The sequence below is a fragment of the Acidaminococcus fermentans genome (assembly GCF_009696675.1).
Taxonomy (GTDB): domain Bacteria; phylum Bacillota; class Negativicutes; order Acidaminococcales; family Acidaminococcaceae; genus Acidaminococcus.
In genome coordinates this window covers 1-57,671 of record NZ_VULN01000005.1, presented here as the reverse complement: position 1 = coordinate 57,671, position 57,671 = coordinate 1, and the positions used below count along the sequence as shown (strand labels likewise).

The following is a 57,671-nucleotide window of genomic DNA, read 5'->3' as shown; positions in this document are numbered from 1 at the left end:
CAGCTGACGGCGGTGCTGAAAAGCCACGACGCCGAAAAGCTGGTGCTGGAAGACGCCAAAAAGAAAGAACTGGCCATCGACCGGAAGCTGATCGCTTCGGTCCGGCCCCATATCGATTTTTAAAGGATACAACTGTTAAGGAGGAATTTTGAAGTGAATGCGGATTTCGTGAAAGCCATTGCGCTCCTGGCCAAGGAGAAAAGCATTTCTCCCGACGTACTGTACAGTGCAGTGGAGGAAGCCCTGATTACCGCTTACAAGAAAAACTACGGTTCTGCCCAGAATGTACGGGTTTCCATGCATAAAGAAACCGGGGAGATCCATGTCTATGCCCGGAAGAACATTGTGGAGGAAGTCACGGATCCCACTACGGAAATCAGCCTGGAAGACGCCCAGAAGCTGAATCCCCACTACCAGGCCGGGGATATCCTGGAAACGGAAGTGACCCCCAAGAACTTCGGCCGGATCGCCGCCCAGAACGCCAAGCAGGTGATCGTCCAGCGGATCCGGGAAGCGGAACGGGGGATGGTGTACGAACGGTATTCTGACCGGGAAAACGACATTGTCACCGGTACCGTCCAGCGGATCGAAGGCCACAATGTGTTCATCGACCTGGGCACGGCGGAAGGCCTGCTGCTGCCCAACGAACAGATCCCTCATGAAACCTACGACTACCATCAGCGGCTGAAATGCTATGTGGTGGAAGTGAAGAAGACCACCAAGGGTCCCCAGATCATCCTGTCCCGGACCCATCCCGGCCTCCTGAAGCGGCTGTTCGAACTGGAAGTGTCCGAAATCCAGGATGGCACCGTGGTCATCGACAGTGTGGCCCGGGAACCGGGGATGCGCAGCAAGATCGCCGTCCACAGCACCAATCCCAGCGTGGATCCGGTAGGGGCCTGTGTGGGACCCAAGGGCATGCGGGTACGGGCCATTGTGGACGAACTCCGGGGAGAAAAAATCGACATTGTGAAATACAGTGAAGATCCGGAAGAATATGTGGCCAACGCCCTGTCCCCCTCCAAGGTGGTTTCCGCCCGGGCGGACAAGGATGAAAAGATCTGCCGGGTGGTGGTCCCTGACTACCAGCTGTCCCTGGCCATCGGCAAGGAAGGGCAGAACGCCCGTCTGGCCGCCAAACTCACCGGCTGGAAGATCGACATCAAGAGCGAATCCCAGGCGGCTGGTGCAGAAGCTGCCCAGGCTCAGGAAGCCCCTGAGGAAAGTGGTGAGGACGCATGAAAGTAAAGAAGATTCCCCAGCGGACCTGCATCGGCTGCGGGGAAATCCACAATAAGAAGGAAATGGTCCGGATCGTCCGGTCTCCGGAAGGAGCCGTGAGCCTGGACCGTTCCGGGAAGAAACCGGGCCGGGGTGCCTATGTGTGCCCCCAGGCTTCCTGCATCGAAAAGGCCTTCCAGAGCAAAGCCCTGGAAAGAGCCCTGCAGGTGAAGGTTTCTCCGGAAACGAAGGAAGCATTGCTGGCGGAGCTCACCCATGAAAACGGATGAACAGCTCTGCTTTGCCCTGAGTCTGGCGCAGAAGGCCGGGAAGCTGGCATCCGGCGATCAGGGCGTATGGGACACGCTGAAAAAAGGCCGTGCCCGTTACGTGCTGATTGCCGCTGATGCCTCGCCCCGTACGGTGGAGAAGATCCAGCGCTGGTGCGATGCCGGGAAGATCCCTTACGGGAAGATCCTGGACCGTGCCCGGCTGGGTGCCGCCATCGGAAAAGCGCCCCGGGCGGCTGTGGTCCTGATGGATGACAACTTCCGGAAGATGATGGGCTTTTGACTATGGAGGTGTGCGGATGACAAAATACAGAATCTATGAGATCGCCAAAGAATTGAACCTGGACAACAAAAAGGTACTGGGGTTCCTGGCTGACCATAAAATCACGGTGAAGAACCACATGAGCACGGTGGAAGCCGGGGTCCGGGACATGATCGTCAAGGGCCTGAAGAACAACCAGGGTGCCGTGAAGGCGGCTGCCCAGAAGGTCCAGGAAAAAGTGACCCAGGCAGCGGCTCCGGTAGCGGCCAAAGTGGCCCAGGTAAAGAGCGATGTGGCGGTGGGCAAAGCGGCCATCCAGGCCCATCATGCGGCCCAGGCCCAGCAGAAGGAACAGAACCGGAACAGCCAGCGTCCGGAAGGCCGGAACGACCGGAATGACCGGAGAAACGACAGTCGTCCGGAAAACCGGTCCAACGACCGGAACCATGGTCAGAACCGGAACGACCGGAGAAACGACCGTCCCCAGAACGGCCAGAACCAGAACCGGGACAACGGCCGCCGGAACGACCGTCCCCAGAATGGCCAGAACCGGAACGGGAACGGCAGCGGGAACAGCCGGTTCAGCCACAACGACCGGAACAACGGCCAGAACCGGAACGGAAACAATGGGAACAACAACCGGAACAAGCCCCAGAACAACCGGGGCGGGAAAGCCGGTGCCCCCATCAACGGCAACAGCGCCCATGCCGGCAAGGATATGGGCAAACGGAACGGCAGCCACAACCATCAGGAAAAACGGGAGAAAATCAAGGGCTCTTACGCCACCCGGGAGGACCGTCCTACCCGCAGTGCTGATCATATGATGAAAAACCATAAACACAAAAACAACAATAACAACAACCGGAACGCTGCTCCTGCCAGAAAGACCGAAGTGGTCCGTCCCACCAGCGTGGAAGTGGGAGAAAGCATCAGCGTGAAGGATTTCGCCAAGCTCCTGTGCCGGGACGTGAACGAAGTGATCAAAAAGCTGTTCATGCTGGGCAAGATGGTCACCATCAACCAGGAAATCGACCATGAAACCGCTGAACTGGTGGGCATGGACTTCAACTGCGAAATCAAGGAACCGCCTCCTGAAGCGGATCCCACGGAAGTGCCGGAAGTGGAAGACGACCCGGTTCTGCGGGTGCCCCGTCCTCCTGTGGTGACGGTTATGGGCCACGTGGACCACGGCAAGACCTCCCTTCTGGATGCCATCCGGAAAACCAACGTAACCGCCCGGGAAGCCGGCGGGATCACCCAGCACATCGGTGCTTACCGGGTGGTGTGCCAGGGCAAGCCCATTGTGTTCCTGGATACTCCCGGCCACGAAGCCTTTACCGCCATGCGTGCCCGGGGGGCCCAGGTGACGGATATCGCCGTGCTGGTGGTGGCCGCTGACGACGGGGTAATGCCTCAGACCATCGAAGCCATCAACCATGCCAAGGCCGCCAAGGTGCCTATTATCGTGGCCATCAACAAAATCGACAAGGAAGGGGCCAACCCGGACTTTGTCATGCAGCAGCTGTCCGAACACGGACTGATCCCGGAAGCCTGGGGCGGGGACACCATCATGGTTCCCGTATCTGCCCGGCAGAAGACCGGTATCTCCGACCTGCTGGAAATGATCCTGCTGGTGGCTGAAATGCAGGATCTGAAAGCCAACCCCAACCTGCCTGCCCACGGCACCATCATCGAAGCCAAACTGGACAAGGGCAGAGGGCCTGTGGCCTCCGTGCTCATCGACCGGGGGACCCTGCACATCGGGGATTCCATCCTGGCCGGCACCTGCTACGGGAAGGTCCGTGCCATGGTCAACGACCGGGGCGAAAAGGTGAAGAAGGCGCTGCCTTCCACCCCTGTGGAAGTGCTTGGGCTCAATGACGTGCCGGAAGCCGGGGACATCATGGACGCCTGTGACGAACATGTGGCCCGGACCGTGGCGGAAAAACGCCTGGCCAAGCAGAAGATGGAAGAACAGAAGAAGGCCAAGGTTTCCCTGGACGATATTTTCAACCGGATCCAGGAAGGGGAACTGAAGGACCTGAACATTGTGGTGAAGGCCGACGTACAGGGCACCATCCAGGCCCTGGAACAGGCACTCACCAAGATCAAGAACGATGAAGTGAAAGTGGTCATCGTCCATTCCGGGGTAGGGGCCATCAACGAATCCGACGTGATGCTGGCTTCCGCCGCCAACGCCCTGATCATCGGCTTCAACGTCCGTCCGGATGCCAATGCCCGGAAGACCGCCGAACAGGAAAAGGTGGACATCCGCACCTACCGGGTCATCTACGATGCCCTGAACGATGTGGAAGCCGCCATCAAGGGGATGCTGGCTCCCAAATTCAAGGAAAAGATCATCGGCCATGTGGAAATCCGGCAGGTGATCCCCATCAACAAGATGCTGATTGCCGGTGCCTATGTGAAGGACGGGAAGATCACCCGGTCTGCCAAAGTGCGGCTGGTCCGGGACGGCATCGTGATCCACGAAGGGGAACTGGATTCCCTGCGCCGGTTCAAGGACGATGTGAAGGAAGTGGCGGCCAACTTCGAATGCGGGCTGACCCTGGCCGACTACCGGGATATCAAGGTGGGCGACCAGCTGGAAGTCTACACCATGGAAGAAGTGGCGGCAGAATAAGGAGGGACCATGTCCAAACTTCGTGCGGAAAAACTCCAGGCGCTGATCAAGCAGGAAATGAGCAACATGCTGATCCGGGACGTAAAGGATCCCCGGGTGAAGTTCGTTACCATTACCGGCGTGGAAGTGAGCAACGACCTGAGCTACGCCAAGATCTATGTAAGCCTCTACGGCAGCGAGGAACAGCAGGCGGCAGCCTGGAAGGGCCTCCAGTCCGCCCTGGGCTTCTTCCGTCGGGAAATCGCCCGGCGGATCGATCTGCGGGTGGCTCCGGTGCTCAGTTTCCACAAGGATACTTCCATGGAATACAGCGCCCATATTGAATCCATCCTTCATGAGCTGAAGAAAGAAGAGCATCATGAGTAAGGCACTGGATCTGAAAGAAACCTGGCAGCTGCTCATGAGCGTCCAGGACCTGGTGCTGGTGAGCCATGTGGGGCCTGACGGGGATACCCTGGGCTCCACCCTGGGCCTGGCCCGGGCCCTGCGCCAGGCGGGGAAAAAGGTGCGGCTGCTGGTGGATGATATCCTGCCGGCGGTGTACCAGTTCCTGCCCGGGCTGGATGCCTATGAACAGCCCAAACAGGGGGAGAAGATCCATTGCGATCTGACGGTGGTGGTGGATGCTTCTTCCAAGGACCGGATGGGGGAGGCGGAAGAATGCCTTTCCGCGCCGATCCTGAACATCGACCATCACGTGTCCAACACCCGGTATGCGGATTATCTGCTGCTGGATGACCAGGCGGCGGCCACCGGGGAGATCATGTATCTGATGCTGGAAGAGAACGGGGTGCCTGTGGACCAGGAACTGGCCACGGACTTGTACACGGCCATTGTCACCGACTGCGGCTATTTCAAGTACGCCAACACCACCCCCCGCTGCATGCGGGTGGGGGCGGACCTTTTGGCCCTGGGGGTGAAGCCCAACGAGATTTCCGACCAGCTGGAACTGAAGGCCCGGAATTCCGTGGAGCTGCTGGCCAAGGTACTGCCCAGCCTGAGCTTCTATGCAGGAGGGAAGATTGCCACCCTGGAGGTGCCCCTGGCCCTTTATGACAAGACCGTTTCCACCGAAAGCTTCATCTACCATCCCCGGTACATTGCCGGGGTGGATGTGGCGGTGCTGTTCAAGCAGGTGGAACCCCGGTCCACCCGGGTGAGCATGCGGTCCAAACAGGTGGATGTGAGCAAGGTGGCGGTGGCCTTCAACGGCGGGGGACACCCCAAAGCCGCCGGCTGCACCATCGGGCTGCCTCTGGAAGAAGCCAAGAAGGCTCTCCTGGAAGCCCTGGAAAAGGCCCTGGAGGAACTGTGATGGACGGGATTTTCAACGTACTCAAACCACCGGGCATGACCAGCCATGATGTGGTGGGGGCCCTGCGGAAAATCCTCAACATGAAGAAAATCGGCCACGGGGGCACCCTGGATCCTCTGGCTGCCGGGGTACTGCCGGTGTTTACCGGCATTGCCACCCGGTTCCTGGAATATGCGGCCCATGAGGAAAAAAGCTACCGGGCGGAACTGACCTTCGGGTTCCAGACCGATACCGGGGATACGGAAGGGAAGGTCATTGCCCAAAGTCCCGTGCGTCCGCTGACGGATGAGGAAATCGAAGCAGCCCTGGCTTCCTTCCGGGGAGAGGGGACCCAGATCCCGCCCATGTATTCCGCCATCAGCGTAGGGGGCACCAAGCTGTACAAGCTGGCCCGGCAGGGCATCGAAGTGAAGCGGGAGCCCCGGCCCATTACCCTCTATGAACTGGAAAAGGTGGACTATACCGGGGACACCCTGGTGTTCGACGTGACCTGTTCCAAGGGCACCTTCATCCGGACCCTCTGTGAGGATCTGGCGGAAAAGCTGGGGATGAAGGGGACCATGAGCTTCCTGCTCCGGCGGAAGGCCGGGGTGTTTACCCTGGAAGAGTCCCATACCCTGGAAGAGATCGCCGCCGACCCGGAAGGGTGCTGCACCGGGGTGGAGACGGTACTGGCGTCTTTCCCCAAACTGGTGGTGAACAACCTCCAGGGCCGGCGGATCGCCCAGGGGGTGGCCACCACCCTGCCCGGGATCCAGGACGGTACCCTGTACCAGCTGTGGACCCGGGAGGGGCTCCTGGTGGGCCTGGCCAAAGCTGTGGACGGCCGGCTCCGGCCCCACAAGATCATCCACATCCCTGACGTGGAAACAAGGACGGAAGATAGACCATGAAACTGATTACATCGCTGGATGAACTGCACAGCGCCCATCTGCTGCCTTCTGCGGCGGCACTGGGGACCTTTGACGGGGTCCACCGGGGCCACCAGGAGGTGATCGGGACCACCCGGCTCTATGCCCGGGAGCACCATCTCCAGCTGATGGTCTTTACCTTCAGCACCCATCCCCTGGCCAGCCTGAAGCCGGAGCTGGAACCGCCCCGGCTGTTGGACAACACCGCCAAGGAAAAGCTCATGGTGGAACTGGGGGTGGACATCCTGGTGAACATACCCTTTACCCAGGAACTGGCGGCCATGAGTGCCGACGCGTTCCTCCAGATGCTGGTGGACTGCGGGGTGAAGGCTGTGGGCATCGGGGACAATTTCAGCTTCGGTGCCGGAGGCAAGGGAAACGTCCGCCTTTTGAAGACGGAACACAGCCGGTTCGGGCTCACCATCCTGTCCCGGCCTCTGCTGAAGCAGGACGGGCTGGTGGTGAGCAGCACCAACATCCGGAAGGCCATCGCCGAAGGCCGGGTGGAGCTGGCGGCCCAGATGCTGGGACGGCCTTATGCCATCCGGGGCCAGGTGGTGCCCGGAGATCACCGGGGACGGCTGCTGGGGTTCCCTACGGCCAACCTGAAGATCCTGGGCCAGCATTTTGCCGTGCCTGCCTTCGGGGTGTACGCCGGCCGGGTACTGGTGGCAGGGCAATGGTATGACGCCATGGTGAACGTGGGGGACAATCCCACCTTTGCCAACCAGGAAGCCCGCCTGGAAGCCCATCTGTTCCGGTTCGAAGGGGATCTCTACGGCCGGGAGGTGCTGGTCCAGCTGGTGGCCCGGCTCCGGGGAGAAGAAAAATTCCCTGACCTGGACCGGCTCCAGGAACAGCTCCGGAAGGACGCCCGGAATGCCCAGAGCCTTTTGGCCATGGAGGAAGAATCCGTCGGCCGGAAGGGCTGAACAGAAAGATTGAGAAATAAATGGAAAAATCCCTTGCACAAAGGGAGCATCCATGATATTATATTTTGGTAAAGCTTATTGGTGGAGGTGAGAACATGCCGAATATTAAGTCTTCCATTCGTAGTGTCAAGACTGATGCCGAACGGCGCGCTGCCAATGGCCCGGTGAAAGCTGAAATCCGCAGCACCGCACGCAAGGTTGAAGCTTTTGCTGCTGCAGGATCCAAAGAAGAGGCCCAGGCCACTTTGAAAGTAGCAGCGAGCTTATTAGATAAAGCTGCTCGGAAAGGCACGGTGAACAAAAAAGCCGCAGCCCGCAAGAAATCCCGTTTAGCTAAGAAAGTCAACGCAGTAAAATAAGGCTGAACAGCAGGAAGGCTGACAACTTCGGTTGCCGGCCTTTTTTGTTGCGTGTGGAAGGGCCTCCCCATACATGGTATAATAAAGTATTGAAACATCTCCGCCTGTTTTTCAGGCGTTGACAGAAAGTGAGAGAATCCATGGCAAAACGTGATCATATTCGAAATTTTTCCATTATCGCCCATATCGACCACGGCAAATCCACCCTGGCCGACCGGCTTATTGAAATGACCGGGACCCTGTCCAAACGGGAAATGGAGGACCAGATCCTGGACTCCATGAGCCTGGAACGGGAACGGGGCATCACCATCAAGGACCAGGCAGTCCAGCTGGACTACAAGGCCAAGGACGGGAACGACTACATCCTGAACCTGATCGACACCCCGGGGCATGTGGACTTTACCTATGAAGTTTCCCGGGCCCTGGCGGCCTGTGAGGGGGCGCTCCTGGTCATCGACGCCACCCAGGGCATCGAGGCCCAGACCCTGGCCAATGTGTACCTGGCCATGGACCACGATCTGGAGATCATCCCGGTGATCAACAAAATCGACCTGCCCAGCGCCGACGTGCCCCGGGTGGAAAAGGAAATCGAGGACATCCTGGGCATCGACAAAAGTGACTGTGTCCTGTGCTCCGCCAAAACCGGCCTGGGAGTGGACCAGGTGCTGGAAGCGGTGGTGAACCGGGTGCCGGCCCCCAAAGGGGACCCGGAATCTCCTCTCCAGGCCTTGATCTTCGATTCCAAGTTCGACGCCTACAAAGGGGTCATGCTGTATGTGCGGGTGGTGAACGGCTGCCTGAAAAAGGGCATGTCCATCCGTCTCATGGCCACCGGCAAGGTCTATGACGTAACGGAAGTGGGGGTGTTCAAGCCTGCCATGGTCAACGTGCCGGAACTGGGAGAAGGCCAGGTGGGTTTCCTGGCGGCAGCCATCAAGACCGTCAAGGACGCCCGGGTGGGGGATACCATCACCGACAACAACCGGCCGGCCAAAGAGCCTCTGCCAGGGTACCGGAAGGCTACCCCCATGGTGTACTGCGGCCTGTATCCCATCGAGAACTCCGACTATGACAACCTCCGGGACGCCCTGGAAAAACTCCAGCTCAACGACGCTTCCCTGACCTTCGAGCCGGAAACCTCTTCCGCCCTGGGCTTCGGGTTCCGGTGCGGGTTCCTGGGCCTGCTCCACATGGACGTGATCAAGGAACGGCTGGAACGGGAATACGGCCTGAGCCTGATCACCACCGCCCCCAACGTTATCTACGAAGTGGTGAAGACCAACGGGGACATCGAAATGGTGGACAACCCCTCCCAGTTCCCCAACCCCACAGTGATCGAGCATGTGGAGGAACCTTTCGTGAACGCCACCATCATCGTGCCCAAGGACTTTGTGGGGCCGGTGATGGAACTGTCCCAGGAAAAGCGGGGAGAATACCAGAACATGACCTACCTGGACGAAACCCGGGTAATGATCCACTATGCCCTGCCCCTGTCGGAAATCATCTTCGACTATTTCGACCGGCTGAAAAGCGTGTCCCGGGGCTATGCTTCCCTGGACTATGAGCTCAGCGGCTACCGGCCTTCGGACATGGTGAAGGTGGATATCCTCCTGAACGGGGATCCGGTGGATGCTCTCAGCGCCATCGTCCATCGGGACCGGGCCCAGTACTGGGGCCGTGCCCTGGTGGAAAAGCTCCGGAAGCTGATTCCCCGGCAGCTGTTCGAAATCCCCATCCAGGCGGCCATCGGCAGCAAGATCATCGCCCGGGAAAACGTCAGCGCCCTCCGGAAGGACGTGCTGGCCAAATGCTACGGCGGGGACATTACCCGGAAGCGGAAGCTGCTGGAAAAGCAGAAAGCCGGGAAAAAGCGCATGAAGCAGGTGGGCAGCGTGGAACTGCCTCAGGAAGCCTTTATGGCCATCCTGAAAATGGACGACAAATAACCGGTGAAAGGAGGGAGGGCCATGGTGACCCTGCAGAAATCCACCCAGGATCTGATCTGCCAGTCTCTCCGGAGCCGGATCGCCTCCGGTGATCTGGAACCAGGGACGGAACTGAAGCAGGTGGAACTGGCCAAAACCTACGGGGTGTCCCGGATGCCCATCCGGGAGGCCCTCCAGGGCCTGATGCTGGAAGGACTGGTGACCCGGCTCAGCAACCGGCACATGGTGGTGTCTTGCCATGCCCGGGAGATCCTGGAGAACCGGAAGGTGCCCCGGACTGAGGAAAATGAGGCTCCGGCACCGGAAGAAAAGGCGGCTGGTTCCCCGGCTTACCGGGTGGAGACGGAAACGGTGCCGGAAACCATCGGGAAGATTCATCTCCTGCCGGCACGGGAACAGGTGGCCTCCTATCTCCGGAAGGCTATTCTCCGCCGGGAAATCCCGGAAGGGAGCGTCCTGACCCTGGAAGAGACCGCCCGGCACATGGGGGTGTCCACCACCCCGGTCCGGGAAGCCCTCCAGCTGCTGGCCACCCAGGGGCTGGTGAAGCTGCGGCCCAACAAGGGGGCCGTGGTGCTGGGCATCGACGAAAAATCCATCCGGGACCATTTCGCCGTCCGGGAGATCCTGGAACGGGAAGCGGCGGCCCTGGCCGCCCGTCCCGGCAGCGACCTGCGGGAAGTGGAGCGGGTGTACGCCGGGATGCAGGAGTGCCTGGCCCAGCACCGGTATGCCGAATACAAGCACTACAACGAAAGCTTCCATATGGCCCTGTGGGAGGCCGCCGGGAATCCCAAACTGACCCAGATCCTGGCCAGCCTGTGGAACGGCCTGTCCCTGGGTTTCCTGGTGACGGAAACCGATTACGCCAAGATCTCCTTCTTCGAACACGAGCAGCTGATGGAAGCCCTCCGGGCCCACGATCCGGAAAGAGCCAAAAAGCTCATGGACGAACACATGAAACGGAGTATGGACAATATCCTTACCAACTACCGGGAACAGGTGGGGAAGGGCGGGGGTGCGTGAGCGCCCCTTTTTTGGCCGCTGACCAATGAGTGCTGTTTTTGACAGCAATCATTTTGTATTTATGATATTATATCCAAATTTGTAGTCAAAAATCAGATAATTCCATAACCCCATTGACTCTTTCTGCCAATGGGGTTATAGTATCATCAAGAAATGGATACATTATCAAATATCAAAATTAATTCAAGCGCGCAGGATTGATGGAGAACAAAGGAGGAGAAAACATAATGTCACCCATTGCCATTACTTTGACTTTGCTGGTACTGGTCATCATCCTGTTTGTCACTGAAAAACTTCCCCTGGCGGTTACGTCCATGATCGCCCTGATGGTTCTGGTCCTTACCGGGGTACTGAGCCCCAAGGATGCCTTTGCAGGCTTTGTGGACAGCAACCTGATCCTGTTCGTGGCCATGTTCGTCATCGGCGGTGCCTTTTTTGAAACGGGCATGGCCAACAAGGCAGGGGGCATCGTCACCCGGTTTGCCAAAACCGAACGGCAGCTGATCGTTTCCGTGATGCTGGTCACCGGCATCATGAGCGGCTTTTTGTCCAACACCGGTACGGCGGCCATCCTGATCCCCGTGGTCATCGGCATCGCCTCCAAATCCGGTTTCGCCCGGTCCCGGCTGCTGCTGCCTCTGATTTTTGCGGCGGCCATGGGCGGGAACCTGTCCATCATCGGGGCCCCTGGTAACCTGCTGGGGAAAAGCGCCCTGGAAGCCATCGGTCAAGATATCAGCTTCTTCGAATACGGCTATGTGGGGCTGCCCATCCTGCTGATCGGCACCCTGTTCTTCGCCACTGTAGGCTACCAGTTCCTGCCGGACCATCAGGCCAAAGCCGGAGAAAGCATCTATGACAAGGCTCCGGATTTCTCCCAGGTGGCTCCCTGGAAACAGAAAGTTTCCCTGATTGTCATGGTCCTTACCATTATCGCCATGATCTTCGAAAAACAGATCGGCATCAAGTTCTACCTGTCCGGTTGCATCGGGGCTCTGGTGCTGGTGACGGTGATCCTACTGCTCAGCTGCATCATGACCAACTTCATGAGCAACTTCGGCACGGCGGCCCTTTTGATCCCCATCAGCGTGAACATTTCCGAAGCCATGGGGGCTGACCCCAAGGCCGTGATCGTAGCCACTGTCATCGGTGCTTCCCTGGCCTTTGCCACTCCCATCGGGATGCCGGCCAACATGATGGTGTTCGCCCCTGGGGGATACAACTTCAACGATTATGTGAAGGCCGGCCTTCCCATGGTGATCATCGGCTACATCGTCTCTCTTGTCCTGCTGCCCATCCTGTTCCCCTTCTATCCCTGATGGTACGGGAACATGTGAATAGAAAACAACCTGTGTGTTCAAGTATAAGGAGGAAATGAAAATGTCCAAAGAAGCCCAAGTCAAACAAATGACCGACATTATGGCCAAGTTCGTCGGCTACACCGCCAAGGTGCTGCCCGATGATGTGGCTGCCAAACTGAAGGAACTGGCCGAAAAGGAAACGGTGCCCATTGCCAAGCTGCTGTATGAAACCTACGCCAAGAACCAGAAGCTGGCCAAGGAACTGAACCGTCCTTCCTGCCAGGATACCGGCGTGCTCCAGTATTTCGTGAAATGCGGCACCAACTTCCCCCTCATCGGGGAACTGGAAGGGCTGCTGAAGGAAGCCACTGTACAGGCCACCTTCGCCACCCCCCTGCGCCACAACAGCGTGGAAACCTTCGATGAATACAACACCGGCAAGAATGTGGGGAAAGGGACTCCCACCGTGTTCTGGGAAATCGTGCCCGATTCCGACACCTGCGAAATCGACACCTACATGGCCGGGGGCGGCTGCACCCTGCCGGGCCACGCCATGGTGCTGATGCCCGGGGAAGGGTATGAAGGGGTCACCAAGTTCGTCCTGGAGCGGATGTACACCTATGGACCCAACGCCTGCCCGCCCTTCCTGGTGGGGGTAGGGGTGGCCACCTCTGTGGAAACCGCCGCTCTCCTGTCCAAAAAGGCTCTCATGCGTCCTCTGGGTTCCCACAATCCCAACCCCCGAGCTGCGGAAATGGAAAAACTCCTGGAAGAAGGCATCAACAAGATCGGTCTGGGGCCTCAGGGCATGACCGGCAGCGCTTCCGTACTGGGTGTACACATCGAAAACACCGCCCGGCATCCGTCCGCCATCGGGGTGGCTGTGAACATCGGCTGCTGGAACCACCGCCGGGGCCACATCATTTTCGACAAAGACCTGCATTACACCATCACTTCTCATAAGGGGGCTGAATTATAATGGCTAACAAAGTTGTGCTGCATACACCCATTAAATCCGAAGACATCGAGAACCTGAAAATCGGGGACATCGTCTATCTGACCGGCAAGATCACCACCTGCCGGGACGTGGCTCACCGCCGGCTCATCGAAGAAGGCCGGAAGCTGCCGGTGGACCTGGAAGGGGGCGCCATTTTCCACGCAGGCCCCATTGTCCGTCCCATTGAAGGCCAGGAAAACGCCTATGAAATGGTTTCCATCGGACCCACCACTTCCATGCGGATGGAAAAATTCGAAAAGGATTTCATTCCCCAGACCGGCGTGAAGCTGATCGTGGGCAAAGGGGGCATGGGCCAGGACACCATGGATGCCTGCCAGAAGTACAAAACCATCTTCTGTGTGTTCCCGGCCGGCTGTGCCGTGGTATCCGCCGTCCATTTCAAGAAGATCATCGACGCCCAGTGGAAAGACCTGGGGATGCCGGAAACCCTGTGAACCAGCGAAGTGGAAGAACTGGGGCCCCTGATCGTGGCTGTTGACACCAAAGGCGGCAACCTGTTCGAAGAAAACAAGAAGACCTACAAGAAACGGGCCGAAGAAGTATACGAGGAAATTATCCCCAACGTCCGGTTCATTAAATAAGCAACAAAAAAGGAGCTGCTGCACGTGCAACAGCTCCTTTTTTATGGTATCCTTATTCTTACAATGTGTGAAAAGGGGAATACTATGGATCGCATGAAAGGAAATCTGCTGCTGCTGCTGACGGCCCTGATCTGGGGCAGCGCTTTTGTGGCCCAGAGCGTGGGCATGGATTATGTGGGGCCCTTTACCTTCAACGCGGCCCGGAATCTTCTGGCCACCGGGGTGCTGGTGCCGGTGGTGCTGGCCTTTGGGGGAAAACGCCAGGGAAGCCTGTGGCAGCGGCTGAAGCCGGATGGAGTGACCCTGAAAGGGGGCCTTTGCTGCGGGCTGATCATGGGAATCGCCAGCAACCTCCAGCAGGTGGGCATCGCCCAGACCACCGCCGGGAAGGCCGGGTTCATCACCGCCCTGTACATTATCCTGGTGCCCATCCTGGGGCGCTTCCTGGGCCGGACGGTGCGGAAGATCATGCTGCTGTGCGTACCCATGGCTCTGGTGGGATTCTATCTCCTGTGCGTGAAGGGGGATTTCACCGTTTCGTTCGGGGATTTCCTGGTGTTCTGCTGTGCGGTGTTCTTCGCCCTCCACATCCTTTTTGTAGACCATTTCCTCCGGAAGGGAGCCAGCGGGGTGCGGGTGGCCTGGCTCCAGTTCGCCATGACCTGTCTTTTGTCCGCCCTGGGGGCCGGGATGTGGGAAAGTGTGCCGGCAGGGGGATTGGCCAGTGCCCTGTGGGCGGCCCGGTGGCCCCTTTTCTATACGGCGGGGCTCTCCAGCGGGGTGGCCTATACCCTGCAGATCATCGGCCAGAAATACACGGAACCCACCACCGCCACCCTGATCATGAGCCTGGAATCCGTGTTCGCCGTGCTCTCCGGCTGGCTGTTCCTGGGAGAAGTGATGACAGGACGGGAAATCGCCGGCTGCGTGCTGGTGTTCGTGGCGGTGCTGCTGGCCCAGGTGTGAGGGGGCTGCTGCAGAGACCGCAGGTCCCGTCAGCTGTCAACGGTCAGCGGCCGAAGAATCAATTTGCAGTCAGATTTTCAGGAATGGAAACGCAGCCTGCGGCTGCTAACCCACCACCATTGCGCAAGCGCAACGGTCCCCCGCCCTTGCAAAGGGCGGATATACGCTGGGGCTGGCGCCCATCGCTTTTTGTAAATACCAGGGCGCGAGCCCGCGTATTTTATCCGTCCTTTGCAAGGGCGGGGGACCAGCCGCAAGGCTGGTGGTGGGTTAGCAGCCCAAAGGGCTGCGTTTCTTTTCAAAAGAACCCGTCAGCCACGGGTTCTTTCCATCGGCCAGTGACCGGGGTTGTTCACACAACGTGCCACCTTAGTGTAAAATAGTTCTCGGTGAAATGAATAATCCATTATAAACTTGCAAAAAGAAAGACCTTCATCTTATAGTATAAGTCACGACACCAACACTATAGATAGGAAAAGGTCTTCCATGGATTTTACGGTCCCAGCAGTACTGAACTGGTGATGGGAACGGACCCAAAGTCCGCCCTGTGAGGGGCGGGGGACCATCCGCAAGGATGGTGGTGGGGGCATCGGCGACAGCCGATACTTCGCAGGACCGGCAGACAACAAGAAAGCGTATGGCAGGAGCAGGAATATGATGATTTCAGTTTTCGTTGCTGCATTCCCAGCCGATGAGTCCGTACCCCCGTCAAGGTATTCGGTCCTTTCAGGACCTCATGCCCCCACCACCGGGCAAGCCCGGTCCCCCGCCCCTGCAGGGCGGACTTGGCCTCCGGCCTTGCTGGTACTTTTTGCGGGTATACATCGATTCTCCCGGCGGAGAGCCCTCGCGGGTGTATGGGTATAGAAGTTTTGCCCTCTGGGCGGCCGGGACGGGTTTGCCTGCGGCGAAACCCCTACATCGTTGGGGTCAGAGATTCGTACATCTGGCGAGTCGCCGGTTGTGCGGCCTCTACGGGCCCATGCTCTTCACTCTGCACTCTTCACTTTCGGACATGGATGAATAACTATACTGTGATGAAGGTTTTACTGAGAACTTGTTAACACATACCGGTTCTGGCGGTACCCTTGAAATTTCTGCCTTTTTCGCGTATAATTAAAGAGATTTCTTATGCTTTTGAATCTTAACGTTGGGAGATGTGCATGACCGCATGAATAAAGTCGTACTCACTGCTGTTGTCTTTTCTTCGCTGACTGTGTCCGTATCTGCCTCTGCAGCCGGTATGGCCCGCCGTGCCGTGCCTTTTAACTATGGCGCTCGTGCGTCTTCTGCTGCATCGGCAAGGGTTTCCAGCAATCCGGGCTACCGGGTTTCCACCATGGAAAACCGGAGGAAGGCTTTGTCCTATACGCCTATTTCCACCAAGCAGGCCTATGCCTGGCGTCGGGATTTCGGCAAAAGCAACCTGCGGAAGTGGAGCAGCACCGAGGGGATGGATACTCCCTGGCGGAGCAACAGTACTACGGATACGGCTCATTTCAAAGCCTCCACGGTGGCCTTCCTGGACCATCTGAATGAGCTGGCCCGGCGGAATGGAGTCACCTTTGTGATCACCGGCGGGGCGGAACGGGGCTACCATGCGTCCGGCACTTATTCCCACGAAAACGGATACAAGGTGGACATTTCCGATGAAGGCGCCATGTGGGGGTCCAAGTCCTTCAAGGTGCTCCATATGGCGTTGGCGCCCTTCAAGCACCAGATTACCCACGAACTGGAAAATGCCCATTACGACATTACCATTTATCCCTACAATTACCGGGGACGGTATTCCTGGGGGTATAAATACTGAATTGGAGAGGGGCTGTTGCACGTGCAACAGCCCCTTCTTTTACGAAAGGAACCAACATGACCAAATGTACTCTTTGTCCCCATGAATGTGGGGTGGAACGGCCGGAGACTTCCGGGGACCCCGGGCAGCTGGGGTGGTGCCGGATGCCCTGTCGGCCCCGGGCAGCACGGGCGGCCCTGCATCTTTGGGAGGAACCCTGTATCAGCGGCACCTCCGGAGGCAGCGGCACGGTGTTCTTTTCCGGCTGCACTCTCCAGTGCGTGTTCTGCCAGAACAGCGAAATCAGCAGCGGGGGAAAGGGCTGGGAAGTGACCGCCGACGACCTGCGGCGGATCTACCGAAATCTCATCGCCCAGGGGGCCCACAACATCAACCTGGTGACTCCCACCCATTTCCTTCCCACCATCCTGGAATCCCTGGAGCCGAAGCTGCCGGTGCCGGTGGTGTACAACTGCGGGGGCTATGAAAAGGTGGAGACCCTCCGGAGGCTGGAGGGGAAGGTGCAGATCTACCTGCCGGATCTGAAATACGTCAGCGAAGAAGCGGCCTGGCGGTACAGCCATGCAAAGGATTATTTCGCCGTGGCCACGTCAGCCATCCGGGAAATGTTCCGGCAGACCGGGCCTTACGAAATGGATGAGGGAACCGGGCTCCTGAAAAAAGGGGTGATCATCCGGCACATGATCCTGCCGGGGTTTTTGGAAGACAGCAAGCGGATCATCGACTGGGTGGGGTCCAATTTCGGCCCGGGCCAGGTGCTGTTCAGCCTGATGCGCCAGTATGTGCCCTGCGGCCTGGCCAAAGAGGGAAAGTATCCGGAAATCGGCCGGCCCCTGACCGAAGAAGAATACCAGGAAGTGGAGGACTACCTGTTCCAGAGCCCCATCGAAGACGGGTTCGTCCAGGAAGCCAGTTCCGCCGACAGCCAGTTCATCCCGGCCTTCGACGGGACGGGGGTGAAGGGGACCTGAAGGCCCCCGGTCGCGGGTCGTGACCCCTTCTTGACCATTTCCCGCTGACAATGCTATAATGAAACGGACAGATCATGTGACTGACGGAAGTGGGTTTACCCACAGGGAGCATGGTCGTAGAATGCCGACCGTCTGGGCACCTGCTGTGGCCCGGGGTCGGCTTTTTCTTTTGACCTTAAGGAGGGAATCTTTCATGAAAGAACTGAAACTGAAGTATGGCTGCAATCCCAACCAGATCCCGGCCCGGATCTATATGCAGAGCGGGGCAGACCTGCCCATTACGGTGCTCAACGGCAGACCCGGGTACATCAACTTCCTGGATGCCTTCAACAGCTGGCAGCTGGTGCGGGAACTGCGGAGAGCCACCGGCCTGCCGGCAGCTGCTTCCTTCAAACATGTAAGCCCGGCCGGGGCGGCTGTGGGCCTGCCCCTGACGGATACCCTGAAGAAGATCTACAGCGTGGAAGGCATGGACCTGTCCCCTCTGGCCAGTGCCTATGCCCGGGCCCGCGGGGCCGACCGGATGAGTTCTTTCGGGGATTTCGTGGCTCTGTCCGACGTGTGCGACAAATCCACCGCCCTGGTGCTCCAGCATGAAGTGTCCGACGGGGTCATTGCGCCTGGGTACGAACCGGAAGCCCTGGAAATCCTGTCCGCCAAGAAAAAGGGCAAATACAATGTGATCCAGATCGATCCGGCCTACGAACCGGAAGAACTGGAAACCAAGCAGGTCTTCGGCATCACCTTTGAACAGAAACGGAACAATGACCATATTACGGAAGACCTGCTCCAGAACCGGCCTACGAAGAACAAGGAAATCCCGGAAGCAGCCCGGCGGGATCTGCTGATCGCCATGATTACCCTGAAATATACCCAGTCCAACTCTGTGTGCTATGTGAAGGACGGCCAGACCATCGGCGTGGGCGCCGGCCAGCAGTCCCGGATCCACTGCACCCGTCTGGCCGGGGACAAAGCGGACAAATGGTGGCTGCGCCAGAGCCCCAAGGTGCTGAACCTTCCCTTCCGGGCGGATATCCGGAAACCGGACCGGGACAACACCATCGACGTGTACACTTCTGACGACTGGGAAGATGTGCTGGCTGACGGGGTATGGGAAAACTTCTTTACGGAAAAACCGGAACCCATGACCCGGGAAGAACGGAAGGCCTGGATTGCCAAGAACACCGGGGTAGCCCTGGGTTCCGACGCCTTCTTCCCCTTTGGGGACAACATTGAACGGGCCCACCGAAGCGGGGTGGAATACATCGCTCAGACCGGCGGCAGCATCCGGGACGACAATGTGATTGCCACCTGCGACAAATACAACATCGCCATGGCCATGACGGGAGTACGGCTGTTCCATCATTGATGGGGAGGGTGCTGTTGCTTATGCAACAGCACCTATTTTTTTAAACATTTTTCCACAAAACTGTTGACAGCCATTATAAAAGGCTCTATAATAAGCACCATCAAGTTCAAAAGTGTAACCAACAATGACTGCGAAGGAAAGAAGATCAGAAAGGGAATTCACAGAGAGTCGACATTTGCTGGGAGTCGATAGTTCGCTTCTGAATGATAACTGGTTCCAGAGTCGTCCGGGTGATAAGTAGTCCGGAACGGGAGGTCCCGTTACAGACCTTAGCCTTATACTTGCTTGAGTAAGAGGTGAAAGGGCCGGCTTTTTGGCTGGCTGAATCAGGGTGGTACAGCGTGGAATTATTTGCCTCGCCCCTAGAGAAAACAGGGGGCGGGGATTTTTTTATGACCGCCTCGAAAATCCAAGGAGGAATTCATTATGCATAAGCCCATTAAAAAGTACATTCCCTTCCAGGGAGTCAGCCTGCCGGACCGTACCTGGCCGGACAAGACCATCACCAAGCCCCCCATCTGGTGCAGCGTGGACCTGCGGGACGGGAACCAGGCCCTGGTGACCCCCATGCAGCTGGAAGAGAAGCTGCTGCTGTTCACCACCCTGGTGAAGATCGGTTTCAAGGAAATCGAAGTAGGGTTCCCTTCCGCTTCTGATACGGAATATGAAATCCTCCGGACCCTGATCGAGGACAACTACATCCCCGATGACGTGACCATCCAGGTCCTGGTCCAGGCCCGTCCGGAACTGATCAAAAAGACCTTTGAAGCGGTGAAGGGCGCCAAGAACGTGATCATCCACTTCTACAACTCCACTTCCACCCTCCAGCGGAAAATCGTGTTCCGGAAGGACATGGAAGGAATCACCAAGATTGCCGTGGACGGGGCCAAACTGATCCGGGAACTGACGGAAAAGGAAATCGCCAAAAGCGGCATGAACATCCGGTACGAATATTCTCCCGAAAGCTTCACCGGCACGGAAACCGACTATGCGGTGGAAATCTGTGAAGCGGTGATGGATACCCTGGGAGCCACCAAGGAAAAACCGGTGATCATCAACCTGCCTTCTACGGTGGAAATGTCCACCCCCAACACCTATGCGGACCAGATTGAATACTTCATCCGGCACCTGAAGGACCGGGACCGGGCCATTATCAGTGTCCATCCCCACAATGACCGGGGCGAAGGGGTGGCCGCCACGGAACTGGCCATGATGGCCGGTGCGGACCGGGTGGAAGGGACCCTGTTCGGCAACGGGGAACGGACCGGGAACGTGGACATCGTCACCCTGGCCCTCAACATGTACACCCACAATGTGGATCCCCAGCTGGACTTCTCCCACATCAACCGGATCAAACGGATCTGCGAAAGCGTCACCAAGATGAAAGTGGAACCCCGTCATCCCTACGCCGGGGAACTGGTCTTCACCGCTTTCTCCGGATCCCATCAGGATGCCATCCGGAAGGGCTTCAAGTACATGGCAGATACCAACAGCCGGTACTGGGAAGTTCCCTATCTGCCCATCAACCCGGCGGATATCCACCGGGAATATGAACCGGTGATCCGGATCAACAGCCAGTCCGGCAAGGGCGGCGCCGCCTTTGTAATGCAGCAGGCAGTGGGGTATTACCTGCCGAAAGAAATGCATCCGGAATTCGGCCATATGGTGAAGGAAGCCGCCGATGAATACGGGGACGAACTGAGCGCCAGCCAGATCGTGGAACTGTTCAACAAAAAGTATGTGGACTATAAGGGCAAGTTCGAACTGGGAGCCCACAAGGTGTACGACAACCACGAAGGGGATGAGGATACCAGCACCATCTTCGAAGGGGATGTGAAGGCCGACGGTACGGTGATGCACGTGACCGGCAACGGGAACGGGCCCATCGATGCCTTCTTCAATGCCCTGAACAAGATCGGGGTGGACGGGTTCGAGTTCATCAACTATCACGAACACGCCATCAGCCAGGGGTCCAATTCCAAGGCCATTTCCTACATCGAACTGAAGAAACCGGACGGAAACCACATTTTCGGTGTGGGCATCCATCCCAATATCAACACCGCATCCCTGTTGGGCATCGTCAATGCCATCAACCGGGCGATCGGACAGAAATAAAAAAATGTGGGGTGCTGCACGTTTTGTGCAGCACCCCACATTTTTTTACAACACAATCTCCACCTGCTTCCCGATCTCCAGGGTCCCCGGGGTTACGTTACAATCGTAGGCCAGGAGGGTCACTCCTTTGTTTCGGGCTTCCTGGAGGGCCTGGGCGAAATCCGGGTCGGTTTTCCGGTTGGGTTCGAAATGGTCCACATCTGCCATCTGGATCACCAGGAACACATAGGCTCCGTAGCCTTCTTCCGCCGCCCGGATCAGTTCGTGGAGGTGCTTGGCACCCCGGGCGGTGGGGGCATCGGGAAAACGGACCACCCCGTCTTCTTCCAGGGTGACGCCCTTCACTTCCAGGAAGGATTTCCTGTCCCCCTGTTCCAGGTAGAAGTCGAACCGGGACTGGTCGTACCGGAATTCGGGCTGGATTTTGGTCAGGCCGGGGAGGCCTCCCTGTTCCAGCCATTCCTGGACCACCTTGTTGGGAGCCTGGGAATCCATGTTGATGAGCCGGGAGCCTTTTTCCACGGCCACCAGGTCGTATTTGGTCTTCCGTTTGGGATTGTCACTGGCGGTAAGGTACACGGCGGCACCGGGGACCAGCAGTTCCCGGCACCGGCCGGTGTTCTTCACATGGCAGGTTTCTTCCTTCCCGGCAATCTCCACCTGGGCGATGAAACGGTTGGGCCGGGAAAGGAAGGTACCGGCTGTGATGTTGGGATAGTGCATACAGTCAGGTCCTTTCGTCAGGGATTCCAGATTTCTTTCTTGTAGTTGTTGCTGTCGGAAGGCCGGAACCCGTCTTTATTTTCATTGGTGTAACCGGTGCCTTCCCGGTATTTCACCTGATAGGAGTTTTCCCCTGTCCGGGTGATTTCCACGCCGTACCAGTCTACATTTTTCTGGTCCACGGAAGCCCCGGTATAGGATTTTTCCCCGTCAACAGACTTCCAGAAACCGTAAAATCCCCCGTTAGCCATATAGTTTTTTCCGTTGACTGTCACTGAGCCTGTTTTTCCCACCAGGCCGTTGATGTGGTAACCATCGGCGTTCCCGTTGTTGGCATTCTGGGCATAGATGCCCACGGTGGCTCCTCTGTCAAGCTGAACCGTCCCCTTGGCAATGGCTGCCTTCAGCATTTTCGCCATGGCGTCTGCATAGCCCCGGTCGTGGATCACCGCCGGGTCGCTTTCTTTTTCCACGGTGGCCAGCAGGTTGTTGGCATTCCCGAATACGGCCTGTATTTTCTGGCCGAAGTTGTTCTGGCTGTAGATCAGGAATCCGATGCCTACGATAATGGCCAGCATCAGGGCGTATTCAATGATGTTCTGTCCTTTGGAGCGCAGAGCGTGTTTTCTGTTGTGCTGCATGAGAAGGCCTCCTTTCCCTCTCTTCTTACCACAGTTTCATTTGTTCCAAATCATCCGGCACCCACAGATTTCCCCGGTAGTAGTTCTTTCCTTCAGCGGTATACAGCTCTTTCCGCTGGGGCAGGTGGTTGTCTTCGGTGTGGTACAGGATCAGATTGGGCACCTGGAGCCGGTCGGCGTTTTCACAGGCTTCCCGTACAGTGGAATGGTGCTTTTCGTAGGGACGGAACCGGTCCCGGTCCCGGTACAGGCAGAAGGCTTCATGGAGGAGCCACTGGCTGCCGGAGAGCCGGGTAAAGTTATGGTCGTTCATGGGTTCATCCCCGCAGCAGCCCAGTTTGTGGCCGTTGCTTTCCAATACATAGCCGAACTGCTTGGCCTTGGTGGAATGGATGTCGAAAAAGGTCACGTCCCAGCCCCGGATCTTCCGGGTCTCTCCGTCTTCCACGGTGATGAAGTGGAGCCGGGTGTCCAGGTATTTCAGGTCTCCCGGGTCCAGCAGCAGCCGGGCCGTGCTCCGGAGCAGGGTGATCACCTCATCGTGGCCGTAGATCCGGGCTTCTCCCACATAGGTGCCCCGTTTCATGGCCTTCACGATCATCCGGATTACCCAGAAGACCCCCAGCACATGGTCCATATGCCGGTGGGTGACAAAGATGTCCTTGATCTTTTGCCAGGGCAGCCGGGCCCGCTTCAGCTGGCGCAGGATCCCGTTGCCGCCGCCCCCGTCCACCAACAGGTAACGTTCATTCTGGCGCAGGACATAGCAGGTGTTGTAGCACCGGGTGGAGATGGCATGGCCTGTACCTAAAAATAAAATTTCCATACAGTTGTTTTCCTTCCCTTATCTTACCATTAAGTATACTCTATATGGACGCTGTAGGGAAGGGGGAGGTTCCGGATGGGTGTGGTGACAGTGTCTATACGGACATTAACTGTTGGAAGACAGTCGGCCGTTGACCGCTGACAAAAAAGAGACTGTTGCATGCGCAGCAGCCTCTTTTTTTACATGTCCTCCAAAAACGAATGTTCCTTTCCTTTTTCCTTGTACTTCAGTACCGTGTCCAGGTTCACGTTTTCCAGGCTGTGGAAGATGTTGGCGGGGACCTGGGGGTTCTTTTCCGCCAGGGCGGCAATGAGCTTCTTCACTTCCAGCCGCTTGGAATCGGTGGTGCCGTCGGTGTGGCAGGTGGAGCAGGTTTCGGTGAACTTGCAGGCGCACTGGATGAAGTACAGGCCGTTTTCGTCCCGCCAGCTTTTGATGTCGGCTTCCCGTACATAGTACAGGGGCCGGATCAGCTCCATCCCCGGGCAGCTGGTGCTTTTCAGCCGGGGGAGCATGGTGCGGATGGCGCCGGAATAGAGCATGCTCATAAGATTGGTCTCGATCACGTCATCGAAATGGTGGCCCAGGGCGATCTTATTGCATCCCAGGTCCCGGGCCTTCCGATACAGGTACCCCCGGCGCATTTTGGCGCACAGGTAGCAGGGAGAATCCTCCACATGGAATACGGATTCGAAAATGTTGGTGGAAAAGAAGGTCAGGGGCACCTGGAGCAGTTTGGCGTTTTCCTCGATGATCTTCCGGTTCATTTCATTGTATCCCGGGTCCATGCACAAAAACACCAGGTCAAAGGGAATCTTGTTGTGGCGCTTCAGGTCCTGGAACAGTTTGGCCATGAGCATGGAATCCTTGCCCCCGGAAATGCACACGGCGATCCTGTCTCCGGGCTGGATCATGTCATAATCGCAGATGGCCTGGACGAATTTGCTGGAGATCCGCCGTTTGTACTTCCGGCGCAGGGAGGATTCGATCCGTTTCAGCCGCTGGGAATCTTCCGCCGCCAGGGCGTTCTCCCGTTCCAGCTTCTTCTGGAGCCAAAGGGAATAGCCCCCCTGAAGGGAAACGGCGGTCCAGCCCTGGTCCCGGAGGTTGGCGGCAAGGCCCAGGCTGATTTTTCCCCACATGCAGAGCAGGACGATCAGTTTGTCTTCCGGCAGGTCCACGCTGCCTGCCTGGAGTTCCAGGGGGTTCAGGTTCACGGCGCCGGGCACCGTGCCCCGGTCAAAAGCCGCCGGGTCCCGGATATCCGCCAGGAACACCTGTTCCGGGGCCAGGGCCGCCAGTTCCTCCACCGTGATTTCAGTTTTGTCTTCCCAAAGGGAAAGGGTAGTATCCATAGATGCAAAAGCTTCCTTTATAGTAGAATATTTTCCATTTTACCATGCTATAATGAACCTATCAACCAAAAGGGGGGAAGGGTCATGAAGAAACGGATCTGCCTGGGGCTGGGGCCCGGGCTGCTTTTGCTCTGCCGGTGGGTTTTGGCAGGGACCTTTGGGGCCGGCGGGGCCTGGGCTCTGGGAGTGTCCCTGTGGATGATCTTCTGGTGGATCACCCGGCCAGTGGGGCTGACGGTGACGGCCCTGGTGCCGGTGGTGGCCAATGCCTTTCTAAGCCTGGCGCCCATGGACCATCTGCTGGCCCAGTACGCTTCCAGCAGCATCGTCCTGCTGTTTGCCGCCACCCTGCTGACCCTCCCCTGGGAAAAAATCGGCCTGGACCACCGGATCGCCCTCCGGTGCCTGGCCTTTATCGGCCCTTCCATGAAAAGCCAGATCACCGTATGGTTCCTGGCGGCCACCCTGTTTTCTATCGTGCTGCCCAATGCGGTGGTGGTAGCCGTGTTCACCCCCACGGCCCTGGCCATGCTGAAGGCTGCCGGGTACCGGGGCAGCGACCCGGCAACGGGGCCCATCCTCTGCGCCATTGTGTTCGGTTCCGTGGTGGGAGGGGTGGGGACTCCGGTGGGAGGCGCCATGGACGTAATTGCCGCTGCCCTTTACCAGCAGGCCACTGGAGAGGAATTCCTGTTCACCCGGTGGTTCGGAGTCTTCCTGCCCTATCTGGGAACAGCCACCGCGGCCACCCTGGGGGTCCAGCTGCTCCAGAAGGACCCGGTGAGCCGGCTCCAGGGTACCCGGGAATACTTCCTGGCGGAATGCCGGCGGATGGGGGCCATGAGCCGGGATGAAAAGATCTGCCTGGGACTGTTCGGCCTGGCCCTGGCAGGGTCCTTTCTCCGGCCTTTGTATGCCCCTGTGCTGCCCGGGCTCCAGCCGGCCTATCTGTACGGGAGCCTGGGGTTCCTGTTGTTCTTTATCAATGGAAAGGACGGAAAGCCCCTGCTTACCTGGAACTATGCCCAGCAGCACATGATCTGGGGCGTACTGATCCTCTTCGCCGGAGGCCTGGCCATGGGGAATCTGCTGGAAGCCTCAGGAGCCAACGGCCGGCTGGCCCGGTGGGTGGGGGGAATGGCTCCGGCGCCGGGGCTGCCTTTGGTGGCGGGAATCGTCCTTTTGGGGGCCTTTCTGTCCGAAGTGTCCAGCATCACCATCTCTTCGGCCCTGACGGTGCCCCTGGTGATCACCTACACCCAGAGTGCCGGCCTGCCCCTGCTGCCCTACTGGATGGCGGCGGTGATGGGGTTCAACGGAGCTTTTCTGCTGCCCACCGGCATCCGGGCCATTCCCTGCGGCGCCGGCCTGGATACGGCCACCCTGTTCCAAAGAGGGCTGCCCGTGTGTGCGGTGCGGATCTTGTGTGCAGCGGTGATGGGATGGATGGCCGGATAGACGGCAAGCCATCGTCAACGGCCGCTGACTGTTGACCATTGACAGGAAGGAGTTGCCCTGGCACCCTATGCAGGTACTCATCAATGCAGCATTGCCAATTACAGACCCAGCAGCAGTTCCATGGGACACTTGGCCGCAGCACTAAACTGGTGATGGGAACGGACACAATGTCCGCCCAGGGAGGGGCGGGGGACCGTGCGGAGCACGGTGGTGGGGGCATCGGCGACAGCCGATATTTTGCAGGTCCGGCAGACAACAATGGAGTGTACGGGTAGGAGCAAGGCCTCTGGGTCTACAGTTTCCATTGCTGCATTTCCAACCGCTGAGTCCGTTCCCTCGCCAAGGTATTCGGTCCTTTCAGGACCTCATGCCCCCACCACCGGGCAAGCCCGGTCCCCCGCCCCTGCAGGGCGGACTTGGCCTCCGGCCTTGCTGGTACTTTGTACGAGTATACATCGATTATTCGGGAGCCGGGAGGGCAGGCCCAGGAGGAGTCGGCGGGACAACATCGGGTGTTGTCGCTCCTGGGGTGGAGCACGCGGGCGATAGAGTCCGGTTTCCTGGTCCGTAGCCGCAGCCTTTGACCGAAAGGGCAAGGCGATAGGCTGTGAGCCTCCCGCCAGGGACGAACGGGTCTGCCCTCCCGGCGGAGCGCTTTCGCGGATGGAAGAGTATAGAAGCTTTTTGCCTTCTGGGCGGCTCCTACGGTTCTGTGCTCTTCACTCTGCGCTTTCGGCCCCATGAACGAATAACTATACTGTGATGAAGGGTTCACCGAGAACTTGTTGACACATACCTCGTCACTCCCTTCCTGTTGCCCACGCAACAGCCCCATGGTATACTGATAGGAATGAAACAAAGGAGGCTTTTTTTGTCCATGACGGAGGAAAAGAAGAAACGGTCCTGGATCCGGTCCAAACTGCCCTTTCTGGTACTGACCCTTTTGGTGATCCTGGGGGTGGTGGGGTACAATTACCGGACGGACATCGAGATGCGCATCGTCCATTTGAAACCCCAGCCGGTGCGCCAGGTGGAACTGGGAAAAATGGGGCTCCAGCTCCAGCGGTTCAATACCCCGGAAATCACCAGCTACGATGTGGACAAGATCCTCAGCTTCGTGATCCGGGACGACCGGTTCTATCTGGCCCTCCGGAGCCAGGACGGGGACAGCACGGCAGTCCAGGCCTATGAACGGAAAGAGGGGAGCCTGTTTCCTCTCCGGAGCTTCGGGAAAAAGGGCACCTACACCATCCCGGATAAAATGGTCCTGAGCGTGAATATTGCCGAAAACGGGGACATTGTGTATGTGAAGAAGGGACTCCATACCCTCCGGGACGGGAACGACATCATCAGCCTGAAGGGGAACACCACCGCTACCCGGGTGGCCTTCCTGCCCAGTGGGGAACAGGCCTATCTGTACGGCAACGACAATTTCACCCTGGCGGAGTACCATGACGGAGCCTTTGAAAAGAACAAGCCCGCCTTCCTCCACAACCGGGCCAAACCTTTTGCAGGAGGCCTGACCCAGGTGCGGATCACGAAAGACGGAACCATTTTCGGGGGCGGACGGATCAAGCCCAACGGCCTGAATATGGTGGAAGCTTTCAACAGCAGGGGCAAGGCTCTCCGGAGCTTTGGCAGTCCCATCCAGACGGATAAGGATTCCATCTACAACCTGATCGATATGGCGGTGCTGGACCATTATCTGGTGGTCATCGACGGGTTCACCCTGAAGTTCTGGACCCGGGAGGGACAGTACCTGGGGACCCTGAACAGTTCCAAGGTGCTGGGAGACAACCTGAACTGCGCCAAACTGGCTCCCATCGACGGGAACACCCTGGGGATCCTGGCCTTCGTCCGGAATGCCCAGACCCGGCTGGTGGAGATCCGGATCTTCGCACTGACGTTTCCAAGGTGAACCAGCCTCATGAACCCCATATTTTTGAACGTGTAAATCGGTACCGTAGGGGCTGCACGCCGGGCAGCCCGCCAAATCATCGATGATCTGCGCATTTTGCGGGGCGCCGGGCCTGCGCCCCCTACGGTTATACACAGTGATACACAATAAAAAGAACCTGGTCAAAGGACAGGTTCTATCCAGTGGCCCGAGACCTGAAAAGGAGGCTGTTGCTTTTGCAACAGCCCCTTTTACCGAAAGGAGCCAATCATGTCCAACATCCTTCACTGCCTCCAGCTGGGGGAATCCATGGGGGACCGGTTCATAGCCGCGGCCCGGGAGCTGCCTTACGGGGCGGTCCTGTTTCTGGTGCCCAACCGGTACTTCTTCCAGAAGGTCCGGGAAACCGGGGCGGTCCGGGCTGCCATCCTGGATGCCCTGCCCCGGGAAATCCTCCGGTGGAACCGGGCGGAAACGGAATTCACCCGGATCACCCGGCCTGCCCAGAAAAAGATCCTGGAAGACACCCTGGACTATCTCAAGGGGCAGCTGTCCTACTTTTCCTCCCTGGTGGGGAAGGACGGGTTCCGGGACAGCCTGCTGACCCTGTTCGACGAATTTTCCCGGGATGATCTGGACCCGGCCACTTATCAGCAGGTGCTGCTGAACTGGAACCGGGAGGGAGCGCTCCGGAACAAAGACATGGACCTGGCCAAGCTGTATCTGGTGTACAGCAGCAAAGTCCGGGAGCGGCGCCTGGAAGACCTGTCCCAGGAATACGCCCGGGCGGCGGAAGTACTGGAACAGGGAGGCACCGTGCCCTGGGAAAAATGCTTCTTCAGCGAATTCTACCAGTTCACCCCGGTCCAGCTCCGGCTGCTCCGGGCCCTGGGACACTGCTGCGAAGTGGAAGTGGGCCTGTTTTATGATCCCAAACGGCCGGAACTGAGCCAGGTGACGGAAAAAATCTACGGGGATTTGCTGGGGGACGGATTCCTTCCGGTCCAGGAAGAACCGGTGACAGAAAAGCCGGAAGACCTGACTGCCCTGACCCGGGACTGGAAGCCGGGAGCCCGGACGGATACCGGGGCGCCCCACATCCACCTGGGGGAAGGGGTGAGCCAGGAACAGGAAATCCGTCTGGCCCTTACGTCCATTAAAGAACGGCTCCAGCAGGGAGTGAAGCCGGAGGAAATCCTGGTGCTGGTCCGGAAACTGGCGGATTACCAGGGGCTGGTCCGGTCCTTTGCTGAATACGGGATCCCTTGCCGGCTGCCCCAGGCGGCGGACCTGAAAAGCCAGCCTCTCACGGATTTCTTCACCAAGCTGCTGGCAGCGGCCAAAGAAAAGTGGGACCTGGCCCAATGGCAGGCCCTGTTCCGGTGTCCTCTGATGGAAGTGCTGTACCGGACGGACCGGGAAAAACTGGACCTGCTGTACACCCAGGAATATTTTCCCACCGCCGGCAGCCTCCTGTCCCATATCCAGCGGAAGGAACTGGTAGATACGGATTTCTGGACCTTGACGGACTTCCTCCAGACCTCCCATACCCCGAAAGAATGGCGGGACACCCTTACAGAAAAACTGGATGGATGGCAGCTGGCCCTGGCCTGGGGAAAACTCCACCAGGAGGGGAAGGTAGACCTGGCCCAGGTGAAGGTGCTGGCCAAAACGGAGGATTTCGTCCGGAAGACTTTGGACAGCCTGGTGAAGACCTGGGAACAACTGGGAAAAGCAGATGAAGAAATCAGTCTGGACCTGGTGCAGAAATTCTGGAAGGATTCCCTGGACCAGGGCAAACTGCCCCTGACCCCCGGGGAACCTCAGGGGGTGCCGGTGCTGGAAGCCGGGGAGATCCAGGGAGTATCCTTTCCCTATGTGTACATCCTGGGTGTCCGGGAAGGGCTGTTCCCGGCGGTGAAACGGGAAAGCTGGCTCTACAGCGACCAGGAACGGGGAGAACTGAATGCCCTGGGCCTGGAACTGAGCCTGACCGCCCGGGCCCTGGATACAGACCGGTACTTTTTCGGGTCCGCCGTGGCCCTGGCCGGCCGGGAACTCCACCTCAGCTGGTACCGGGATGAGGAAGGGGGCCCCAGTCCCTACATCACTGAACTGGACCATTTCTTCGGGACAGAGGCCCTGCCGGTGACGGTCTATGAAAACACCCCGGACCGGTGTGCCAGTGCGGCCCAACTGGCGGATTTCCTGGGGGAACAGCCCCATCTGGCCCCCCGGGAGAAGGCCTTCCTGCTGGAAGCAGCCGGACAGGACTTTTTGGAACGGTCCCGGACGGAACAGCGCCGGTGGGAAGAGACGGACAGCCCCTGGAACGGTACGGTGCCCGGGGTGGTGAAGCGGCCCCTCCATCTGTCCGCTTCCAGCCTGGAGGGATATCTCCAGTGTCCTTTTGCCGCCCTGGTGAGCCAGGTGTGGAAGCTGGAACCCTGGGAGGAACAGGGTGCCTTCCCTGCGCCGGATGTGGTGGGGGACCTGATCCACCGGACCCTGGCGGCTTTTCTGGGGAAACATCTGGGAAAGGGCCTGGCCGGACTGGACCGAAAAGCCCTGGAACAGGAACTGGATGGGGTTTACCGGGACATGTTCCACAAGCTCTGCCTGGAAGGGAAGATCCCTGACAGTCCTCTTCTGGATCATCTCCGGGACCGGTACGGGAAATGGCTGAAGGCCTGGCTCCGGAAGGAAATGGAATATGAAGCCGCCGACCTGCTGGGCCTGAAGCCCGGCCGGGTGGAATGGAGCTTTGGACGGGAGCACAGCCCCTGGCCGGATCTGGTGAAAACCATCGACGGGGAAAAGGTGTATTTCTCCGGCCAGATCGACCGGATCGATACCAATGGAAAGAACTGGACCCTGCTGGATTACAAAACCGGCACACCCCCTTCCGGCCAGGACATCCTCCAGGGAAAGGCGGTGCAGCTGCCCCTGTACCTGGAAGCCCTGGAAACTCTGGGAAAAGTGCCCAAAGAGCAGATCCTGGGGGCCGGCTATGTGCACCTGCGCAGCGGGGACCGGAAGGGTGGGGCCTGGGACAAGGCTGCAAAGACCGCCTTCCCCTGGATGGCCAAAGCCCGTCCCCCGGAAATGAAACAGGCTCTGGAAGCCGCCCAAAAGGCGGTGGACCAGGCGGTGGGGGATATGAGAAAGGGCCGTTTCCCTGCCCGGCCTGCAGGAAAATGCCCGGCCTGGTGCCCGGCCCGGGACCTGTGCCGGATCGGGGAGAACCCCCACAGAACTGAGATCGAAAAGGAAGAGGAGTGATACCATGGCCAGTTTTACCCCACAGCAGCAGGAAGCCATCTCCACCCTGGACCGGAACGTGTCCGTATCCGCCGGGGCCGGGTCCGGGAAGACCCGGGTGCTGGTGGAACGGTTTTTGAAGATCCTCCAGGAACGGAAGGCCACTGCCCAGGAAATCCTGGCCATCACCTTCACCCGGAAAGCCGCCCGGGAAATGCAGGAACGGGTGCGGAAAGGGATCCTGGAACGGCTGACGGAGACCCTGGATCCGGAAGAAAAGGCCTACTGGCAGGAACAGCTCCAGCTGGCGGACCGGGCTCCCATTACCACCATCGACAGCTTCTGTTCCCAGGTGCTCCGGGAGAATCCGGTGGAAGCCGGCCTGGATCCTGATTTCGCCGTCAGGGAAGAATACCAGATCCGGGCCTTCCGGGAAGAAACCGCCCAGGCCTTTATCCAGAAGGAAATCCAGCAGCAGGCCGGGGATGTGGCGGCCCTGTTGGACCTGTACCCGGCGGACCGTCTGGCGGGGATCCTGACCGCCCTCATCGATGATCTCCCGGCCATCCTGGCGCTGCCGGGAGGGCTGGCCGCCCCCTATGAAGCCAGCCTGGCAGGGGAAGAAGAGGGGAAAATCGCTGCAGAAGGGGCCCTGGATGCCCTGCTGGAAGCCCGGGACCAGGCAGGCCCCAAAGGCCGGGAAAAGCTGGAAGTCCTGGCCGGCCAGCGGGAAGAGATCCACCAGTGGATCGCTGAGGGGTGCTATGACAGGGCCGCCGCTGCCTTAAAGCCCGTTTCCGCCGCCGGGAAGGTGAAAGACCTGGTGAAGGAGGCCAAAGCCGCCCTGGACCGGCTCCAGGTGCTGTCCCTGGATGCCCTGGGGGCGGAGCAGGCCCGGAACTGGGAAACCGTCCTTGGCCGGTTCCGCCAGACCCTGCTGGATACGGCGGAAGCCAAAGAAATGTACAGTTTCGGGTACCTGTCCGCCAAGGCGGTGGACCTTCTGGAAAAACGGCCCAATGTACTGCTCCGGTACAAGAGCCGGTTCAAGTATGTGATGGTGGACGAATTCCAGGACACCAACGAAGAACAGAAGAAACTGGTGTATCTCCTCAGCGGAGGCAGCAGCCAGAGCCTCCAGGGCCGGAACCTGTTTGTGGTGGGGGACGCCAAGCAGTCCATCTACCGGTTCCGGGGGGCGGATGTAAGCGTGTTCCGCCAGGTCCGGGACGCCATCGGAAAGACCGGCGGGAACAACATTGTCATGGATGACAACTTCCGGTCGGCTCCGGAAATCATCGGGGCCTGCAACACCCTGTTCGACGACCTTCTGGGCACCGACAGCCAGTCCGATGTGACCGCCCAGCCCCTCCATCCCCATCAGCCCTCGTCCCGGAATCCTGTTTTTGCGGTGCTGAAGAAGGGGGACTGCACCCTGGAGGAATGCCAGCAGGCGGAAGGCCGGTATGTGGCCCAGGCCATCCGGCAGCTCCGGGAGGATACCGGGCTCCCCTACGGCCAGATGGCCATCCTGCTGCCCGCCATCCATCTGTCCCGGCAGTATGAGGAAGCCCTCACCGCCCTGGGGATCAAATCCCAGGTCAGTGACGGGAAGGGGTTCTACGACCGGCAGGAAGTGGTGGACTGGATCAACCTGCTCACCTTCCTGCTGAACACCCGGAAGGACTGGGCCCTGGCCGGGTTCCTCCGGTCCCCCTTCTGCGGGATCAGCGACCGGCAGATGACGGATCTTTTGAAGCCCTGGCCGGAACTGAGCCTGTGGGAAAGCCTGGAACAGAGCCTGGAAGAACCCTTCGTGACCCTGTCCCGGAAGCTGGAGACCCTGCACCGGACTGCCCTGTTCCAGTCCCTGCCGGAACTGATGGACGGCTTCCAGGAAGCCTTTGCCGTGGAACCCACCCTGCTGGCCCAGCGGGGCGGGCGGGAAAAACTGGCCAACTTCCGGAAGCTCCGGGCCCTGGGGGTGAAGGCGGCCATGGAAGAAGGGTTCACGGCCCGGGATTTCCTCGACCGGCTGGATCTTATGCGCCAGCTGTCCGCCCGGGAAAGCGCCGCCAACCAGGAGGAAGATCCGGAGGCGGTGAAGATCATGACCATCCACAAGTCCAAGGGGCTGGAATTCCCGGCGGTGTTCCTGCCGGATCTGTCCAAAAAGGATCCTTCGGACCATCTGGGGATCCAGTTCCTCCCCGGCCAGGGATTCGGGGTCAGGGTGGATCCGGGGGACGGGAACCTGGCGGAAACGTCCGTATACACCCGGCTGAAAGGGGAAAAACACCGGCTGGAACGGGCGGAAAAGCACCGGCAGCTGTACGTGGCCATGACCCGGGCGGAAAAATACCTGTATCTGGTGAATGTGGACGAAACCAAAGAAAACAGCAAGGCTCCGGATCCGGACAAGGAAAAATGGGGTCAGTCCCTCCAGCGGGTGTTCGCTCCTGGCGGTCCTCACGGGGACCAGATGGACTGGGAGATGCTGGATGTGGCGGAAATCCTGGAGGCAGAGGAAACCCAGCAGGCCGGGGAAGGGGAAACCTTCGTCCTGGATCCGGCAGTCTATGACCGGATCCGTCCGGTGACCGTGCCCCGGAACCTGGAACTGTCCGCCAGCGCCCTGCTGGAATACGACAACTGTCCCCGGAGCTTCTATTACCATTATTTCCAGCACATGCCCGGTATCGACCCGGATACGGTGGGCATCGGCACCAGCCGGATTTCCGCCATCGACCTGGGGACCTATGTGCACCGGGTGCTGGAACTGCTCCAGGAAGAACCGGAAAAGGAGGCCCTGGAAGAAGCTCTGGTCCTGCTGGACCGGACGGAGGAAGAAAAGCAGGTGTTCCTCCGGGAAGGGCGGAAAATGGTGGAAAAATACTGCGCCAGCCCCCTGTTCCAGGAAATCGCCGGCCTGCCCGCCCAGGCGGAACGGGATTTCGAACTGGAACTGTTCCCCCTGGAAGCGGGGAAAGTGACCTTCCAGGGGAGCATCGACCGGCTGGTGACCCTGCCGGAGGGACAGCTGGGGATCGTGGACTACAAAACCGGCCATCCTCCGGCGGACGGGGAAGAAAAGCAGGGGTACACCCGGCAGCTGACCATCTACGCCCTGGCGGCGGAAACCCTGTACCTGGGACAGAAAGTGGCCTGGGCCAGGCTCCATTTCCTGAAGGACTGCAGCAGCTGGGAACTGAAGGACCGGGCTAGGGAAGAAGAAAAGCTGAAGACCCTTCTGGAAAATCTGCTGACCTGGGACAAAGAGGAACAGTTCCCGGCCAGGAAAGAGGGGTGCCAGTGGTGCCCGTACCGGTACTTCTGCACGGAGGGAGCAGCTGACAGTCACTAGGCATCAGTCTGCAGCCAAAGGAAGGAACCTGCGGCGGCAGGTTCCTTTGATGGGAAATGCAGCTGACGCTGCTAACCCACCACCACTGTGCAAGCGCAGCGGTCCCCCGCCCTTGAAAAGGGCGGATATATAAGCAGAATAATAGTTTGAGTCCTGCAGTCTTGGGCCCGCGCGGCGATCTCTCCTTTGAAAAGGGCGGATATATAAGCGGAATGATGGTTTGAGTCCTGCAGTCTTGGTCCTGCAGGAGGCAATATACGCTGGCGCCTGAAATCCATGACTTTTTTGCATCAGGGCTTCAGCCCGATGCGCCATATCCGCCCTTTACAAGGGCGGGGGACCAGCCGTAAGGCTGGTGGTGGGTTAGGCGCCGCCATTTTCGGCGCCGTTTCCTTTTGCCCGCCAGGGAAGAAGGGCGGGCCGTATGTTCTGCGCCGAATGCTTCAGCATTTGGCTTCCTTCGGCCATTGACCATTGACCATTGACCATTGACGGGGCTGCCGCGAGTGCGGCGGCCCCTTTTTAAAATCCTTTAATTTTCTGTCGATTCATGGTAAAATGACCGTTGTAGTATGTTCGAAGGAGGCTTTCTGTGGCTGCACGGGGAATTTTATTTGACTTTGACGGGACGCTGGCCAACACCACGCCCCTGATCCTGGCCACCTTCCACCAGACCCTGGACCATTTCGTCCCAGGGAATCAGGTGGATGACCAGACCATCATCAACACCTTCGGCCTGCCCCTCCGGGACGGCCTGGCCGGGATCACCGGCTGCACCGATCCGGAAGAGATGGACCGGATGGTGGCTTATTACCGCCAGTACAACACCGCCTGGCACGACGCCATGATCCAGCCCTTTCCCGGAGTGAAGGAGGGGCTTGCTGCCCTGCGCCGGGCCGGGGTCCCCATGGCCATTGTCACCAGCAAGTTCAAAGCCAGCTGCCTTAGGGGGCTCCGGTGTCTGGGGCTGGAAGACTGCATCGACGGCATCATCGGGTGCCAGGAATGCAGCGCCCACAAGCCGGACCCGGAACCTATGGAAAAGGGCCTGGAACTGCTGGGCCTTGCCGGAGAGGACTGCCTCTGTGTGGGAGACAGCCCCTATGACCTGGTCAGCGGCCACAAAGCCGGCTGCCAGACGGTGAAGGTGGGCTGGACCTCATTCCGGCAGGAATTCTTCGACCGGTTCATTCAGCCGGATTATGTGATCCGGTCCCTGGGAGACCTGCTTTCCTTTGTTGAACCATCAAACTGAGCGAGGTGATTCCAATTGCGGAAAATCGGCATCATCGGCGGCACCGGGGTGGAGGATGCGTCCTCCTTCGGCCGGCTCACCGCCTTAACGGTGGATACGCCCTTCGGCCAGGCTCACTGCCTGAAGGGGACCGCCGCCGGCCATGAGATCTATTTCCTGGCCCGGCACGGCCTGGACCACAGTGTCCCGCCCCACAAAATCAACTACCGGGCCAACATTTTCGCCCTGAAGAAGCTGGGAGTCACGGAGATCCTGTCCTTTACGGCGGTGGGGTCCCTGAACCGGGGACTGCCTCCGGGGACTTTTGTGGCCACCACCCAGATCCTGGACTTTACCAAAAGCCGGGTGAACACCTTCTTCAACGGGGAGAACGGCCAGGTGGCCCATGTGGATTTCGCCCAGCCCTACTGCCCGGCGCTCCGGGAACGGCTGATCCGCTGCCTGGTGAAACTGGGGCTCCGGCACAGCAAACAGGGGACCTATGTGGTGACGGAAGGGCCCCGGTATGAAACGGCGGCGGAAGTGCGGATGTATGGAGCCATGGGCGGGGACGTGGCCGGGATGACCAACATGCCGGAAGCGGTGCTGGCCCGGGAAGCGGAAATCTGCTACGCCAACTGTTCCGTGGTCACCAATATGGGTTCCGGGCTGGCGGCCCGGGCCCTGTCCCACGAAGAAGTGACGGAAGCCATGGAGAAGCTGGGAAAGCAGATCCTGTCCGTGATCGAAGCCTATGTGCAGGATGACGGGCCTTTGACCCACAGCTGCCATTGCGCCCAGGCCCTGCAGGAATACGGGGGCTTCCGGCTGGAGGCTTTCGGCGGGGACAAAAAGGAGGAATGACGCTGGACATGGTATATGATATCGTATTGCAGAATGTGGAACTGACAGATCCCGGGGACGGGACCCTGTTCAACATCGGGATCAACGGCAGCACCATTGGGTATGTGGGCACAGAACCGGTGGCAGGCCGGGAAGTGATCGACGGACGGAATCACCTGGCGGTGCCCGGGTGGGTGAACGCCCATACCCATGTGGCCATGACCCTGTTCCGCAGCTATGCCGACGACATGGCCCTGATGGACTGGCTCCAGAACCGGATCTGGCCCCTGGAAGCCAGACTGGACGGCCGGGCGGTGTACTGGGGGAGCCTGTTGGGGATCGCGGAAATGATCCGCACCGGCACCACCTGTTTCGCCGACATGTATTTCTTTATGGAAGAAACTGCCAAGGCTGCAGCGGACAGCGGCATCCGGGCAGTACTGTCCCGGGGTCTCACCGGCAGCAGCGTGGCAGACGGGGCCGCCCGTCTGGAGGAGAACACGCAGCTGTACAAGACCTGGAACGGGGCCCAGAACGGACGGATCACCGTGATGTTCGGTCCTCATGCCCCCTACACCTGCAGCCCGGATTATCTGAAATCCGTCATCGCCCGGGCCCGGGAACTGGGGGCGGAAATCCACATGCATCTTGCGGAAACCGCCGGGGAAGTGGCGGACTGCCGGAAACAGTACGGCAAGAGCCCCATTGCCCTGATGGAAGAACTGGGGATGTTCGACGGAGGGACCCTGGCGGCCCACTGTGTCCATGTGGATGAGGAGGATATGGACATTATGGCCCGGCACCGGGTCCGGGTGGCCCACAACCCCCAGAGCAACCTGAAACTGGCCAGCGGCATCGCTCCTGTGGCCCGGATGCTGGAAAAGGGCATCACCGTAGGTCTGGGCACCGACGGGGCCAGCAGCAACAACAATCTGGACATGCTGGAAGAAGTCCGGCTGGCGGCCATGCTGGCCAAGACCCAGTCCGGGGATCCCAAGGCGGTACCGGCTTCCCAGGCCCTTGCCATGGGCACCTGGATGGGGGCGGAAGCTGTGGGCCTGAAAAACCTGGGGAAACTGGAAGTGGGCCAGAAGGCGGATGTGGTGCTCTACAACATGGCCTCCCCGGCCTGGTACCCCCGGCACGACCGCACGTCCCTTCTGGTGTACGCCGGGTCCTCCGCGGACGTGGACACGGTGCTGGTGGACGGGAACATCCTGCTGCGCAAAGGAGAACTGACCACCATCGACCTGGAGAAAGTCACCGCGGAAGTGGGACAGTGTCTGAAGGAAATGACAGCCAGTGCAGAGTGAAGAACGGGGCCGCTGGCCGGACCCCACCACCGTCCTGACGGACGATGAACGGCTGACGATGAATGAAAAACGACAATAAAGGAGTGTTTGGTGTGGCAAAGATCTTGAAAAAACTGCAGTTGGCACCTGCAGTCTGGGAATTTGAAGTGGATGCGCCTCTCATTGCGCACAAATGCAAACCGGGACAGTTCGTCATGGTACTGGTGGATGAAACCAGCGAACGGATCCCTCTGACCATCGGCGATTTCGACCGGGAAAAAGGCTCCATCACCCTGATGGTCCAGGCGGTGGGGAACACCACCCGGCACCTGTGTGAAGATTTCGCCCAGGGAGACGATATCCAGCACATCCTGGGACCTCTGGGCCAGCCTTCTGAAATGGGCAAATTCGGTACTGTGGTCATGGTCTGCGGGGGCATCGGCGTAGCACCGGTCCATCCCATCGCCCGGGCCTATCACGAACTGGGCAACAAGGTGATCACCATCATCGGGGGCCGTCACAAAGACCTGATCCTGTGGCGGGACCGGATGGAAAAGATCAGCGATGAAATGATCATCACCACCGACGACGGGTCCGAAGGCATCAAGGGCTTTGTTACCGATCCCCTCCGGAAAATGCTGGAAGCAGGGAACCATCCGGATCTGGTGGTGGCCATCGGCCCCATCATCATGATGATGAACGTGGCCAAGGTCACCCGGCCTTACAACGTGAAGACCACTGCCAGCCTCAGCTGCCTTATGGTGGACGGCACCGGCATGTGCGGCGGCTGCCGGGTGCAGGTGGGCAATGAAAGCAAGTTCACCTGCTGTGACGGGCCGGAATTCGATGCCCATCAGGTGGACTTCAAGAACCTGATGCAGCGTTCCAAGATGTACAAGGACCAGGAAGCAGTAGAATACAGTTGCGGGGGGCATTGCAGATGCGTGGAGGAATGAGAAATCCCATGCCGGAACAGCCGGCTGATGTACGGAACCATAATTTCGAGGAAGTGGCCCTGGGCTATCCGGAAGACACGGCGGTGGATGAAGCCCAGCGCTGCCTGAACTGCAAGAATCCCCAGTGCGTGAAGGGGTGCCCGGTGAACGTGGACATTCCCCAGTTCATCCATGCCCTGACGGAAAAGGATTTTGACGGCGCCATCCACATCCTGAAGAACAAGAACTCCCTGCCTGCCGTGTGCGGCCGGGTGTGTCCCCAGGAAAACCAGTGCGAAAAACACTGCATCCTGGGCATCAAGGGAGAACCGGTGGCCATCGGCCGTCTGGAACGGTTCGTGGCGGACCGGGCCCGGGAAAAGGGCACGGACATGGTGAAGGAAGGCCTGGCACCCAAGAACGGCATCAAAGTGGCTGTAGTGGGCGGAGGCCCCTCCTGTCTCACCGCTGCCGGGGATCTGGCCAAAATGGGCTATGACGTGACCCTGTTCGAAGCCCTCCACAAAGTGGGCGGGGTGCTCATGTACGGCATCCCTGAATTCCGTCTGCCCAAAGCCATCGTCCAGCACGAAATCGAACAGCTGAAGGTGCTGGGCGTGAAGATCATGACCGATGTGGTGATCGGCCGCACCTTTACCCTCCATGAACTGTTGGGTGAAGAAGGGTTCCAGGCTGTGTACGTGGGTACCGGCGCCGGGCTGCCCCATTTTATGCGGATCCCCGGAGAAGCCCTCAACGGGGTGTACGCTGCCAACGAATTCCTTACCCGGGTGAACCTGATGGGAGCCTGGAAGTTCCCGAAAATGGCCACTCCCGTGTATGTAGGGAAGAACGTGGCTGTGGTGGGGGCCGGCAACGTGGCCATGGATGCCGCCCGGACCGCCAAACGGCTGGGAGCGGAAAACGTCTACGTGGTCTACCGCCGGAGCGAAGCGGAAATGCCCGCCCGGAAGGAAGAAATCCAGCACGCCAAGGCGGAAGGCATCGAACTCCACATGCTGAACAACCCGGTGAAGATCCTGGGGAACGAAGATGGCTGGGTCACCGGCATGGAATGTGTCCGGACCCAGTTGGGCGAACCGGATGCCTCCGGCCGCCGGAGCCCGGTGGAGATCCCCGGCTCCAACCATGTGTTCGATGTGGACATGGTGGTGATGGCCATCGGCCAGGGCCCCAACCCCCTGCTGAAACACACCACCCCGGATCTGGTGACCAACCGGAAGGGGCTCATTACCGTGGATGAAAAGGAAGAAACCTCCATCCCGGGAGTCTTTGCCGGCGGTGACATCGTCACCGGGGCAGCCACCGTTATTTCCGCCATGGGGGCCGGCAAGAAGGCCGCCCTGGAAATGGATGCCTATCTGAAAGAAAAATTAGGGAAGTAACTGCAGAGCATGAATAAACTGAAACGATGGGGGCTGGCTGCGGCTCTCCTGTGCCTGGGTCTGTTCCAGGCCGGGGAGGCCGGAGCGGCAGCACCCAAAAACACCTACAAACCTGCCAGCGGAGGCTATACCCTGACGGTGCCTCCCGGCAGCAAAGAGATTTACCATACCTCCACGGGGATCCGCTTCACCGTGGGGAAGGATTTCCTGGTCAGTGCGGATCTGTACACCCTGCCCAGTTTTGTGTCCGTCCCCATGAAGCAGTACTCCACGGAGCAGAAGAAAGATTTCAAGAAGTTCCTGGGGAAGATCCAGGACCAGGAAAACGACACCATCCAGGATGACGGCAGCTCCCGGAATTTCGGCAGCCAGCCGGCCCTGGACGGGATCCTGGGAGAAAAGCTCCGAAAGTATCGGAGCACTTCCGGAGAACCGGAACCCAAAAAGGACAAGAAGAAGGATCTGGACAGCTATACCTATGTGGCGGTGCCGGAAGACAAGCTGCGGACCCACCGGCCCTTTCTGATCGGCCGGGCCTACCAGCCGGAAAAGAACGTGCTGCTGGTGGTGAACGTAAGCGCGCCGGAAAACCTGGAAGCGGCGGCCCGGTCCGCCCTCCAGTCCCTGTGTTCCGACCTGACGCTCAGCCGGGTGAAGTACACCGATGTGAACCTTCTCACGGTGCCCGGCATGGGCTATGAAATGGAAATCCCCAGCGGCTGGCGGATGTACACCCTCCGGGCGGACAATGTGCTGTTCGGACGGTCTCTGAGCAGCGTCCACACCGACGGGATGATGGTCCGGGAATTTTCCGATGACACTTTTGCGGAACTGGGGAATTCCACCCCCGAAGGGCTGAAGGAAGCGGAGAGCGCCTTCATCCAGAAGGTGACCCGGTATACGCCCAACATTACGGTACTGCGCCACGAACCCATTTCCGTGGGCACCCTCAACGGGAGCATGGCGGAATGCACCGACAGCGGGGACCTGAAAAAGGTCTTTGTGGTGAACACCTATCTGATGAACGCCCAGGGCAACGGGTATCAGATCCGGTACCAGACCGACGACACCATCAACTACGACCTGAAACTCCGGGCCTTCAAACAGTCCGTGGAAAGCTTCAGCCTCCTCCAGAACAACGACGGAAGCGGCCTGAAGCCGGGGAAGGATATGTGAAAAGGGACTGTGAAAAAATGAGAAATCATTTTTTCACAGTCCCTTTTCACATTTATGTCACAAACCATTCATAATCTCTTCATCCAGAAAGGTATACAATATGAATTGTAAAGTGACTGGTCAGTCCAGTACTTTTTATATGGAAAAAATTGAACGGGAAGAAGGAATCTTCAATGCAGAAGAAAGCATTTGCAGTGACGCTGGCTGTACTGGCTTCCGTTGCTTCCATGGGTTTTGCAGCTCCTCAGACCAGCTGGGATCAGGGAGAATGGCAGCTGAACGCAGGGGCCTGGGCTCCCAAAGCCAAATTCGACGGGAATGAATCCAGCACCAAATGGAACTTTGACGGTGGCCTGGGTTATGGGATTTCCGACAAATGGGCTCTGGAATACAACTATCGGGGCCTGAAGACCAAAGCCGGAGATTTCAAGACCGACGGGGACCAGAACGAAGTGAACCTGGTATACAGCCTGGGCAAGAACTGGGCTCTGTTCGGCGGCTGGAACCGGATCAACAATGATTTTGACGGCAGCTACCATGGGGCACACACCGGCAGCGCTGACAGCGTGATCAACAACGTGGCTCAGTTCGGTGTACGGACCAAATACGACCTGGCCAAGAACCTGGCTTTCTATGCAGAAGGCGCCCTGGGCACTAAGAAGACCAGCCAGTGGGATGCCGGCCTGGCTTACACCTTCGCTGACAACTGGGATCTGAACGCCGGATACCGGTATGTGGATACCAAGCTGGATGACGACAACAACATCAAATACCGGGGCTTCCTGGTAGGTCTGTCCTATCGGTTCGGCGGCCACAAGAAAGCGGCTCCGGCACCTGTGGAAGAACCGGTGGCACCGACGGTGGCTGAACCGGTTGCTCCGGCTCATGTGTACAATGACTACTATCTGGACAGCATCCACTTCGATTCCGACGTGGATACCCCGAAGGCTTCCGAAGCTGCCAAACTGGCCAACTTCGTAGCCGTAGCCAAGGCTCATCCGGATTCCACCTTTAAACTGGTAGGGAACACCGACTCCGATGCTTCCAACGCCTACAACGAAGACCTGTCCAAACGCCGTGTGCTGAACGTGGCCAAATACGCCAACGACAACGGTGTGGCTGCTTCCCGTATGCAGCTGAACTACAAGGGCGAAAACAACCCTGCGTCCAACAACGCCACCGAAGCCGGCAAAGCCGACAACCGCCGTGTGGATATCTGGGAACATAAATAATTGAAAAAGCAAAAGGGCTGTTGCACGGGCAACAGCCCCTTTCTTTTTCCCCCTTCTTCCCCTATAATATCCCTATCAGAAAGGTCGTGATCATTTATGGAACCATTGGAAAAAATCGCCCGGGCTGCCATTGTCTATGATGCAGGGGATCCCCGGCGGATCCATCATCTTTTGAAAGTCCATGCTTTTGCCCGGCTGATCGGGATGGGGGAGGGGCTGGATCCCCGGACCCTGTTCCGGCTGGAAGCCGCCGCCTATCTCCATGATATCGGCATCCACGAAGGAGAACGCCGGTACGGCCACTGCACCGGGAAGATCCAGGAAGAACTGGGCCCGGACATTGCCCAGCCCATCCTGGCAGACGCCGGCATCACCGGAGAAGACGCAGAACGGATCAAGTGGCTCATCGGCCATCATCATACCTATGCCAGCATCGACGGCCCGGACGCCCAGATCCTGGCGGAAGCGGATATGCTGGTGAACCCCTACGAAGACGGAGATAACCGGCAGCAGGATGAAGCCCTGTATCAGCGGCTGTACAAGACGGAAACCGGGAAGAAGTTGTTCGAGGAGCTGTATTTGAAGGACCGATAAATCATGACAAAACAGCAGACCGCCGGGAATCCTTCGCCGGATCCCCGGCAAAAAGAACAGGAGCAGGCACAGGCCCGGCGCCGGAAAAAGAAAAAAATCGCTCTGGGGGCGGCCCTGGCGGTGCTGATCGGGGCCGTTTCCGGCTGGTACTTCCTGTACTATATCCGCACCCCCCAGTATGCGGTGAAACTGATCCGGGAATCAGTGAACAAGCACGATATCGTTACCTTCCAGGACCATACGGACCTTACGAAAGTGGTGGACAAGGGGTATGATGCCCTGCTGGCCGCCCAGGGGGAAAATGACGTGGAGGACGGTTACACCGAAGGGGAAAAGGATGAAATCACCCGGCACCTGGAGGAATTGATCCACAATGCCGTCCTGACCGGGGACTGGACCGATTCCTACCGGAAGACCCACCCGGACAAGGTGCTGCCAGTGGACTGGAATGCCCTGAAGGTGAAGGACATCCAGCCCGGGGCCAGCTATCCCCAGGACGCCCTGGTGAACGTCCAGCTGGATAATCCGGCGGTGGGCACGGATACCCTGGTGCTCCACATGCAGAAAAATGAAAAAGGGGACTGGCAGCTGGTGGAAATCACCAACCTGAAAGGGTATTACGGGAAGATCCTCCAGAAAAATCCCCGGACCAAACAGACGAAACAGGCGGCAGGAGTGGCCGGAGCCGTGCTCCAGGCGGCCCAGGGACTGGAAGACACCCCCCTGGCTCCCCTCTATGAAGCAGTCCGGGACAAGGTCCAGGAAGCCACTGGCAGTGATGAGCCAGCAGGGGGCAGTGGGACACAGGGAGGCACCCGGCGGAAAAGTGCCGGCAGCCAGGGCACCGTTCTGCCTCCTGCGGTCCAGGGACCCGGAACCACCAGCCCGGAAACCCTGGAACAGCAGCGTCAGGCCCTCCAGAAGGCCCTGAACAGCCCCCTTGTAGGCAAAGTGGTAAGGACACTGGTGGACCACCAGGATGAGATCCTGGCCAAACTGGACCAGCTGGCCCAGGCTGCCCAGAACGGCCAGGGAGATGCCGCCATCCAGCAGGAAATCAGCAAATACCAGGGCCAGCTCCAGACCATAGCCAAGATCCTGGATCTGGCGGCCAGATGGATGAATTAGAAAAAGAGGTGCAGACTTGGGCTGGTGTAAACGTTTTGGTGCTTTTGTTGTGCTGCTGATGGGTGTTTGTGCACCGGCGGCAGCGGAGAAAATCCTTTTCATTCCCCTGGACAACCGTCCCGTGTCCCTGGCCTATACGGTGGACAGCTTCCGGAAGGCAGGGGTCCAGGTGGTGACCCCGCCGGAGAAGTTCCTGGCCAGCGACCGGCAGAACGGGGACCCGGACAAGCTGGCCCAATGGCTGGACCAGGAAGCCCGGGGAGCGGCAGGAGCGGTGGTGTCCACGGACAGTCTCATTTACGGGGGCCTGGTGCCTTCCCGGACTCATGAACTGGATCCGGCGGTGCTGGCCCAAAGGGCCAATGCTCTGCTGGCCTTCAAAAAGCGGCACCCGGGAGTGCCCCTTTACGGCTTTGCCACGGTGATGCGCTCCCCCAAGTGGAGCAGCGCTCCGGCGGAACCGGCTTACTATGCCCAGTACGGGCCTCAGATCTTCCGGTGGGGACAGCTCCGGGACAGAAAGCGGCTGGGGATCCTCACCCGGAAGGAGAAAAACGAACTGAACCAGGTGGAACAGGCTCTGCCCCTGGATATCCGCCGGGATGTACTGGAACGCCGGGGAAAGAACCTGTTTGTGCTGAAAGGGCTTACCCGGGGCCTGGAAGCAGGGAAAATGGACTATTTCCTCATCGGACGGGACGATTCCGCCCCCTATTCCGAAGCCCATAAAGATGCGGCGGACCTGGAAAATTTCGCCGACCCGGCCTTCCGGTACAAGTTCCGGAGTTTTTCCGGGGCGGACGAACTGGGGATGGTGCTGCTGAACCGGGCCCTGAACAAGGCACGGGGAGAGACCCCTCTGGTATACGGCTGGTACAATGGGGGCACCGGAGCCGCCACTGTGGCCAGTTACGAGGACAGCCCCATGGGCACCAGTTACCGGCAGCATGTGCTGGCTGCAGGAGGATACCCGGCCCGGACGGACAAGCGGGCGGACCTGGTGCTGGGGCTCTATACCCCGGGGGACGGGGTGACCCTGGGTGCGGATTCTGCCGCCAACGGACCGGATCTGGATGAACAGGGCCAGCAGTTCCTGGCCACTGCCCAAAAGTACGTCCGGCAGGGACGGAATGTGGGGATCGCCGACGTGGCCTTTGGAAACGGAGGCAGCACCGCCCTGGTAAAGGGCCTGCTGACCGGGGAACCGGGGCAGGAGCCTCTGGGGTACCGGCTGGGGTCCTACGCCGGGTGGAACACTGCCAGCAACAGCCTGGGATACGCCCTGGGCCAGGGGATGCTCCGGCCGTATCTGAGCGACCGGGACCGGCAGGACCTTTTGACCGTCCGGTACCTGGACGACTGGCTCTACCAGAGCAAAGTCCGGCAGCAGGTGCGCCAGGAACTGATCTGGCCCCGACAGTGGACGGACGGAAAGCTCACCGATGCCCAGACCGCCCAGGCGGAAACCCTGGTCACCGAAAAAATGCTGAAAGAAGGAGTGCCCCTCCTGGGCAAGCGGCCGGAACAGTACCGGTACAGCCTGCCCTGGCACAGGACCTTCGAAGTGGCAGTGAAGAGGGCAGAGTGAAGAGTGAAGAGAGCTAGAGACTGTTCAAATATATTCAGGGAGGATAAAACCATGACCTATTATGAGGAAGCTTTGGCAATGAAAGACGAAATGATCCAGCAGAGACGGGATCTCCATGCCCATCCGGAAACCGCCTGGACTGAATTCCGCACTACGTCCATCATCGCCACAGAACTGGAAAAACTGGGATATGAAGTGAAAATGGGCGCCGACGTGCTGGACGACAGTGCCCGGATGCTGGTGCCCGACGAAGATACCCTGAAAAAATGCGCCCAGCGGGCCATCAAGGAAGGGGCCAATCCGGTGCTGGTGGACCGGATGAAAGGGGGCATGACCGGCTGCGTGGGGATCATGCACTTTGCCAAACCTGGTAAAACCGTAGCTCTCCGGTTCGACATCGACTCCCTGTTCGTGGCCGAGGACCCGGCACCCAGCCACCGGCCCAGCGCCCTGGGGTTCCAGTCCAAACACCCCGGGCTCATGCACGCCTGCGGCCATGACGGCCATGCCACCATTGGCCTGGCCGTAGCCCGGCTGGTGGCTGCTCATAAGGACAAAATGGCCGGTACCCTGAAGATCTGCTTCCAGCCCGGGGAAGAAGGGGTGGTAGGGGCCAAGAGCATGGTCCAGAGCGGCATTGTGGACGATGTGGACTACTTCCTCAGCGGCCATATCGGTCTGGGGGATTACAACGACGGATCCCTGGTGTGCATGACCAAAGGGTTCCTGGCCACCGACAAACTGGATGCGGAATTCACCGGGGTGCCCAGCCATGCAGGCGCCGAACCGGAAAAAGGGAAGAATGCCCTTTTGGCCGCTGCCCAGGCTGCCATTTCCCTCCACACCATCAGCCGCCACAGCGGTGGTTCTTCCCGGATCAACGTAGGGGTCCTGGAAGCCGGCACCGGCCGGAACGTGGTGCCCGCCAACGGTCTGATCAAATTCGAGACCCGGGGAGAAACTGCCGAAATCAACGACTTCATGGCCAAAGAAGCCAGACGGATGTGCCGGGCCGCTGCCATGCTCTATGATGTGGACGTAAAGATCACCCCCCGGGGCAGCGCCACTTCCTCCAACTCCTCCAAGGAGATGGGAGAAGAAATCTATGATTTGGTGAAATCCCAGAATCTGTACCAGCATGTGGTAAAGGAACAGAAAGTCAGCGGCAGTGAAGACTGCTGCTACTTCATGAGCCGGGTCCAGGAACACGGCGGCCAGGCCGTCTACATGCTCTACGGCACCAAAGAAGCCGCCGGCCACCATCAGAGCGATTTTGATTTCAACGAAGACGTACTGCCCCGCACCGCCGCAACCATCACCCTGCTGGTGGAGCATTTTGGGAACAAGTAAGAGTGCAGAGTGAAGAGTGAAGAGCGGGCCTGTGGCCTGCCCCTACGGCGTCAGGGTCGGATGAAATGATCCCAGAAACGGAATTTTCGACAATTCCGTTTCTGGGATTTTTTTTGGATCGATTGATACCAAGGTTGTAGGGGCTGCACCCAGGGGAACCCGTCCCGGCCGCCGGTTTTTCCATGCAAGGCCAAATGGCCAGGCATTTGGCCTCCATGTGCAGTTCTGTGGGCTGTCTCATGGATGGGTCACTTTCCTTTGATTGTTAAAAAATATCTGTCCCCTTTTTTCCCCATTGGATGTCTTATAATAAGAAGAGAGAAAGCAGAGAACCAAGGATCCAAAGAGAGATTTCTATAGGAGGAATGGAGTATGGAGAGCCAATTGCTGGATCAGTTCGGAACGCGGCACTGTGGGGTATTCCTGGGGGTGGATCCCGAAAATCTGGAAGCCCTGAAGCGGTGGCTGCGTCTGGTGGATTTTCGCTGTGAATGGGTCTGGGGCGGACGGGAGCCCTGCTGTCAGGTACTGGTCCATATGAATGCACTGTACCGGCCGGTGTTGGAACGGCTGGGCCCTGCCATGAGCCGGCGGTTTGGGCAGAAAGGAACCCTTTTTGCCGACGAAAACGGCCAGGCCTGGGAATTTTCCCAAAAGGGAGACAAGGGCAAAGCCCTGGGACCACTGACACCCCAGGTGCTGGATCGGTTTTACAGCAGCCTCCTGGGGGAACCCTTCCACTTTCAGGGGTTCCGATTCATGTACACGGTGAATACCGGAGTGCCTGCCATCATCATGGCCCAACATGTCCATGAGCTGATGGAAAAATATGAAGACTGGGATGTACGGTTCCTGGAGAGAATGGGAAATCCAAATGTGAATAAGGAGTGGTGAAAATGGATAAACTGGTATTGGCCTATGAAGTGGCAAAGAAATTCCACGCCGGACAAAAGGACCGGGCCGGGAAAGACTACATTTATCATGTGAAGTTCGTATCGGATCAGGTGCTTCCCCTGGGGGAAGAATATGCCCTGGTGGGGATGCTCCATGATACCCTGGAAGATACGGCCATGGACCGGGGAACCCTGGAACAGTTGTTTGGGAAAACCGTGGCAGATGCGGTGGCCCTGCTGACCCATGACAAGAAGGTGCCCTATCTGGAGTATGTGCGGCAGATCAAAGAAAGCGGGAATCCCTACGCCATCGCCGTGAAAAAGGCGGACCTGCGGAACAATATGGACCTGACCCGGCTGCCGGAAGTGACGGAAAAGGACCGGAAACGGGTGGAAAAATACCGCAAAGCGTACGGGATTTTAAGTGAAGAGCAGTAGGCCGACAGAGAGCTGGGCATCGCAGGAGGTTCAGACTATGGAGAGCAAAGCAGGGGAAAAAGTAAAGCAGGCAGATGCAAAGGAACAGCTGGGGAAAGAAACTTGTGAACTGGATCAACTGTTTTTGAATCTTCCAGCTGGGGAGGCTTATCCTCAAATCCAGGCGAAAGCCTGGGATGGCTGCGGCCGGGCTCTTTTTCTTCTGGCTCTGTACCTGGATGGAGGATATGGAACCTTCTTCCTGGATGAGGGACTGGCCCGGTCTTACGCTTCTGCGGCTTCCCGGGCCGGGGATCCGGTGGCTCCTGCCTTTGGCGCATTGAAAGACCTGCCCGGCCTGGGCGAATCCGTCCGGGTGTTCGTCCGGCAGAGAGAAAAAATCCGGGCCCGGGCAGCAGAAGGAGACTTCCTGGCACAGTATTATCTGGGAATCATGTACGCCTATGGAGAAGGCGTGGATCCATCCTATGAAGAAGCTCTGATTTGGTTCGGGAAGTCCGCTGCCCAGGGCTTTGCAGCGGCCCAGCTGGCCATGGGTTCCTTTCTCCGGCTGGTGAGTGAAGAGAAAAATGAAAGCTGGCGGGAGAAACGGCTGGCATGGTATCAGAAAGCCGCTGCAAAAGGCCATGCAGAAGCCCAGGTGCGCCTGGCCCAGGAATACCGGCTGCGCTGCCATGACCTGGAACAGGCCGGAATCTGGTATGAGAAAGCCGCCCGACAGGGCCATCCCGGGGCCTGTGAAATCATGGGACACTTTTGGGAAAGTGGATACCTGGGCCAGGCAGACCCTGCCCAGGCCCTGGTCTGGTATCGGAAAGCCTGGTTACGAGGCAGCCCCAGCGCCTGCAATGCCATTGCCAGACTGTACGAAGAAGGCAGGGGTGTTCCCCAGTCATGGAAACAGGCAGCAATGTGGTATAAAAGGTATTGGGGGAGATAGAAAGTTTGTGAAATGGGGTGGGGACTTTCAAGTCTCCGGGATTTAAAAGGAGACCATCTGCCGGAGGCAGATGGTCATGAGCTGACAGTCACTAGTCTCTAGTCTCTAGCGGAAGGAGGGAACCCGCCGGGCGGGTTCCTGGGAACGTATAAAAAGCGCAGGCCGGGATGGGCGTGCCTTTGGCGCGCCCCTACGGCGTTGGGGTCGGATGTTGGATACAACGGTCACAGGAACGGATTTTTTGACAACCCCGTTTTTCTGATTTCCTGCTGGTCCTCTGACCCCAACGTGGTAGGGGCTCCCCGCAGGGGAGCCCGTCCCGGCCGCCCAGAGGGCTATACGTTCAACGGCAAATGCCTGGCATTTGCCATCCACAACGACGAACGACTCACGATGCACCAAAAGGCCTCCGGATTTTCCGGCGGCCTTTTCCGATCCATTCTATGTTATAATATCTTCCAAATAAACTGAGTGTTTTCAAGGAGGGGTTTGCCATGCTGGAAATTGGAACGGCGGCACCGGATTTTACGCTTCCGGATCAAAATGGGGACATGCATTCTTTGTCCGACTATCGGGGACAGAAAGTGATCCTGTATTTTTATCCACGGGATAATACCCCCGGCTGCACCAAACAGGCCTGTGCCTTTGGAGAACTGTATCCTCAGTTCCGGGAGAAGGGGGCTGTGGTACTGGGGGTCAGCAAGGATTCGGTGGCTTCCCACAAAAAATTCCAGGATAAATACGGTCTGCCTTTTACCCTGCTTTCTGATACGGAAAAAAACGTGCTCCAGGCCTATGACGTCTGGAAGGAAAAGAAGCTGTACGGAAAGGTATCCATGGGCGTGGTGCGCAGCACCTATCTGATCGATGAACAGGGAATCATCGTTAAAGCTATGGGAAAAGTGAAACCGGCAGAAAATCCCGCCCAGATGCTGGAGGCGCTGGAATGAGGATCATCATTTCCCCGGCCAAGAAAATGCAGGTGGATCTGGAATCGGGGTGCTCCTGCACCCCGCCTTCTTTTTTGAAGGAAACCCGAAAACTGCTGACCTGGCTCCGGGGCCTGTCTTTTGAGGCGCTTCAGAAACTGTGGGCCTGCAGTCCGGCCCTGGCAGAAGAAAATTATGCACGGCTCCGTCAGATGGATTTGGACCGGGAGGTTACGCCGGCGATCCTGGCTTATGAAGGGATCCAGTACCAGTACATGGCCCCTGCTGTGTTCGAAGACGGACAGATGGACTGGGTGGGGGAACGGGTCCGGATCCTTTCAGGATTTTATGGAGTGCTGCGGCCCTTTGACGGGGTGGTCCCCTACCGGTTGGAAATGCAGGCCAAGGGGGCACCGGAAGGGTCCCGGAACCTGTATGAGTTCTGGGGAGACCGGCTGTACCGGGCCTGCCGGGATGAGGACGGGGTAATCATCAATCTGGCATCCAAAGAATACAGCCGGGCAGTCGAAGCTTATTTGCAGCCGGGAGACCGGCTCATCCAGGTAATCTTTGGAGAATGGGCAGGAGACAAGGTGGTCCAGAAAGGGGTCTATGTGAAAATGGCCCGGGGAGAAATGGTCCGGTATCTGGCAGGCAAAGGAGCGGCAAAGCCGGAAGACATGAAAGGGTTCTGCTGGAGCGGCTATGTCTGGAGCCCGGAACTGTCCCGGGATGACCGGTATGTGTTTATTCGGGATGACAGGGCGGAGTGAAAGAGAAGTCAGAAACGGCCTGCTGCTTTTCCGTCTCACGCCGATGGAGACCATCTGCCGGGGGCAGATGGTCATGAGCTGACAGTCACTAGTCTCTAGTCTCCAGCGGAAGGAGGGAACCCGCCGGGCGGGTTCCTGGGAACGTATAAAACCCGGAGGCCGGGACGGGCGTGCCTGTGGCGCGCCCCTACGCCGTTGCTGTCATATGTTCAAGCCGATGGTCACAGAAACGGAATCTTCGATAACTTCGTTTCTGTGAATTTCCGTTGCATCTCTGATCCCAACGTGGTAGGGGCTGCCCGCAGGGAAGCCCATCCCGGCCTGCGTTTTTTTATGTTCAAAGGCAGATGTGTGAGCATCTGGCATCCGAAACGACTCACGACGAACGACCAACGATGAACCAAAAGGCCGCCGGATTGTCCGGCGGCCTTATCATTGGGAAGGAAAACGCCCTGAGCGTTTTCTAACCTACAGCAATCCATGCAATTTTCCCAGTTTCTGGATCTGGTCCAGAGAGTAATGGGTGATCCGGGAAATGGTCTCCATGGGGATCTTTTCTTTCAGCATGGCAACAATGTTGGCTTCCCGTTCTTCCTGGCGGCCTTCTTGTATGCCTTTCTGTATGCCTTTCTGCATACCTTGTAGCATACCTTGCCGCATACCTTGCCGTATGTCTTTTTCTTTCTGGCGTCTTTTGAATCCACCACTTAAAATAATCATATATTCTCGCCTCACTTTATCCATACTCTTTACCAGATGGACTTCCTGATCCAGGCTTTCCACGAATTTCCCTTTTGCCGCTTTTCCATCCACGTACCGGAGAAAAGCGGCAATCTCAGGATCAACCGCATTTTCGCTGCCTTTACTGTTCAGGAACATCCTGGTTTCCTTATCTTTTAATTTTACCCTGTTATCTTCCTGACAGCAATGGGTAAATGTGTAAATTGGCAGATTCCGATGGAACGGGTCGAACGTGCAGATAAAGATTACGTGGGACGGGTTCAGTTCTTCATAGGGTTTGCCTTTATCCAGCAGTTCCCCATCAATCAGACTCTGGTAGAAACGGCTGCGTTTGGCCAGATCATTTCTGGGGGAGTTGGTGCACTGCATCTCGATGTCGTACACGCGGCCTTCTTCGTCTTCCACATATACATCAAGACGGATGCTTTTGCCGTCCAGCCGGAGGTTGACGGTCTTTCTGCCGGAGGCCGATGGTCATGAGCTGACAGTCACTGGTCTCTAGTCTCTAGCAGAAGGAGGGAACCCGCCGGGCGGGTTCCTGGGAACGTATAAAAAACGGAGGCCGGGATGGGCGGGCCTGGGGCCCGCCCCTACGCCGTTGCTGTCATATGTTCAAGCCGATGGTCACAGAAACGGAATCTTCGATAACTTTGTTTCTGTGATTTTACGTTGGTCCTCCGAATTCAACGGTGTAGGGGCTCCCCGCAGGGGAGCCCGTCCCGGCCGCCCAGGGGGCCATATATTCAAAACCAGATGCGGCAGCATCTGGTTTCCAACGGCCGCTGACCGCTGACAAAAAAAGCGTGCTGCATTTTCCGCAGCACGCTTTTTCTCTATTCCATTTTCACTGCCATGCGCAGCCGTTCGATGCTCTGGGTCAGGTTCTCCAGTTTCTCTTCCATGCGTACCAGCAGGTACCAGGAAATGACCATGGGGAATCCGTACTGGGCAGCCTGGCCGGCCAGCAGGGACAGGTCCTCCATGGGTTAGCCCTCGGTGACTTCGTCAGTTCCGTCTGCCAACAGATCCTTGACATCGGTCACTTTGGCCCCCTGGATGGTTTCCACAGGAATGCCGTTCTTGGTGAGGAAGACTTTGCTTTCCACCACTTTGTTCATCACCGGCAGCACCATTTCCCGGTCCACGTCAGAGCGGGGGTTCACGATGCGGATGTTTTTGGTCGCTTTTTCGCTGTCCTTGAAAATCAGGTCCAGTTTTCTGGAATCTGCCATTGTGCACTACCTCCTTTACGCCACTTCTTCCAGGGTATGCCGTTCCACGATGTACATCCCCTTGGGAGCTTCTGCCATCAGCCCGCCGAATTCCTTGCCCACTTCCGCCAGTTTTTCAGGGGTGGCATCGGTGGACAGCTTTTCGTAGCTGATGTTCTTGAATTTGGGCTGGTCATTTTTGTCCACCCCGTTGCTGATTTCCAGCTGCAGGGTCACTGCGGTGAGGTTCTTCTGTACTGCCATATTTCCTTCCTCCTTTGAAAAGAATCGTTATGTGACATAGGACATGGCCTATGGGTAGAAAAACGCCAGAACGCGTTTTTAAGGCTTGCAGGGAGACGGCGAAAGAAAGAATCAGGACTTCCTTCTGTTCAGCCACTGATAATACAGTCCTTTGCCCCGGAGCACTGTCCCGCCGCTGCGCCATACTCCGTCATAGTCTTTCAGCTTCCACAGATCCCACCGTTCAAAAGCGGGCGTCCCGGCCATGCTTGGCCCGTAACCGTCCAGGTCGGCAGCCTCTGCATGGGTCATGATCTGGGCAGGCTCCAGAGGGAGTTTCCAGACATCTGACAGGGTGGCCAGCAGGATGGAAGTGCTTTCCACCTGCAGGGGAGTGGGGGGATAATCCCCCAGGTCGAAGGTGCCGTCTGCGTAGAGCATGGCATCTTTGGCACAGCACAGGGCAATGCCCAGGGCACCGGTATTCCGGTTCCAGGTGTGGGGGAGGATCCGGGTCCAGTCCCGGGTACTGGTTACCAGGCTCCCGTCCCCCCGGACCAGAAGGTGATAGTCCGGGAACAGCTGGTCATAGGTTCCAGCCGTCCAGTGCAGGTAAATTTTCCGGATGTGCCCACGGGCCCTGCGGGCCAGTTCCAGAACCTCCTGCCGTTTGATTGCTTCCATGTCACCGCCTCCTTACACTGTATAAGAGACGGCAGGGAGGATTTTTTCGGAGGAAATTGGGAAAAGGGGCAGGGACGCTTTTCCGTCTCACGCAGAAGGAGACCATCTGCCGGAGGCAGATGCTTTTGAAGGGAAACGCAGCCCCTGGGGGCTGCTAACCCACCACCATTGCGCAAGCGCAACGGTCCCCCGCCCTTGAAAAGGGCGGATATACGCTCGGGGCTTTGCCCCATTGCTTTATGTGGGTGCCAGGGCGTAAGCCCGCGTACCCACTATCCGCCCTTTTCAAGGGCGGGGGTATCCATGCGCAGCATGGGTGGTGGGTTAGCAGCGTCAGCTGCGTCCTCATTCAAAGGAACCCGGTCACGGGTTCCTTCCATAACGACTCACGATGAACGATAAACGATGAACCAACAGGTGCGCCCAGAGGGCCCTATGTCCAAAAGCAAATGCCTGGCATAATGACTCACGACAAACGTAATCTGGAATCGAACGTTCAACCCGAACAAGCGTACACTTGAAAACTTGAATACAGAATCAAAAAATCAAGAAAAAAGAAAATTAACTGAAAAATCACGGCAGTTCAGATAATCTAAACATAAATCCATTGAACTTACTTGACTATTTTATAAATTTTGATATAATAAAATTATCTGATAAAATTTACTAATCAATTCTGCCAAAAATCCCAACAGAGGAGTGATCCCCTTGCTGATCAACGCTTACCAGGGAAGTTGTTCCTGGAAGTGCATTTCCCGCACAGCCCAAACCATCAAACACAATACCTTCAGACGTTTGAAATACAACCATTACGAGGATTCCTACCGTCGTTTCTGATTCTGTGCAGAAGGCCTATGCCTTACTGAAACAGGCTGCTTTGCTGACCCTTTCAGCAGAAGAGGCTGTTTTGCTGCACGGTTTTTTCATACCCGAAAACCAGAAACGGACGAGACGGAATCCTGTTTTTTATGCAGAAAATCTGCCAAAATGAAATGCCAGGAGTTTCGGCTCCTGGTATTTTTTTGTCCCTTTATTGATTTTGAGAGGAGATGTTTATGAAATGGCAAACCGACGCATGATCTGCAGAGATGTGGTCAAAAGAGACCATTTTCTGCGTCTGAAACCTTCTTCCCAGGGGCTCTATATGCACCTGCTGCTGGATGCAGATGATGACGGGTTCGTGGGGAATCCGCTGGCTATCGTCCGGTATACCAGTTGTACGGAGGAAGATATGGCAGAACTGGACCGATTGAACTATATCCTGACCTTTACGTCCGGTGTCGTTGTAATCCGGCACTGGTTTTATCACAACAATATCCGTAAAGATCGGTATCGGGCCAGTACTGCTGTAGAAAAACAGTACGTTACACTTTCTTCTGAAGGAGTTTACGTAATCAAAGAAGAGTGTAAAGAACACTGGTTGCCCGGGTTTTGGAATCCTGGCAACCAGAACCCAACACCCAGTCAACCAGTAGGAAGACCGCAGTGGCAGCCAAAGGGGAATAACCTGGCACCCACCTGGCAGTCAGATGAGGAAAGCCTGGCAACCGAATGGCAGTCGTCTGAGAAGGAAGAAATGGAAACCGATTTCTGGGAAAAATCCGGAAACCCGCATTCTGACAGGGCCTAAAGCACCTTGGCAACCAGGTTTCACAATCTGGTTGCCAGGATGTTGGTTTTGGTTGCCACAGGTTAGGTTAGTTTAGGTTAGGTAAGGATAGAAGAAAAATAGACAAAAAAGAAAAATCCTGACAGCCATCTGGTTGACAGGGTACGTGGGAAGGAGACACATCCGTGGAAGAAAACAGAGAGACAACAGAACAACCGAAAAAAGAAAAGAGCATCTATGTGGATCTGGCCAACCTGTTTGGCCCTCCAGCCCATGTGATGGAGAAATATATCCAGAACTGTGAGGATGATATTGAGCGGGTCCGAAAGGAACAGGAACTCTGCCGGAACTGCAGGGATGGAAAATGCAGACAGCCCGTACCAGAAATGGTTCACATTTTCACCGGATATCGGGGCTATCCCTATTTTCCATTGACACCCTGTCCCAAGGTAAAAATGCTTCAGCGAAAAAAGCTGTACGAGGAACAGAAAGCGGCAGCCGGGATTCCTGACATGTACCAGGGAAAGGGCTTTGATGACTATCAGGTATCCGAAGGCAATCAGCAGGCCGTGCGGATGGCTCAGGAACTGGTGCGGGGAAAAGATGTGGAAAAAGGGATGTACATCTATGGGAGCCGGGGTACCGGAAAGACATTTCTGTCCTCCGTTGTGGGGAACCAGTTTCTGCAGCAGGGAAAGAAGGTGATGTTTGCCACCACAGGCTGGATGCGATACCTGTTCCGGAACAATGCCCGGAATCCGGATCAGCAGGACCGCAGCCTGGAGAATGTTGACCTGCTGATCATGGACAATCTGGGATCAGAACGGTTCAGTGCCTGGGGACTGGAACAGCTGGAACGGGTCATTGATGCCCGATACATGGGGAAAAAGCTCACCATCGTGACCACCAATTACGGGCTGAAAACTCTTGGGGAAAAGATGGCCCAGGTCATTGGCAAGCCGGATAAACATGACCGGGACGTGGCAGAACGGATTTGCAGCCGTCTGGCGGGAATGACTATGCCCGCCCTGCTGTATGGACTGGACCGGCGGAAGATGGGAGAGGGGAAACCGGGAATGTTCCGGAAAAGCCAACCGGCTCCTATGGAACTTTTTGCAAAGGCATGAAGGAGGAACGCCTATGGAAAAAACGGATCTGGCAGCCCTGCTGCCTGAAGCCAAACAGGGAGATCAAAAAGCCCAGATGGCTATCGTTACAGCCTTTCAGCCCTTGATGAAAAAAATGGCCAGCCAGGAAAAGAACCTGTCTCTGCGGCCGGATCTGGCAAGTACCCTGGTGCTGGGAATCCTGGAAGCCATCAGGAAATATCCGGGAGAAGACGCCAGAAGATTTCCTGGCTTTGTGAAGACCCATCTGAACTTCCTGCTGTCCCATTACATCCGGAAAGAGGCGCGCTGGAACAAACTGAAAGAGAAACTCTATGGTCAGACTCAGGAAAATTACACCGAAGACTTTATCCTGCGGGTACAACGGAGGGAATTACAGGACGCGTTCCTATGCCTTGCCCCTGACGAGCAGCGGCTTGTATATCTTGCCGCCGGTCAGCGGATTCCCTGGAAGACCCTGGGAGAAGGATTCGGAAAACCTGTCTCCACGCTGTATGGAAGGTATCAGAAGGCGTTGAAAAAGGTGAGGAAGATGGTGAAAAGCGGCAGGGGCCGCTTTCCAGGCTCACGCAGAAGGAGACCATCTGCTGGGGGCAGATAATCATGAGCTGACAGTCACGAAAGGTGTATCATATATTTAGACAGTATGAAGCGAGACTTTCTTGGAGAAAGGAGCGTCTTTTATGAAGAGTCTAAAAATGTACACCAGGGATTTCAAAATCCAGGTATGCAAGCTTGTTTTGGAT

At 57.9% G+C, this 57,671-nt stretch carries 50 protein-coding genes, 3 pseudogenes, 1 riboswitch and 1 other annotated feature (1 of these 55 running past the window's edge); of the genes and pseudogenes, 44 read left to right on the top strand and 9 right to left on the bottom strand.

Annotation, left to right across the window (positions count from 1 at the left end; translation table 11 throughout):
• The 21 genes and pseudogenes from rimP to leuA form a co-directional block, all read left to right on the top strand.
• On the top strand, positions 1-123 hold the end of the coding sequence (gene rimP, locus FX155_RS04575) for a ribosome maturation factor RimP (protein WP_022487820.1). The gene continues 339 nt to the left of window position 1, outside the view; the window shows 123 of its 462 coding nt (coding positions 340-462); the start codon falls outside the window, past its left edge; the stop codon is at positions 121-123.
• Positions 124-153: 30 nt separating this feature from the next.
• A complete protein-coding gene (nusA, locus tag FX155_RS04570) occupies positions 154-1,242 on the top strand; it encodes a transcription termination factor NusA (protein ID WP_022487821.1) in 1,089 nt (362 codons plus the stop codon).
• Entirely contained in the window at positions 1,239-1,511 is a 273-nt protein-coding gene (gene rnpM / locus FX155_RS04565) for an RNase P modulator RnpM (protein ID WP_022487822.1), read from the top strand. Before nusA ends, rnpM begins: the two co-directional genes overlap by 4 nt.
• The gene (locus FX155_RS04560; protein ID WP_022487823.1) at positions 1,498-1,794 is read left to right on the top strand and encodes a L7Ae/L30e/S12e/Gadd45 family ribosomal protein; all 297 of its coding nucleotides are present in this window, start codon (positions 1,498-1,500) and stop codon (positions 1,792-1,794) included. The genes rnpM and FX155_RS04560 overlap by 14 nt, the downstream gene beginning before the upstream one ends.
• Before the next feature lie 16 nt (positions 1,795-1,810).
• A complete protein-coding gene (gene infB, locus FX155_RS04555; protein ID WP_154487892.1) occupies positions 1,811-4,414 on the top strand; it encodes a translation initiation factor IF-2 in 2,604 nt (867 codons plus the stop codon).
• A 9-nt stretch (positions 4,415-4,423) separates the two neighbouring features.
• Complete coding sequence (gene rbfA, locus FX155_RS04550) at positions 4,424-4,780, top strand: 30S ribosome-binding factor RbfA (RefSeq protein ID WP_022487825.1); 357 nt, start codon at positions 4,424-4,426, stop codon at positions 4,778-4,780.
• Entirely contained in the window at positions 4,773-5,729 is a 957-nt protein-coding gene (locus FX155_RS04545; RefSeq protein WP_022487826.1) for a DHH family phosphoesterase, read from the top strand. The genes rbfA and FX155_RS04545 overlap by 8 nt, the downstream gene beginning before the upstream one ends.
• Positions 5,729-6,622 carry a tRNA pseudouridine(55) synthase TruB gene (truB, locus tag FX155_RS04540; RefSeq protein ID WP_022487827.1) on the top strand — a complete coding sequence of 298 codons (894 nt, stop codon included), beginning with the start codon at positions 5,729-5,731 and terminating at the stop codon, positions 6,620-6,622. The genes FX155_RS04545 and truB overlap by 1 nt, the downstream gene beginning before the upstream one ends.
• Entirely contained in the window at positions 6,619-7,572 is a 954-nt protein-coding gene (locus tag FX155_RS04535; protein ID WP_022487828.1) for a bifunctional riboflavin kinase/FAD synthetase, read from the top strand. Before truB ends, FX155_RS04535 begins: the two co-directional genes overlap by 4 nt.
• A 95-nt stretch (positions 7,573-7,667) precedes the next feature.
• Entirely contained in the window at positions 7,668-7,931 is a 264-nt protein-coding gene (gene rpsT / locus FX155_RS04530; protein WP_012938698.1) for a 30S ribosomal protein S20, read from the top strand.
• A 140-nt stretch (positions 7,932-8,071) separates the two neighbouring features.
• Positions 8,072-9,877 carry a translation elongation factor 4 gene (lepA, locus tag FX155_RS04525; RefSeq protein ID WP_022487829.1) on the top strand — a complete coding sequence of 602 codons (1,806 nt, stop codon included), beginning with the start codon at positions 8,072-8,074 and terminating at the stop codon, positions 9,875-9,877.
• A gap of 21 nt (positions 9,878-9,898) precedes the next feature.
• Positions 9,899-10,084 (top strand): annotated as a pseudogene (locus FX155_RS11730) (GntR family transcriptional regulator); the annotation flags it as partial.
• A gap of 144 nt (positions 10,085-10,228) precedes the next feature.
• Entirely contained in the window at positions 10,229-10,903 is a 675-nt protein-coding gene (locus tag FX155_RS04520; protein WP_368509238.1) for a GntR family transcriptional regulator, read from the top strand.
• A 227-nt stretch (positions 10,904-11,130) separates the two neighbouring features.
• A complete protein-coding gene (locus tag FX155_RS04515; protein ID WP_022487831.1) occupies positions 11,131-12,222 on the top strand; it encodes an SLC13 family permease in 1,092 nt (363 codons plus the stop codon).
• A 61-nt stretch (positions 12,223-12,283) separates the two neighbouring features.
• Positions 12,284-13,183 carry a L(+)-tartrate dehydratase subunit alpha gene (gene ttdA, locus FX155_RS04510; protein ID WP_022487832.1) on the top strand — a complete coding sequence of 300 codons (900 nt, stop codon included), beginning with the start codon at positions 12,284-12,286 and terminating at the stop codon, positions 13,181-13,183.
• Positions 13,183-13,803 (top strand): annotated as a pseudogene (ttdB, locus tag FX155_RS04505) (L(+)-tartrate dehydratase subunit beta). Before ttdA ends, ttdB begins: the two are co-directional and overlap by 1 nt.
• Before the next feature lie 84 nt (positions 13,804-13,887).
• On the top strand, positions 13,888-14,769 hold the full coding sequence (locus tag FX155_RS04500) for a DMT family transporter (protein WP_154487890.1): 882 nt from the start codon (positions 13,888-13,890) through the stop codon (positions 14,767-14,769).
• Between the two features lie 1,171 nt (positions 14,770-15,940).
• On the top strand, positions 15,941-16,579 hold the full coding sequence (locus FX155_RS04495) for a hypothetical protein (protein ID WP_229778430.1): 639 nt from the start codon (positions 15,941-15,943) through the stop codon (positions 16,577-16,579).
• Between the two features lie 56 nt (positions 16,580-16,635).
• Positions 16,636-17,550, top strand: coding sequence for a radical SAM protein (locus tag FX155_RS04490; protein ID WP_022487208.1), 915 nt, complete (start codon positions 16,636-16,638; stop codon positions 17,548-17,550).
• A gap of 66 nt (positions 17,551-17,616) precedes the next feature.
• A riboswitch (ZMP/ZTP riboswitch) is annotated at positions 17,617-17,695 on the top strand.
• A 48-nt stretch (positions 17,696-17,743) separates the two neighbouring features.
• Entirely contained in the window at positions 17,744-18,919 is a 1,176-nt protein-coding gene (locus FX155_RS04485) for a phosphoribosylaminoimidazolecarboxamide formyltransferase (protein ID WP_022487209.1), read from the top strand.
• Positions 18,920-19,040: 121 nt separating this feature from the next.
• Positions 19,041-19,286: a binding site (T-box leader), on the top strand.
• 59 nt (positions 19,287-19,345) lie between these two features.
• The gene (leuA, locus tag FX155_RS04480; RefSeq protein WP_022487210.1) at positions 19,346-21,034 is read left to right on the top strand and encodes a 2-isopropylmalate synthase; all 1,689 of its coding nucleotides are present in this window, start codon (positions 19,346-19,348) and stop codon (positions 21,032-21,034) included.
• Positions 21,035-21,079: 45 nt separating this feature from the next.
• Here the strand turns inward: leuA and sfsA are convergent, their stop codons facing one another.
• The 4 genes from sfsA to FX155_RS04460 form a co-directional block, all read right to left on the bottom strand.
• Positions 21,080-21,757: a DNA/RNA nuclease SfsA gene (gene sfsA / locus FX155_RS04475; RefSeq protein ID WP_154487889.1), complete on the bottom strand. Its 678-nt coding sequence runs from the start codon at positions 21,755-21,757 to the stop codon at positions 21,080-21,082.
• A gap of 17 nt (positions 21,758-21,774) precedes the next feature.
• Positions 21,775-22,398, bottom strand: coding sequence for a Flp family type IVb pilin (locus FX155_RS04470; RefSeq protein ID WP_154487888.1), 624 nt, complete (start codon positions 22,396-22,398; stop codon positions 21,775-21,777).
• A 25-nt stretch (positions 22,399-22,423) separates the two neighbouring features.
• Entirely contained in the window at positions 22,424-23,224 is an 801-nt protein-coding gene (locus tag FX155_RS04465) for an MBL fold metallo-hydrolase (protein ID WP_022487203.1), read from the bottom strand.
• A 179-nt stretch (positions 23,225-23,403) separates the two neighbouring features.
• The gene (locus FX155_RS04460; RefSeq protein ID WP_022487204.1) at positions 23,404-24,579 is read right to left on the bottom strand and encodes an ATP-binding protein; all 1,176 of its coding nucleotides are present in this window, start codon (positions 24,577-24,579) and stop codon (positions 23,404-23,406) included.
• Between the two features lie 84 nt (positions 24,580-24,663).
• Here FX155_RS04460 and FX155_RS04455 point away from each other — a divergent pair, with 84 nt between their 5' ends.
• From FX155_RS04455 to yaaA, 20 genes are all read left to right on the top strand, one after another.
• Positions 24,664-26,037 (top strand): SLC13 family permease, encoded by a 1,374-nt coding sequence (locus FX155_RS04455; protein ID WP_022487205.1) that lies wholly within the window; start codon positions 24,664-24,666, stop codon positions 26,035-26,037.
• A gap of 877 nt (positions 26,038-26,914) precedes the next feature.
• Positions 26,915-27,955, top strand: coding sequence for a hypothetical protein (locus FX155_RS04450; protein ID WP_229778429.1), 1,041 nt, complete (start codon positions 26,915-26,917; stop codon positions 27,953-27,955).
• Between the two features lie 249 nt (positions 27,956-28,204).
• Positions 28,205-31,216 (top strand): PD-(D/E)XK nuclease family protein, encoded by a 3,012-nt coding sequence (locus FX155_RS04445; RefSeq protein WP_154487886.1) that lies wholly within the window; start codon positions 28,205-28,207, stop codon positions 31,214-31,216.
• Between the two features lie 4 nt (positions 31,217-31,220).
• Positions 31,221-34,559, top strand: a complete 3,339-nt coding sequence (locus tag FX155_RS04440; protein ID WP_154487885.1) for a UvrD-helicase domain-containing protein — start codon at positions 31,221-31,223, stop codon at positions 34,557-34,559.
• Between the two features lie 592 nt (positions 34,560-35,151).
• Positions 35,152-35,814 (top strand): HAD-IA family hydrolase, encoded by a 663-nt coding sequence (locus FX155_RS04435; protein WP_326831108.1) that lies wholly within the window; start codon positions 35,152-35,154, stop codon positions 35,812-35,814.
• A gap of 15 nt (positions 35,815-35,829) precedes the next feature.
• The gene (gene mtnP, locus FX155_RS04430) at positions 35,830-36,657 is read left to right on the top strand and encodes an S-methyl-5'-thioadenosine phosphorylase (RefSeq protein WP_022486840.1); all 828 of its coding nucleotides are present in this window, start codon (positions 35,830-35,832) and stop codon (positions 36,655-36,657) included.
• An 8-nt stretch (positions 36,658-36,665) separates the two neighbouring features.
• Complete coding sequence (locus FX155_RS04425) at positions 36,666-37,949, top strand: amidohydrolase (protein ID WP_154487945.1); 1,284 nt, start codon at positions 36,666-36,668, stop codon at positions 37,947-37,949.
• 92 nt (positions 37,950-38,041) lie between these two features.
• Entirely contained in the window at positions 38,042-38,884 is an 843-nt protein-coding gene (locus FX155_RS04420) for a sulfide/dihydroorotate dehydrogenase-like FAD/NAD-binding protein (protein ID WP_326831107.1), read from the top strand.
• Positions 38,881-40,269: an NADPH-dependent glutamate synthase gene (gene gltA, locus FX155_RS04415; RefSeq protein ID WP_022486843.1), complete on the top strand. Its 1,389-nt coding sequence runs from the start codon at positions 38,881-38,883 to the stop codon at positions 40,267-40,269. The genes FX155_RS04420 and gltA overlap by 4 nt, the downstream gene beginning before the upstream one ends.
• Positions 40,270-40,278: 9 nt before the next feature.
• Positions 40,279-41,445 carry a hypothetical protein gene (locus FX155_RS04410; RefSeq protein ID WP_154487883.1) on the top strand — a complete coding sequence of 389 codons (1,167 nt, stop codon included), beginning with the start codon at positions 40,279-40,281 and terminating at the stop codon, positions 41,443-41,445.
• 173 nt (positions 41,446-41,618) lie between these two features.
• On the top strand, positions 41,619-42,677 hold the full coding sequence (locus FX155_RS04405; RefSeq protein WP_022486845.1) for an OmpA family protein: 1,059 nt from the start codon (positions 41,619-41,621) through the stop codon (positions 42,675-42,677).
• A 96-nt stretch (positions 42,678-42,773) separates the two neighbouring features.
• The gene (locus FX155_RS04400) at positions 42,774-43,271 is read left to right on the top strand and encodes an HD domain-containing protein (protein WP_154487882.1); all 498 of its coding nucleotides are present in this window, start codon (positions 42,774-42,776) and stop codon (positions 43,269-43,271) included.
• A 3-nt stretch (positions 43,272-43,274) separates the two neighbouring features.
• Positions 43,275-44,399, top strand: a complete 1,125-nt coding sequence (locus FX155_RS04395; protein WP_154487881.1) for a hypothetical protein — start codon at positions 43,275-43,277, stop codon at positions 44,397-44,399.
• A 16-nt stretch (positions 44,400-44,415) separates the two neighbouring features.
• On the top strand, positions 44,416-45,987 hold the full coding sequence (locus FX155_RS04390; RefSeq protein WP_022486848.1) for a DUF4127 family protein: 1,572 nt from the start codon (positions 44,416-44,418) through the stop codon (positions 45,985-45,987).
• Between the two features lie 51 nt (positions 45,988-46,038).
• Positions 46,039-47,337, top strand: coding sequence for an amidohydrolase (locus tag FX155_RS04385; RefSeq protein ID WP_022486849.1), 1,299 nt, complete (start codon positions 46,039-46,041; stop codon positions 47,335-47,337).
• A gap of 372 nt (positions 47,338-47,709) precedes the next feature.
• Positions 47,710-48,231 carry a hypothetical protein gene (locus tag FX155_RS04380; protein ID WP_022486850.1) on the top strand — a complete coding sequence of 174 codons (522 nt, stop codon included), beginning with the start codon at positions 47,710-47,712 and terminating at the stop codon, positions 48,229-48,231.
• Between the two features lie 2 nt (positions 48,232-48,233).
• A complete protein-coding gene (locus FX155_RS04375; protein ID WP_154487880.1) occupies positions 48,234-48,668 on the top strand; it encodes an HD domain-containing protein in 435 nt (144 codons plus the stop codon).
• 37 nt (positions 48,669-48,705) lie between these two features.
• Positions 48,706-49,608, top strand: coding sequence for a tetratricopeptide repeat protein (locus tag FX155_RS04370; protein WP_154487879.1), 903 nt, complete (start codon positions 48,706-48,708; stop codon positions 49,606-49,608).
• A 494-nt stretch (positions 49,609-50,102) separates the two neighbouring features.
• Positions 50,103-50,558: a thioredoxin-dependent thiol peroxidase gene (bcp, locus tag FX155_RS04365; RefSeq protein WP_022486596.1), complete on the top strand. Its 456-nt coding sequence runs from the start codon at positions 50,103-50,105 to the stop codon at positions 50,556-50,558.
• Entirely contained in the window at positions 50,555-51,310 is a 756-nt protein-coding gene (gene yaaA / locus FX155_RS04360; RefSeq protein ID WP_022486595.1) for a peroxide stress protein YaaA, read from the top strand. Before bcp ends, yaaA begins: the two co-directional genes overlap by 4 nt.
• Before the next feature lie 468 nt (positions 51,311-51,778).
• Here the strand turns inward: yaaA and FX155_RS04355 are convergent.
• The 5 genes and pseudogenes from FX155_RS04355 to FX155_RS04335 all read right to left on the bottom strand — a co-directional run.
• Positions 51,779-52,495: pseudogene (locus FX155_RS04355) on the bottom strand (Rpn family recombination-promoting nuclease/putative transposase); the annotation flags it as partial.
• Between the two features lie 389 nt (positions 52,496-52,884).
• Positions 52,885-53,034: a YvrJ family protein gene (locus FX155_RS04350; RefSeq protein WP_022486652.1), complete on the bottom strand. Its 150-nt coding sequence runs from the start codon at positions 53,032-53,034 to the stop codon at positions 52,885-52,887.
• Between the two features lie 3 nt (positions 53,035-53,037).
• Positions 53,038-53,283: a DUF2922 domain-containing protein gene (locus FX155_RS04345; protein WP_022486651.1), complete on the bottom strand. Its 246-nt coding sequence runs from the start codon at positions 53,281-53,283 to the stop codon at positions 53,038-53,040.
• 15 nt (positions 53,284-53,298) lie between these two features.
• Complete coding sequence (locus FX155_RS04340; RefSeq protein WP_154487877.1) at positions 53,299-53,526, bottom strand: DUF1659 domain-containing protein; 228 nt, start codon at positions 53,524-53,526, stop codon at positions 53,299-53,301.
• A gap of 111 nt (positions 53,527-53,637) precedes the next feature.
• Positions 53,638-54,189: an N-acetylmuramoyl-L-alanine amidase gene (locus FX155_RS04335; protein WP_154487876.1), complete on the bottom strand. Its 552-nt coding sequence runs from the start codon at positions 54,187-54,189 to the stop codon at positions 53,638-53,640.
• Between the two features lie 1,144 nt (positions 54,190-55,333).
• On the opposite strand from FX155_RS04335, the gene FX155_RS04330 reads away from it, so the two are divergent.
• The 3 genes from FX155_RS04330 (at position 55,334) to FX155_RS04320 (ending at position 57,526) form a co-directional block, all read left to right on the top strand.
• Complete coding sequence (locus FX155_RS04330; protein ID WP_154487875.1) at positions 55,334-55,819, top strand: hypothetical protein; 486 nt, start codon at positions 55,334-55,336, stop codon at positions 55,817-55,819.
• Between the two features lie 164 nt (positions 55,820-55,983).
• On the top strand, positions 55,984-56,925 hold the full coding sequence (locus tag FX155_RS11490) for an ATP-binding protein (protein WP_154487874.1): 942 nt from the start codon (positions 55,984-55,986) through the stop codon (positions 56,923-56,925).
• Between the two features lie 13 nt (positions 56,926-56,938).
• Positions 56,939-57,526: a sigma-70 family RNA polymerase sigma factor gene (locus FX155_RS04320; RefSeq protein WP_195839609.1), complete on the top strand. Its 588-nt coding sequence runs from the start codon at positions 56,939-56,941 to the stop codon at positions 57,524-57,526.
• The last annotated feature ends 145 nt before the right edge of the window (positions 57,527-57,671 follow it).

Excerpts from the sequence above, each read along its gene's own strand:
- FX155_RS04450 (WP_229778429.1), top strand. The coding sequence starts at position 26,915 with ATGACGGAGGAAAAGAAGAAACGGTCCTGGATCCGGTCCAAACTGCCC.
- bcp (WP_022486596.1), top strand. The coding sequence starts at position 50,103 with ATGCTGGAAATTGGAACGGCGGCACCGGATTTTACGCTTCCGGATCAA.
- FX155_RS04485 (WP_022487209.1), top strand. The coding sequence starts at position 17,744 with ATGAAAGAACTGAAACTGAAGTATGGCTGCAATCCCAACCAGATCCCG.
- FX155_RS04395 (WP_154487881.1), top strand. The coding sequence starts at position 43,275 with ATGACAAAACAGCAGACCGCCGGGAATCCTTCGCCGGATCCCCGGCAA.
- FX155_RS04455 (WP_022487205.1), top strand. The coding sequence starts at position 24,664 with ATGAAGAAACGGATCTGCCTGGGGCTGGGGCCCGGGCTGCTTTTGCTC.
- gltA (WP_022486843.1), top strand. The coding sequence starts at position 38,881 with ATGAGAAATCCCATGCCGGAACAGCCGGCTGATGTACGGAACCATAAT.
- FX155_RS04335 (WP_154487876.1), bottom strand. The coding sequence starts at position 54,189 with ATGGAAGCAATCAAACGGCAGGAGGTTCTGGAACTGGCCCGCAGGGCC.
- sfsA (WP_154487889.1), bottom strand. The coding sequence starts at position 21,757 with ATGCACTATCCCAACATCACAGCCGGTACCTTCCTTTCCCGGCCCAAC.
- FX155_RS04380 (WP_022486850.1), top strand. The coding sequence starts at position 47,710 with ATGGAGAGCCAATTGCTGGATCAGTTCGGAACGCGGCACTGTGGGGTA.
- FX155_RS04400 (WP_154487882.1), top strand. The coding sequence starts at position 42,774 with ATGGAACCATTGGAAAAAATCGCCCGGGCTGCCATTGTCTATGATGCA.
- FX155_RS04410 (WP_154487883.1), top strand. The coding sequence starts at position 40,279 with ATGAATAAACTGAAACGATGGGGGCTGGCTGCGGCTCTCCTGTGCCTG.
- FX155_RS04500 (WP_154487890.1), top strand. The coding sequence starts at position 13,888 with ATGGATCGCATGAAAGGAAATCTGCTGCTGCTGCTGACGGCCCTGATC.
- FX155_RS04560 (WP_022487823.1), top strand. The coding sequence starts at position 1,498 with ATGAAAACGGATGAACAGCTCTGCTTTGCCCTGAGTCTGGCGCAGAAG.
- FX155_RS04460 (WP_022487204.1), bottom strand. The coding sequence starts at position 24,579 with ATGGATACTACCCTTTCCCTTTGGGAAGACAAAACTGAAATCACGGTG.
- rpsT (WP_012938698.1), top strand. The coding sequence starts at position 7,668 with ATGCCGAATATTAAGTCTTCCATTCGTAGTGTCAAGACTGATGCCGAA.
- FX155_RS04495 (WP_229778430.1), top strand. The coding sequence starts at position 15,941 with ATGAATAAAGTCGTACTCACTGCTGTTGTCTTTTCTTCGCTGACTGTG.
- rnpM (WP_022487822.1), top strand. The coding sequence starts at position 1,239 with ATGAAAGTAAAGAAGATTCCCCAGCGGACCTGCATCGGCTGCGGGGAA.
- FX155_RS04345 (WP_022486651.1), bottom strand. The coding sequence starts at position 53,283 with ATGGCAGATTCCAGAAAACTGGACCTGATTTTCAAGGACAGCGAAAAA.
- lepA (WP_022487829.1), top strand. The coding sequence starts at position 8,072 with ATGGCAAAACGTGATCATATTCGAAATTTTTCCATTATCGCCCATATC.
- FX155_RS04445 (WP_154487886.1), top strand. The coding sequence starts at position 28,205 with ATGTCCAACATCCTTCACTGCCTCCAGCTGGGGGAATCCATGGGGGAC.
- FX155_RS04470 (WP_154487888.1), bottom strand. The coding sequence starts at position 22,398 with ATGCAGCACAACAGAAAACACGCTCTGCGCTCCAAAGGACAGAACATC.
- FX155_RS04465 (WP_022487203.1), bottom strand. The coding sequence starts at position 23,224 with ATGGAAATTTTATTTTTAGGTACAGGCCATGCCATCTCCACCCGGTGC.
- FX155_RS04340 (WP_154487877.1), bottom strand. The coding sequence starts at position 53,526 with ATGGCAGTACAGAAGAACCTCACCGCAGTGACCCTGCAGCTGGAAATC.
- FX155_RS04330 (WP_154487875.1), top strand. The coding sequence starts at position 55,334 with ATGCACCTGCTGCTGGATGCAGATGATGACGGGTTCGTGGGGAATCCG.
- FX155_RS04320 (WP_195839609.1), top strand. The coding sequence starts at position 56,939 with ATGGAAAAAACGGATCTGGCAGCCCTGCTGCCTGAAGCCAAACAGGGA.
- FX155_RS04425 (WP_154487945.1), top strand. The coding sequence starts at position 36,666 with ATGGTATATGATATCGTATTGCAGAATGTGGAACTGACAGATCCCGGG.
- FX155_RS04375 (WP_154487880.1), top strand. The coding sequence starts at position 48,234 with ATGGATAAACTGGTATTGGCCTATGAAGTGGCAAAGAAATTCCACGCC.
- ttdA (WP_022487832.1), top strand. The coding sequence starts at position 12,284 with ATGTCCAAAGAAGCCCAAGTCAAACAAATGACCGACATTATGGCCAAG.
- leuA (WP_022487210.1), top strand. The coding sequence starts at position 19,346 with ATGCATAAGCCCATTAAAAAGTACATTCCCTTCCAGGGAGTCAGCCTG.
- rbfA (WP_022487825.1), top strand. The coding sequence starts at position 4,424 with ATGTCCAAACTTCGTGCGGAAAAACTCCAGGCGCTGATCAAGCAGGAA.
- FX155_RS04545 (WP_022487826.1), top strand. The coding sequence starts at position 4,773 with ATGAGTAAGGCACTGGATCTGAAAGAAACCTGGCAGCTGCTCATGAGC.
- FX155_RS04385 (WP_022486849.1), top strand. The coding sequence starts at position 46,039 with ATGACCTATTATGAGGAAGCTTTGGCAATGAAAGACGAAATGATCCAG.
- yaaA (WP_022486595.1), top strand. The coding sequence starts at position 50,555 with ATGAGGATCATCATTTCCCCGGCCAAGAAAATGCAGGTGGATCTGGAA.
- infB (WP_154487892.1), top strand. The coding sequence starts at position 1,811 with ATGACAAAATACAGAATCTATGAGATCGCCAAAGAATTGAACCTGGAC.
- FX155_RS04440 (WP_154487885.1), top strand. The coding sequence starts at position 31,221 with ATGGCCAGTTTTACCCCACAGCAGCAGGAAGCCATCTCCACCCTGGAC.
- FX155_RS04490 (WP_022487208.1), top strand. The coding sequence starts at position 16,636 with ATGACCAAATGTACTCTTTGTCCCCATGAATGTGGGGTGGAACGGCCG.
- FX155_RS04350 (WP_022486652.1), bottom strand. The coding sequence starts at position 53,034 with ATGGAGGACCTGTCCCTGCTGGCCGGCCAGGCTGCCCAGTACGGATTC.
- FX155_RS04405 (WP_022486845.1), top strand. The coding sequence starts at position 41,619 with ATGCAGAAGAAAGCATTTGCAGTGACGCTGGCTGTACTGGCTTCCGTT.
- truB (WP_022487827.1), top strand. The coding sequence starts at position 5,729 with ATGGACGGGATTTTCAACGTACTCAAACCACCGGGCATGACCAGCCAT.
- FX155_RS04535 (WP_022487828.1), top strand. The coding sequence starts at position 6,619 with ATGAAACTGATTACATCGCTGGATGAACTGCACAGCGCCCATCTGCTG.
- FX155_RS04370 (WP_154487879.1), top strand. The coding sequence starts at position 48,706 with ATGGAGAGCAAAGCAGGGGAAAAAGTAAAGCAGGCAGATGCAAAGGAA.
- FX155_RS04515 (WP_022487831.1), top strand. The coding sequence starts at position 11,131 with ATGTCACCCATTGCCATTACTTTGACTTTGCTGGTACTGGTCATCATC.